This window comes from Amycolatopsis pretoriensis, from assembly GCF_900107925.1.
Classification (GTDB): Bacteria; Actinomycetota; Actinomycetes; order Mycobacteriales; family Pseudonocardiaceae; genus Amycolatopsis; species Amycolatopsis pretoriensis.
The window spans coordinates 1-57671 of the sequence record NZ_FNUJ01000012.1 but is presented as its reverse complement, the minus strand read 5'-3'; the positions used below and the strand labels follow the sequence as shown (position 1 = coordinate 57671).

The 57671-nt window shown below is 70.5% G+C and carries 47 protein-coding genes (1 of these 47 running past the window's edge); 18 read left to right on the top strand and 29 right to left on the bottom strand.

From position 1 onward, the window contains the following. Positions 1 to 782, bottom strand: the 5' portion of a protein-coding gene (locus tag BLV96_RS41020) for an AraC family transcriptional regulator (RefSeq protein ID WP_091390275.1). The gene continues 274 nt to the left of window position 1, outside the view; only the first 782 of its 1056 coding nucleotides appear in the window; it begins with the start codon at positions 780 to 782; the stop codon falls past the left edge of the window. Positions 783 to 832: 50 nt separating this feature from the next. Here BLV96_RS41020 and BLV96_RS41015 point away from each other — a divergent pair, with 50 nt between their 5' ends. The 3 genes from BLV96_RS41015 (at position 833) to BLV96_RS41005 (ending at position 5115) form a co-directional block, all read left to right on the top strand. Further along, positions 833 to 1921 (top strand): winged helix DNA-binding domain-containing protein, encoded by a 1089-nt coding sequence (locus tag BLV96_RS41015; RefSeq protein ID WP_086677566.1) that lies wholly within the window; start codon positions 833 to 835, stop codon positions 1919 to 1921. Positions 1922 to 1996: 75 nt separating this feature from the next. Further along, complete coding sequence (locus BLV96_RS41010; RefSeq protein WP_086677564.1) at positions 1997 to 3457, top strand: flavin-containing monooxygenase; 1461 nt, start codon at positions 1997 to 1999, stop codon at positions 3455 to 3457. Continuing rightward, on the top strand, positions 3457 to 5115 hold the full coding sequence (locus BLV96_RS41005) for a GMC oxidoreductase (RefSeq protein WP_086677562.1): 1659 nt from the start codon (positions 3457 to 3459) through the stop codon (positions 5113 to 5115). The genes BLV96_RS41010 and BLV96_RS41005 overlap by 1 nt, the downstream gene beginning before the upstream one ends. On the opposite strand, the gene BLV96_RS41000 is transcribed toward BLV96_RS41005, so the two are convergent. Continuing rightward, on the bottom strand, positions 5102 to 5614 hold the full coding sequence (locus BLV96_RS41000) for a CGNR zinc finger domain-containing protein (protein ID WP_086677560.1): 513 nt from the start codon (positions 5612 to 5614) through the stop codon (positions 5102 to 5104). The genes BLV96_RS41005 and BLV96_RS41000 overlap by 14 nt on opposite strands. 67 nt (positions 5615 to 5681) lie before the next feature. Between BLV96_RS41000 and BLV96_RS40995 the strand changes: the two genes are divergently transcribed. Next, the gene (locus BLV96_RS40995) at positions 5682 to 6824 is read left to right on the top strand and encodes an epoxide hydrolase family protein (RefSeq protein ID WP_086677572.1); all 1143 of its coding nucleotides are present in this window, start codon (positions 5682 to 5684) and stop codon (positions 6822 to 6824) included. A gap of 54 nt (positions 6825 to 6878) precedes the next feature. Here the strand turns inward: BLV96_RS40995 and BLV96_RS40990 are convergent, their stop codons facing one another. After that, entirely contained in the window at positions 6879 to 8363 is a 1485-nt protein-coding gene (locus BLV96_RS40990) for a chitinase (RefSeq protein ID WP_086677557.1), read from the bottom strand. A 145-nt stretch (positions 8364 to 8508) separates the two neighbouring features. Here BLV96_RS40990 and BLV96_RS40985 point away from each other — a divergent pair, with 145 nt between their 5' ends. Next, complete coding sequence (locus BLV96_RS40985; RefSeq protein ID WP_086677555.1) at positions 8509 to 10890, top strand: Tex family protein; 2382 nt, start codon at positions 8509 to 8511, stop codon at positions 10888 to 10890. Positions 10891 to 10958: 68 nt separating this feature from the next. Here the strand turns inward: BLV96_RS40985 and BLV96_RS40980 are convergent, their stop codons facing one another. Continuing rightward, entirely contained in the window at positions 10959 to 11231 is a 273-nt protein-coding gene (locus BLV96_RS40980; protein ID WP_143051103.1) for a hypothetical protein, read from the bottom strand. Positions 11232 to 12287: 1056 nt separating this feature from the next. After that, entirely contained in the window at positions 12288 to 13247 is a 960-nt protein-coding gene (locus BLV96_RS40975) for a hypothetical protein (protein ID WP_143051102.1), read from the bottom strand. A gap of 588 nt (positions 13248 to 13835) precedes the next feature. On the opposite strand from BLV96_RS40975, the gene BLV96_RS40970 reads away from it, so the two are divergent. The 3 genes from BLV96_RS40970 to BLV96_RS40960 all read left to right on the top strand — a co-directional run bounded on the left by BLV96_RS40970 (position 13836) and on the right by BLV96_RS40960 (position 16001). After that, positions 13836 to 14075 (top strand): DUF397 domain-containing protein, encoded by a 240-nt coding sequence (locus BLV96_RS40970; RefSeq protein ID WP_086677550.1) that lies wholly within the window; start codon positions 13836 to 13838, stop codon positions 14073 to 14075. A 137-nt stretch (positions 14076 to 14212) separates the two neighbouring features. Then, positions 14213 to 15055 carry a helix-turn-helix domain-containing protein gene (locus BLV96_RS40965; RefSeq protein ID WP_143051101.1) on the top strand — a complete coding sequence of 281 codons (843 nt, stop codon included), beginning with the start codon at positions 14213 to 14215 and terminating at the stop codon, positions 15053 to 15055. Between the two features lie 67 nt (positions 15056 to 15122). Next, complete coding sequence (locus BLV96_RS40960) at positions 15123 to 16001, top strand: SAM-dependent methyltransferase (RefSeq protein WP_086677546.1); 879 nt, start codon at positions 15123 to 15125, stop codon at positions 15999 to 16001. Positions 16002 to 16004: 3 nt separating this feature from the next. Here the strand turns inward: BLV96_RS40960 and BLV96_RS40955 are convergent, their stop codons facing one another. Genes BLV96_RS40955 through BLV96_RS40935 form a run of 5 tightly spaced genes read right to left on the bottom strand, consistent with a single transcriptional unit; the run spans position 16005 to position 19983 of the window. Next, on the bottom strand, positions 16005 to 16418 hold the full coding sequence (locus tag BLV96_RS40955; protein ID WP_086677542.1) for a hypothetical protein: 414 nt from the start codon (positions 16416 to 16418) through the stop codon (positions 16005 to 16007). Between the two features lie 4 nt (positions 16419 to 16422). Then, complete coding sequence (locus BLV96_RS40950; protein ID WP_158104155.1) at positions 16423 to 17034, bottom strand: VOC family protein; 612 nt, start codon at positions 17032 to 17034, stop codon at positions 16423 to 16425. A 29-nt stretch (positions 17035 to 17063) separates the two neighbouring features. Continuing rightward, positions 17064 to 17834, bottom strand: a complete 771-nt coding sequence (locus tag BLV96_RS40945; protein ID WP_086677538.1) for a 2-keto-4-pentenoate hydratase — start codon at positions 17832 to 17834, stop codon at positions 17064 to 17066. Further along, positions 17831 to 18277, bottom strand: coding sequence for a nitroreductase family deazaflavin-dependent oxidoreductase (locus tag BLV96_RS40940; RefSeq protein ID WP_208608466.1), 447 nt, complete (start codon positions 18275 to 18277; stop codon positions 17831 to 17833). The genes BLV96_RS40945 and BLV96_RS40940 overlap by 4 nt, the downstream gene beginning before the upstream one ends. Then, a complete protein-coding gene (locus BLV96_RS40935) occupies positions 18277 to 19983 on the bottom strand; it encodes an acyl-CoA dehydrogenase family protein (RefSeq protein ID WP_086677535.1) in 1707 nt (568 codons plus the stop codon). Before BLV96_RS40935 ends, BLV96_RS40940 begins: the two co-directional genes overlap by 1 nt. 233 nt (positions 19984 to 20216) lie before the next feature. Here BLV96_RS40935 and BLV96_RS40930 point away from each other — a divergent pair, with 233 nt between their 5' ends. Continuing rightward, on the top strand, positions 20217 to 21791 hold the full coding sequence (locus BLV96_RS40930) for a DEAD/DEAH box helicase (protein ID WP_086677533.1): 1575 nt from the start codon (positions 20217 to 20219) through the stop codon (positions 21789 to 21791). A 93-nt stretch (positions 21792 to 21884) separates the two neighbouring features. On the opposite strand, the gene BLV96_RS40925 is transcribed toward BLV96_RS40930, so the two are convergent. The 5 genes from BLV96_RS40925 to BLV96_RS40905 form a co-directional block, all read right to left on the bottom strand. Further along, positions 21885 to 22826, bottom strand: coding sequence for an acyl-ACP desaturase (locus BLV96_RS40925; protein WP_086677531.1), 942 nt, complete (start codon positions 22824 to 22826; stop codon positions 21885 to 21887). Between the two features lie 98 nt (positions 22827 to 22924). Further along, entirely contained in the window at positions 22925 to 23740 is an 816-nt protein-coding gene (locus BLV96_RS40920) for an SMP-30/gluconolactonase/LRE family protein (protein ID WP_244180881.1), read from the bottom strand. A gap of 78 nt (positions 23741 to 23818) precedes the next feature. Beyond that, complete coding sequence (locus tag BLV96_RS40915) at positions 23819 to 24712, bottom strand: ABC transporter permease (RefSeq protein WP_086677527.1); 894 nt, start codon at positions 24710 to 24712, stop codon at positions 23819 to 23821. Continuing rightward, positions 24699 to 25490: an ABC transporter ATP-binding protein gene (locus BLV96_RS40910; RefSeq protein WP_086677525.1), complete on the bottom strand. Its 792-nt coding sequence runs from the start codon at positions 25488 to 25490 to the stop codon at positions 24699 to 24701. The genes BLV96_RS40915 and BLV96_RS40910 overlap by 14 nt, the downstream gene beginning before the upstream one ends. A gap of 20 nt (positions 25491 to 25510) precedes the next feature. Then, a complete protein-coding gene (locus BLV96_RS40905; RefSeq protein WP_086677523.1) occupies positions 25511 to 26569 on the bottom strand; it encodes an ABC transporter substrate-binding protein in 1059 nt (352 codons plus the stop codon). A 183-nt stretch (positions 26570 to 26752) separates the two neighbouring features. On the opposite strand from BLV96_RS40905, the gene BLV96_RS40900 reads away from it, so the two are divergent. Together BLV96_RS40900 and BLV96_RS40895 are read left to right on the top strand one after the other, a co-directional pair. After that, on the top strand, positions 26753 to 27163 hold the full coding sequence (locus BLV96_RS40900; protein ID WP_086677522.1) for a hypothetical protein: 411 nt from the start codon (positions 26753 to 26755) through the stop codon (positions 27161 to 27163). A 27-nt stretch (positions 27164 to 27190) separates the two neighbouring features. Further along, positions 27191 to 27574, top strand: coding sequence for a hypothetical protein (locus tag BLV96_RS40895; protein WP_086677520.1), 384 nt, complete (start codon positions 27191 to 27193; stop codon positions 27572 to 27574). Between the two features lie 527 nt (positions 27575 to 28101). On the opposite strand, the gene BLV96_RS40890 is transcribed toward BLV96_RS40895, so the two are convergent. The 3 genes from BLV96_RS40890 to BLV96_RS40880 are packed head-to-tail and all read right to left on the bottom strand — an operon-like array spanning position 28102 to position 31174. After that, positions 28102 to 29100, bottom strand: coding sequence for an S-adenosylmethionine:tRNA ribosyltransferase-isomerase (locus BLV96_RS40890; protein ID WP_086677518.1), 999 nt, complete (start codon positions 29098 to 29100; stop codon positions 28102 to 28104). Then, entirely contained in the window at positions 29097 to 29768 is a 672-nt protein-coding gene (locus BLV96_RS40885) for an SDR family NAD(P)-dependent oxidoreductase (protein ID WP_208608465.1), read from the bottom strand. Before BLV96_RS40885 ends, BLV96_RS40890 begins: the two co-directional genes overlap by 4 nt. A 44-nt stretch (positions 29769 to 29812) precedes the next feature. Continuing rightward, positions 29813 to 31174, bottom strand: coding sequence for a purine-cytosine permease family protein (locus BLV96_RS40880; protein ID WP_086677514.1), 1362 nt, complete (start codon positions 31172 to 31174; stop codon positions 29813 to 29815). A gap of 150 nt (positions 31175 to 31324) precedes the next feature. On the opposite strand from BLV96_RS40880, the gene BLV96_RS40875 reads away from it, so the two are divergent. Then, a complete protein-coding gene (locus tag BLV96_RS40875; protein ID WP_086677570.1) occupies positions 31325 to 32866 on the top strand; it encodes a sensor histidine kinase in 1542 nt (513 codons plus the stop codon). Between the two features lie 52 nt (positions 32867 to 32918). On the opposite strand, the gene BLV96_RS40870 is transcribed toward BLV96_RS40875, so the two are convergent. Together BLV96_RS40870 and BLV96_RS40865 are read right to left on the bottom strand one after the other, a co-directional pair. Continuing rightward, positions 32919 to 34850 carry a S53 family peptidase gene (locus BLV96_RS40870; protein WP_086677511.1) on the bottom strand — a complete coding sequence of 644 codons (1932 nt, stop codon included), beginning with the start codon at positions 34848 to 34850 and terminating at the stop codon, positions 32919 to 32921. 303 nt (positions 34851 to 35153) lie between these two features. Further along, positions 35154 to 36284, bottom strand: coding sequence for an ROK family transcriptional regulator (locus tag BLV96_RS40865; protein ID WP_086677509.1), 1131 nt, complete (start codon positions 36282 to 36284; stop codon positions 35154 to 35156). A 60-nt stretch (positions 36285 to 36344) separates the two neighbouring features. On the opposite strand from BLV96_RS40865, the gene BLV96_RS40860 reads away from it, so the two are divergent. Next, complete coding sequence (locus BLV96_RS40860; protein WP_086677507.1) at positions 36345 to 37577, top strand: MGH1-like glycoside hydrolase domain-containing protein; 1233 nt, start codon at positions 36345 to 36347, stop codon at positions 37575 to 37577. On the opposite strand, the gene BLV96_RS40855 is transcribed toward BLV96_RS40860, so the two are convergent. Further along, entirely contained in the window at positions 37556 to 39328 is a 1773-nt protein-coding gene (locus tag BLV96_RS40855; protein ID WP_086677568.1) for a discoidin domain-containing protein, read from the bottom strand. The genes BLV96_RS40860 and BLV96_RS40855 overlap by 22 nt on opposite strands. Positions 39329 to 39731: 403 nt before the next feature. Here BLV96_RS40855 and BLV96_RS40850 point away from each other — a divergent pair, with 403 nt between their 5' ends. Further along, the gene (locus BLV96_RS40850) at positions 39732 to 40919 is read left to right on the top strand and encodes a glycoside hydrolase family 88/105 protein (RefSeq protein ID WP_086677505.1); all 1188 of its coding nucleotides are present in this window, start codon (positions 39732 to 39734) and stop codon (positions 40917 to 40919) included. A 55-nt stretch (positions 40920 to 40974) separates the two neighbouring features. Here the strand turns inward: BLV96_RS40850 and BLV96_RS40845 are convergent, their stop codons facing one another. From BLV96_RS40845 to BLV96_RS40830, 4 genes are all read right to left on the bottom strand, one after another. After that, positions 40975 to 42456, bottom strand: coding sequence for a glycoside hydrolase family 28 protein (locus BLV96_RS40845; protein ID WP_086677503.1), 1482 nt, complete (start codon positions 42454 to 42456; stop codon positions 40975 to 40977). Positions 42457 to 42780: 324 nt separating this feature from the next. Further along, positions 42781 to 43407, bottom strand: a complete 627-nt coding sequence (locus BLV96_RS40840; RefSeq protein ID WP_086677501.1) for a TetR family transcriptional regulator — start codon at positions 43405 to 43407, stop codon at positions 42781 to 42783. Positions 43408 to 43431: 24 nt separating this feature from the next. Continuing rightward, positions 43432 to 45003: an alkaline phosphatase D family protein gene (locus BLV96_RS40835; protein WP_086677499.1), complete on the bottom strand. Its 1572-nt coding sequence runs from the start codon at positions 45001 to 45003 to the stop codon at positions 43432 to 43434. 32 nt (positions 45004 to 45035) lie between these two features. After that, positions 45036 to 45692, bottom strand: coding sequence for an SH3 domain-containing protein (locus tag BLV96_RS40830; RefSeq protein ID WP_086677497.1), 657 nt, complete (start codon positions 45690 to 45692; stop codon positions 45036 to 45038). A 110-nt stretch (positions 45693 to 45802) separates the two neighbouring features. Here BLV96_RS40830 and BLV96_RS40825 point away from each other — a divergent pair, with 110 nt between their 5' ends. The 3 genes from BLV96_RS40825 (at position 45803) to BLV96_RS40815 (ending at position 51550) form a co-directional block, all read left to right on the top strand. After that, positions 45803 to 48742, top strand: coding sequence for an AfsR/SARP family transcriptional regulator (locus BLV96_RS40825; protein WP_086677495.1), 2940 nt, complete (start codon positions 45803 to 45805; stop codon positions 48740 to 48742). An 87-nt stretch (positions 48743 to 48829) separates the two neighbouring features. Beyond that, a complete protein-coding gene (locus BLV96_RS40820; RefSeq protein ID WP_086677493.1) occupies positions 48830 to 50059 on the top strand; it encodes a hypothetical protein in 1230 nt (409 codons plus the stop codon). Positions 50060 to 50314: 255 nt separating this feature from the next. Then, on the top strand, positions 50315 to 51550 hold the full coding sequence (locus tag BLV96_RS40815; protein ID WP_086677491.1) for a glycoside hydrolase family 88 protein: 1236 nt from the start codon (positions 50315 to 50317) through the stop codon (positions 51548 to 51550). A 36-nt stretch (positions 51551 to 51586) separates the two neighbouring features. Here the strand turns inward: BLV96_RS40815 and BLV96_RS40810 are convergent, their stop codons facing one another. Then, the gene (locus tag BLV96_RS40810; protein WP_086677489.1) at positions 51587 to 52042 is read right to left on the bottom strand and encodes a DUF4396 domain-containing protein; all 456 of its coding nucleotides are present in this window, start codon (positions 52040 to 52042) and stop codon (positions 51587 to 51589) included. Between the two features lie 255 nt (positions 52043 to 52297). Between BLV96_RS40810 and BLV96_RS40805 the strand changes: the two genes are divergently transcribed. Beyond that, on the top strand, positions 52298 to 53305 hold the full coding sequence (locus BLV96_RS40805; protein ID WP_208608464.1) for an autoinducer 2 ABC transporter substrate-binding protein: 1008 nt from the start codon (positions 52298 to 52300) through the stop codon (positions 53303 to 53305). On the opposite strand, the gene BLV96_RS40800 is transcribed toward BLV96_RS40805, so the two are convergent. The 3 genes from BLV96_RS40800 to BLV96_RS40790 all read right to left on the bottom strand — a co-directional run bounded on the left by BLV96_RS40800 (position 53306) and on the right by BLV96_RS40790 (position 57187). Continuing rightward, positions 53306 to 54868: an esterase-like activity of phytase family protein gene (locus BLV96_RS40800; protein WP_086677485.1), complete on the bottom strand. Its 1563-nt coding sequence runs from the start codon at positions 54866 to 54868 to the stop codon at positions 53306 to 53308. A gap of 283 nt (positions 54869 to 55151) precedes the next feature. Further along, positions 55152 to 56426, bottom strand: coding sequence for a DUF6923 family protein (locus BLV96_RS51355; protein WP_091390272.1), 1275 nt, complete (start codon positions 56424 to 56426; stop codon positions 55152 to 55154). After that, on the bottom strand, positions 56423 to 57187 hold the full coding sequence (locus BLV96_RS40790) for a bestrophin-like domain (RefSeq protein ID WP_086683255.1): 765 nt from the start codon (positions 57185 to 57187) through the stop codon (positions 56423 to 56425). The genes BLV96_RS51355 and BLV96_RS40790 overlap by 4 nt, the downstream gene beginning before the upstream one ends. Positions 57188 to 57671 lie beyond the last annotated feature (484 nt).

Below are 57671 nucleotides of genomic sequence, written 5' to 3'. Positions count from 1 at the left end.
TCGTCCATGCCCGCGTCGACGCCGCCGAGCCGGACCAGGCGCTCCCGGACCTGCTGCGAGATGCCCGACCGCCGGCGTTTGCGCGCGACGAGCGCTTCGCACTGCGCGGCGCACAGGGCGACGGTCTGGTCGTTGGCCTGCGGCAGCGGGAGGGCCAGCAGCGCCGGGTCGAGCGTCGCGCGGCAGGCGTCGGCGCCGAACCGCGGCAGCAGGCCGAACGCCCGCTCGTAGCCGTCCACTGTGGACGGCTCGTGCCGGAAGCTCAGGTCCTCCAGGGTGATCTCCGGCAGCAGGTCGTGCATGACCGAGAAGATCGCGGCCAGGTCGCGCAGCACGAGGAACCGGGCGACGTCGGCGGGCACGCGGCTGTCGTCGAGCTCCAGCGTCAGGCGGTCGCTCTCCAGCTCGACGTGCGGGATGCAGAACGCGAAGCTGAGGTCGAAGTAGCGCAGGGAGAACAGCATCGCGTCGCGCAGCGTCGGGCTGCTGATGCAGGCGAACCCGAAGATGCCGAACGTGCTGACGCGGTAGCGGCGCCCGAGCTCCAGCGCCGTCGCGTCGGAGCCGTCCAGTTCGGCCAGCGCGCGGACGACGGCCAGCTCCTGACGTGCGTCCACCTGCACCGACGGGTCGGCGAGCAGTTCCGCGGAGAGCGTCGTCGCGGCCAGGAGCTTCTCCGCGGGCAGGCCGCGGTCGGCGGCGAACCGGGTCATCAGCTCGATGCTGGCGGTGCCGCGCGGGAAGTCCCAGTCCCCCACAGCGGGCGCGGCGAGCTCGGCCATGGCGGGATTATGGACCCGGAACTGTCGGTGCCGCTCGCTAGGGTGGCGCGGTGACCACGACGGTGAGCCGACGGGCCCTCAACCGGGCGACGCTGGAGCGTCAGCTGCTGCTGCGCCGCGCGAAGATGTCCGCGTTCGACGCCGTCGAACACCTCGCGGGCCTGCAGGCGCAAGCGCCGTTCCCGCCGTACTACGCGCTGTGGGCGCGGCTGCACGGCTTCCGCCCCCAGGAACTGGCGGAGCTGCTGGAGAGCCGGCGGGTGGTCCGGATCGCGCTGATGCGTGGCACGGTCCACCTGGTGACGGCGGCGGACGCCCTGGCGTGGCGGCCGGTGGTGCAGGTGCTGTACGACCGCGACCTCAGGACGAACACCTTGCACGCGAAGGCGCTGGCCGGCCTGGACCACGATGTCGTCGCCGGCGCGGCGCGGGACCTCCTGGCCGGGGCCCCGCTGGCCGGGACCGCACTGGGCGCCGAGCTGGCGCGGCACTGGCCGGAGGTCCCCACGGCGTCGCTCACCCACCTGGCCAGGGGCCGGCTGCCGCTGGTCCAGACGCCGCCGCGCGCGATCTGGGGCAAGGCAGGACAGACGACGTACGCGTGCCTCGACGAGTGGGTCGGTGAGCCGCTTCCGCCGCCTTCGCCCGCTTCGCTGATCGCGCGGTACCTGCGTGCGTTCGGGCCGGCGACCGTCGCGGACGTGCAGGCGTGGGCGGGTATCACCCGGCTGGGCGAGATCGCGGCGGAAATGGACCTCCGGCGGTATCGCGACGACGACGGCCGCGAGCTGCTGGACCTGCCGGAGCTTTCCGTGCCGGACGAGGACGTCCCGGCACCGCCGCGGCTCCTGGGCCCGTTCGACCAGACGATCCTGTCGTACGCGAACCGCACCCGGGTGATCTCCGACGCGTACCGCAAGCGGGTGATCACGCAGAACGGCCTGGTGAAGGGCTTGCTCCTGGTCGGCGGGTACGTCCGCGGCTTCTGGGAGCGCAAGGCCGCGGTGCTGGAGCTGTCGCCGTTCGAGAAGCTGCCGAAGCGGGACCTGGGGGCGTTGGAGAGCGCGGCCGGACAGCTCGTGGCCTGGGCGGAGCCCGCCGCCGAGACACGGGAGGTGCGGATCCTGGCCGTTACGTGAGGCTGGCCGGAATTCTCGATCGGGTGACCGTTCGTGGCCTGTTGTCACAGGCTCCCGCTGCGTAGCTTTTTCTCCATGAGTAGTTCGGCGAAGGGGCCGTCGGTGCTGATCGTGGGCACCGGGTTCGGCGGCATCGGGACGGCGGTCGAGCTCAAGCGCGCCGGGTTCACCGACTTCACGATCCTGGAGAGCGCGGCCGAGCCCGGCGGCGTCTGGCGGGACAACACCTACCCCGGCGCCGCGTGCGACATCCCGTCGCCGCTGTACTCGTACTCCTTCGAACCGAACCCGCGCTGGCCGAAGCGGTTCTCCTACCAGCCCGACATCCTGGCCTACCTGCGCCGCGTCATCGCCAAGTACGGCCTCGAGCCGCACATCCGGTACCGCACCGAGGTCACCGGGGCCGCGTTCGACGCCGGACGCGGCGTCTGGCGCGTCGAAACCACGGGCGAAACGTACGAAGCAAACGTTTTCGTCCCGGCCGTCGGCCAGCTGTCCCGGCCGGTGCTGCCGGACCTCCCGAACCGCGAGAGCTTCGCCGGCGACGCCTTCCACTCCGCGCGCTGGGACCACGGCGTCGAGCTGACCGGCAAGCGCGTGGCGGTGATCGGGACCGGCGCCAGCGCCGTCCAGTTCGTGCCCGAGCTGCGCAAGCACGCGAAGCACGTCACCGTCTTCCAACGCACGCCGCCGTACGTCATGGCGAAGTCCGACCCGAGCTACCGGCGCTGGCAGCACTGGCTGTTCGAGCACCTGCCGCCCACGCAGCTGCTCGGCCGGCTGCGGATCTTCCTGCTCGCCGAGTACGCGACGTACGCGATGACCAAGCACCCCATGCTGGCGAAGATGTTCGAGCTGCGGACCGCGCAGCTGCGGCGCCGCCACATCAAGGACCCCGAGCTGCGGGCGAAGCTGAAGCCGGCCTATCCCCTGGGCTGCAAGCGGATCCTGTTCACCAACGAGTACCTGCCCGCGCTGGCGCAGCCGAACGTCGACGTCGAGACGCGGCGGATCTCGTCGATCACCCCGCGCGGCGTGCTCGTCGAGGACGGGACTGAGCTCGAGGCGGACGTCGTGGTGTACGGCACCGGGTTCGCCGCGACGGAGTTCCTCGGCCGGATGAAGGTGACCGGGCTCGACGGCCGGTCGCTGCGGGACGAGTGGGCCGGCGGCGCGCGGGCGTACCTGGGCATGGCCGTGCCCGGCTTCCCGAACATGTTCTGCGTCTACGGGCCCAACACCAACCTCGGCGCCGGGTCCATCATCTACATGATCGAGCGCCAGGCGCGCTACATCCGCCAGGCGGTGGAGCAGCTTTCCCGGCCGGGTGTGTCCTATGTGGACGTCCGAGCGGACGTCGAAGAACGCTACGACCGCGAGGTTCAGAAGCGGCTGGGCCACAGCGTCTGGAGCGCGTGCACCAGCTGGTACCGCCAGGCCGACGGCCGGGTGACGACCAACTGGCCGGGCCTGGTCACCGAGTACGACCGCCGGACCCGGCGGCTCGAGGTGGCCGATTACCGGGTGGTGGCGTGATGGACTACGACGTCCTGGTGATCGGGTCCGGGTTCGGCGGCAGCGTCACGGCGTTGCGGCTGACCGAGAAGGGCTACCGCGTCGGCGTGCTGGAGACCGGCCGCCGGTTCGCCGACGACGAGTTCGCCAAGACGTCGTGGCGGCTGCGGAAGTACCTGTGGGCGCCGGCGCTGCGCTGCTTCGGCATCCAGCGGCTCACGCTGCTGAAGAACACGTTCGTGATGAGCGGCTCCGGCGTCGGCGGCGGTTCGCTGGTGTACGCGAACACGTTGTACGAGCCGCCGGACAAGTTCTACGAAGACCCGCAGTGGGCGCACATCACGGACTGGAAGGACGAGCTGGCGCCGTACTACGACCAGGCGAAGCGGATGCTGGGCGTGGTCGAGAACCCGGCGACGACGGCCGCCGACCGGGTGCTCCGGGACGTCGCCGCGGACATGGGCATCGGGCACACCTACCGCCGCACGCCGGTCGGCGTCTACTTCGGACAGTCCGGGGTGGACCCGTTCTTCGGCGGCGCCGGTCCCCTGCGCTCCTCCTGCACGCTGTGCGGCGAGTGCATGACCGGGTGCCGGGTCGGGGCGAAGAACACGACCGTCAAGAACTACCTGTACCTGGCCGAGCAGGCGGGCGCGGTGGTTCATCCCTTGACCACCGCCGTTTCCGTCCGGCCGATCGACGGCGGGTACGCGGTCGGCACGCGGCGAACCGGCGGTGTTTCCCGCCGGACGTTCACCGCGTCGCAGGTCGTCTTCTCGGCGGCGGCTCTGGGGACGCAGCGGTTGCTGCACCGGATGCGCGACACGGGGACGTTGCCCGCGTTGTCGCCTCGGCTGGGGCTCCTGGCCCGGACGAACTCCGAAGCCGTGCTGGCGGCGCGGTCGCTGCGGTCGGATACGGACTACTCGCGCGGGGTCGCGATCACGTCATCGATCCACCCGGACGACGTCACGCACGTGGAGCCGGTGCGGTACGGGCGCGGCAGCAACGTGATGGGCTTGATGGCGACGGTGCTGGTGGACGGCGAACCGGGCCGCCGCCGGTGGGTACTGGGGTTGCGCGAGCTGTGGCGTTCCCGCAAGAACCTGCTGCGGATCCACAACCCGCGCCGGTGGTCGGAGCGGATGATCGGGCTGCTGGTGATGCAAACGCTCGACAACTCCGTGACGACGTACACGAAACGCGGGCTGTTCGGCCGCCGGATGACGACCCGCCAGGGAGCGGGACAGCCGTCACCATCGTGGATCCCACCGGGCCACGAGGTGACCCGCCGGGTGGCCGAGAAGATCGGCGGGCTCCCGCAGGGGGCCTGGACGGACATGGCGAACATCCCCATCACCGGCCACTTCATCGGCGGCTGCGCGATCGGCGACTCCCCCGACACCGGCGTCGTCGATCCCTACCAGCGGCTGTACGGGTACCCGGGCCTGCACGTCGTCGACGGCTCGGCGATCTCGGCGAACCTGGGCGTGAACCCGTCGCTGACGATCACCGCGCAGGCCGAGCGGGCGATGGCGTTCTGGCCGAATCACGGTGAGCCGGATCCGCGCCCCGACCTGGGCTCCGCTTACCGGCGGGTGGCGGCGGTGGCGCCGAAGAACCCGGCCGTGCCTTCGGAGGCGCCGGGCGCGCTGCGGCTTCCGATCACGCCGGTGTAGCCGGACGGCGGCGGTAGGCGCGCGTCTTCGCCCGGTTGCCGCACGTCTCCATCCCGCACCAGCGGCCGCCGCCGTTGCGGGACGTGTCGTGGAAGGCCCACCGGCAGTCCTCCGCCGCGCACAGCTTCAGCCGGTGGAAGCCGCCGCCGGCCACGCTCACCGCCACCGCCTCGACGATCGCGTCGAGGCCCGGCACGCCGCTGTCCGCGGCGACGCGCAAGCGGCCGTCCGGGTCCGGCGCCAGCCGCAGCGGGAAATCGCCGAGAGCTTCGCCGCCCCCGCCGCCGAGCGTCTCCCGCAGCGCGGCGCGCAGGGCGCGCGCGGCGGCCAAGCCGGCCTCGCCCCCATGCCCGGGAAAACCGTGGTCCGCGAGCCAGCTCGCCAGCTCGTCGACCGAAGTCAGGTGGTCGGCGGGCACGTGCTGCTTGCCGTGCTTGCGGAAGCTCCGCTCGTCGAGCGTGTTGAGGAACTGCTCGACCAAGGTCAGATCGCCCACCATGACACCACTGTAACTCGATACCGGTGTTGACGAATTGCGACACCGGCTATACGTTTCAGTGGTGTCGATGACTGAGCACCCCACCGCCGAGCGGTTCAGCCCGCAGACCCCTCCGGCGACGATCGAAGACCTGCGAGCACGACTGCGGGCCACGCGCTGGCCGGAGTCCCCCGAGGACGCCGGCTGGTCGCTCGGCACCGACGTCGCCTACCTCCGCGAGCTGGTCACCTACTGGGCCGAGGAGTTCGACTGGGCGGCGCAGGAGGCCGCGCTGAACCGGCTCCCCCGCTTCCGCACTTCGGTGGGAGGGCACGGGATCCATTACGTGCACGCGAAGGCGCCGTCCGGGATCGCGCTGCCGCTGGTCCTCGCGCACGGCTGGCCGGACTCGTTCTGGCGCTATTCGAAGGTGATCCCGCTCTTGACCGACCCCGGCGCGCACGGCGCCGACCCCGCCGACGCGTTCGACATCGTCGTGCCGGACATGCCGGGCTTCGGGTACTCCGGCCACGCGGCCGTCGACTCGGTCGCCGTCGCCGGGCTGTGGGCCGAGCTGATGAGCACGCTCGGCTACGAGCGGTTCGGCGCGGCGGGCGGGGACATCGGCAGCCACGTCGGCCGCTTCCTCGCGCTCGACCACCCCGAGCGGGTGGTGGCGCTGCACCGGACGGACGCGGTCGCACCGGTGTTCACCGGCGACCCGGCGGACCTCACGCCGGAAGAACGCGACTGGCTGGCCGCGTGGCCGGCCTGGCGCGCGACCGAAGGGGCCTATGCGGCGATGCACAGCACGAAGCCGCAGACCGCCGCCTTCGGGCTGACCGACTCGCCGGTCGGGCTGGCCGCGTGGATCGTCGAGAAGATGCGGGCGTGGAGCGACTGCGGCGGTGACGTCGAGCGGAGCTTCACGAAGGACGAGATCCTCACCAATGTGACGCTCTACTGGCTCACCGGGACGATCGGCTCGTCGATGCGGATGTACCACGCGAACGCCGGGATCCCACCGGCGCGCAGAGCCGAGCGCGTCGAGGTGCCGTCCGGCTTTTCGCTGTTCCCCGGCGACATCCTGCCGCCGCCGCGGGCCTGGCTCGAGCGGGCGGCGAACGTCGCGCGGGTCACCGAACCCGAGCGGGGTGGGCACTTCGCGCCGTTCGAGGAGCCCGAGCTGTACGCGGCGGAGCTGCGCGAGTTCTTCCGCCCTTACCGCTGAACGTGAAGAGGCCCTCCCGGCCGCGCCTCCGGGAGGGCCTACTTCAGCGCACGGTCACGGCAGGCCCGCGAGACCCGCCGAAACCGTATTGGCGAACGCGTACCCGTTCGACGCGTCCCAGTTGATCGACCACGTCATCGCGCCGCGGATCGACGGGTACGTCGCCGACGGCTTGAAGCTGCCGCACGACGTCCCCTTCGCCAGGCAGTTCAGCGCCGACACCGTGTTCGACGGCGCCTGGTAGCCGCCGCCCGCCGCCTGCGAGGACGCCGGGAGGCCCAGGCCCACCTGGTCCGCGCGCAGGCCGCCCTGGAGCTGGATGCACGCCAGCGCGGTCAGGAAGTCGACCGTGCCCTGGGAGTAGACGTTGCCGTTGCAGCCCAGCATCGAGCCGGAGTTGTAGTACTGCATGTTGACGACCGTCAGGATGTCCTTGATGCCCAGCGCCAGCTGGAAGTAGCCACCCTGCGTCGACTGCATGTCGATCGTCTGCGGCGCCATCGTGATGACCTTGCCGCCGCCGTTGTAGATGCTGCGCAGCGCCTGGCCCATGTACGTGGCGTTGATGCCGTTCTCGAGGTCGATGTCGACGCCGTCGAACCCGTAGTTGGAGATCAGTGACTTGACACTGTTCGCGAAGTTGTTCGCCGAGTTCGAGTCGCTGACACTGATCGTGCCGTTCTGGCCGCCGACCGAGATGATGACCTTCTGGCCGCGCGCCTGGACCGTCCGGACGTCCGCCTTGAACTGCGCGTCCGTGTAGCCACCGAGCTGCGAGGACAGGCCGGAGTCGAGCGTGAAGCTCACCGCGCCCGGCGTGCCCGTGGCGTCGGCGAACGACACCGCGATGATGTTGTACTTCGTCGGCACGTCGGCCAGCTTCAGTGCCTTGGCGCCGTTGTAGAAGTTCTGCCAGTAACCGGTCAGCACGTGCTTCGGCAGGTCACCCTGGGTGGGCGGCGGCGTGGTCGTCGTCGGCGGAGTGGTGGTGGTCGGGGGCGTCGTCGGGGTGGTCGGCGTGGTCGGCGTCGTCGGCGTCGTCGGCGGCGGGGTGCCCGGGCCGTCGAGGCTGACGTCGTCGGCGTAGTACGTCGGCTGGCCGTACCAGCCGTGCAGGTACACCGTCAGCGACGTGCTCGAGCCGGTCGTGAAGCTCAGCGACAGCTGCTGGTAGCCGCTCGCGCCCGGCGTCCACGTGCTGGTCGTCGCCGAGCCGGAAACGCCCAGGTAGACGTAGCTGCCCTGGACCCACGCCGACAGCTTGTACGCCGTGTTCGCCGAGACGGTGAGCGTCTGCGAGCACTGCGCGTTGTCCGACGACGTCGGCGTCGCGCTCAGCGCGCGGCTGCCGCTGTGCACCGGCGTGCTCACCGCGGTCGGGGTGGCGGTGCACGTCCAGCCCGAGGTGCCGGACTCGAAGCCCGGGTTGGCCAGGATGTTCGCCGCGGCGGCGTTGCCGGCGAGGACGAACGTCACGCCGAGACTGAGCGCGACCACGGAAAGTAGGGAAAGCAGGGCTAGCCGGACCTTGGGGACCACGGGCGACCTCCACGACGGTGGTGAGGCAGGTCACCACAAAATGGACTAGACCAATCTGATTGTCAAGGAGCCCCATCCGAAAGTCGGGGTGGCGGAAACGGCAGAATGAGACGATCGGAACCAGGCGAAGCAGGAGCGTGTTGCAGTGAGCGTGTCGGTCGAGCAGAAGATCGCCGAAGAACTGGGCGTGCGCGAAGGGCAGGTCAAGGCCGCCGTCGACCTGCTCGACGGCGGGTCGACCGTGCCGTTCATCGCGCGCTACCGCAAGGAAGTCACCGGCATGCTCGACGACGCGCAGCTGCGCACGCTCGAGGAGCGGCTGCGCTACCTGCGGGAACTCGACGAGCGCCGGCTCGCCGTCCTCGAGTCGATCCGGAGCCAGGGCAAGCTCGACGACGCCCTCGAGGCGTCGATCCTCGCCGCGGACACCAAGTCGCGACTGGAGGACATCTACCTCCCCTACAAGCCGAAGCGCCGCACGAAGGCCATGATCGCGCGCGAAGCGGGTCTCGAGCCGCTGGCCGACGGCCTCCTGAACGACCCGACCACGGACCCGCAGGCGGCGGCCGCGGTGTTCGTCGACGCGGACAAGGGCGTCGCGGACGCGCAGGCGGCCCTCGACGGCGCCCGCGCGATCCTCGTCGAGCGCTTCGCCGAGGACGCCGACCTGATCGGCGACCTGCGGGAGAAGATGTGGGGCCAGGGGCACCTGGTCGCCAAGGTCCGCTCGGGCAAGGAGGACGAGGGCGCCAAGTTCTCCGACTACTTCGACTTCTCCGAGCCGTACACCAAGCTCCCCTCCCACCGGATCCTCGCGATGCTGCGCGGCGAGAAGGAGGAGGTCCTCGACCTCACGATGTCGCCCGACGAGCCCACCGACGAGCCGCAGGTCGGGCCGACCGAGTACGAGGCGCGCATCGCCGCGAAGTTCGGCATCACCCAGCAGGGGCGCCCGGGCGACAAGTGGCTCGGCGACACCGTGCGCTGGGCGTGGCGCACCAAGATCCTCCTGCACCTGGGCATCGACCTGCGGATGCGGCTGCGCCAGGCGGCCGAGGACGACGCCGTGCGCGTGTTCGCGTCCAACCTGCGCGACCTGCTGCTCGCCGCGCCGGCCGGCACCCGCGCGACGATGGGCCTCGACCCGGGCTTCCGCACCGGGGTCAAGGTGGCCGTCGTGGACGCGACCGGCAAGGTCGTCGACACCCACGTCATCTACCCGCACCAGCCGGCGAACAAGTGGGACCAGTCGATCGCCGAGCTCGCGGCGCTGTGCGCGCGGCACAAGGTGGACCTGATCTCGATCGGCAACGGGACGGCGTCGCGCGAGACGGACAAGCTCGCGCAGGAGCTGATCAAGAAGCACCCGGCGTTGAACCTGACGAAGGCCGTCGTATCGGAAGCGGGTGCGTCGGTGTACTCGGCGTCGGCGTTCGCTTCGGCCGAGCTGCCCGGCATGGACGTCTCGCTGCGCGGCGCGGTCTCGATCGCGCGGCGGCTGCAGGACCCGCTGGCGGAGCTGGTGAAGATCGACCCGAAGTCGATCGGCGTCGGGCAGTACCAGCACGACCTGTCCGAGGTGTCGCTGTCGCGCTCGCTGGACGCGGTGGTCGAGGACTGCGTGAACGCGGTCGGCGTGGACGTGAATACGGCTTCGGCGCCGCTGCTGACCCGCGTCTCGGGCATCACGACGGGGCTGGCGGAGAACATCGTGTCCCACCGCGACACGAACGGGCCGTTCCGGTCCCGGACGGCGCTGAAGGAGGTCGCGCGGCTGGGCCCGAAGGCGTTCGAGCAGTGCGCGGGCTTCTTGCGCATCCCGGACGGCGACGACCCGCTGGACTCGTCGTCGGTGCACCCGGAGGCGTACCCGGTGGTCCGGCGGATCCTGTCGTCGACGGGCTCGGACCTGCGGTCACTGATCGGCAACACGCGCACGCTGTCGTCGCTTCGGCCCGGTGACTTCGTGGACGAGACGTTCGGTCTCCCGACGGTGACGGACATCCTGGCCGAGCTGGACAAGCCGGGCCGCGACCCGCGTCCCGCCTTCAAGACGGCGACGTTCGCCGAGGGCGTCGACAAGATCGGCGACCTGAAGCCGGGGATGCGGCTCGAGGGTGTCGTGACGAACGTGGCCGCGTTCGGGGCGTTCATCGACGTCGGGGTGCACCAGGACGGGCTGGCGCACGTTTCGGCACTGTCGAAGAACTTCGTGAAGGATCCGCGGGAGGTCGTGAAGCCCGGGGACATCGTGAAGGTCAAGGTTCTCGACGTCGATGTGCCGCGGAAGCGGATTTCGCTGACGCTGCGGTTGGACGACGAGCCGGGCGCCTCCTCGTCGCGTGGCGGCGGTGGTGGCGGCGGCGGTCGTGATCGCGGTCAGCAGGGTGGCGGCGGTGGCGGTCAGCGTCGCGGCGGTTCCGGTGGCGGCGGTCAGCGTGGCGGCGGTGGCCGGGACCGCGGGGGCAACTCCGCTGCCAGTGGGTCGATGGCGGATGCCTTGCGGCGGGCCGGGTTCGGCAAGTAGGACGTTTCCGTGAAGGCCTCCTTACCGGGTTTTGCCCGGCGAGGAGGCCTTCACGGCTTTTCGGACCGCTACGCCGAACGCCGGCTGTGCTGGGGGACGTGCGCCAGGCAGCGGACGCAGGGCATCCCCGCGATGTGGTCGAGCAACTCCGTTTGTTCCCGGGCCAATGGATCACCGCAGAGGGTTCTCAGCACGAGCGGGGTCGGCTGGTCCGAGCGCAGGGCAACGAAATGAACCTGCCGGTCGCGCTCCCCCGCCCGGCGCCCATCGGCACGAGGAACGCCGAGCCGGATCCGGGCGGCGACGACGCGGCGGTTCGAGGTGCGGCGTTCGTCAGTCATGAACTGTTCCATTCATCGAGGTGGGCTACCCCAAGTGGGAGTGCGACGGTTCCCAGGTGGCGACGAAGATGCGATACTTGGCGGCGCGGGACCGGCCTGGTGCCGACCGGTTGCTCCGGCCCCGCGCCGCGGTTCTTCGGGAGAGGGACCGGGTCAGCCGATCAGGTGTGGAGCCTGGTCAGCGAGGGTGGTCAGCAGGATCAGCAGGGGCATCGTGAAAACGACGATGACCACGCAACCGGCCCTGCTGGCCTCCCTTTTCCGGTGTTTTCCGGACACACGATCTCCTAATTTTGTTGCGGCGGCGTAGGCCGCACTGCGGCTCCTCCCAACGGCAGGAGCCTCGACGCGGGGTGCGCCGAGGTCTTCGGGATGTGGCTGCACAGAAGGCTTTCGGGCTCAGCGGCCACACGAGACCCGAGGCTGCACTCGGCTGCTCTTCCTGGATTTTCGCGCAAGGCACACCTCCGGCGTTCGTTATTTGCGGCGAAGCTCAGCGTCGCTTTCGAGGTTAGTCAGGGGGCGGTTGACCATGGAAGCGATTTCGACCAACGGTTGGACGTGCGCGCCAACCGGTCAACGCGTCGACCAGTGGAACGTATGTCCCTGTTCAGTTTCCACGGGAACAGAATTGCCAAGTAATCGGACAGTATTCGCCAACCAACCCGGAAGCTGAACTTCAACTGAATCACAACTGAAAGGACACTGTTCTTCTGGCGTCGCGAAAACTGAACGGCAACTAATCGGGAACCGAGCGGCACTGAACGGGCACTGAACGCGTCATCGCACGCTCATCAGTGGCCCATCAGTTGCCCGGCAGGCCAGGGGCCTACTCGGCCGACTTGCCACAGCCGGGGGTCGATGCAACCGGACGAGAAGAGCCCCGGGGCGGTGCTGTGTCAGATTGGCGGACAAAGTCGAGAGGCGGGGCCGCGCCGCCGGGGCGAGCAGCGCAGCGCTTGAGAGAGGTGGCCGCTCCGCCGGGTCAGCAGCGCAGCGCCCGGGAGAGCCTCGTCGTAGCGGGGTGCCGGCGCGCAGAACTGCCGCGCGGACCAGTCAGCCGTGTAGTGGCCGGGGACTCGGCGGGTCCGGCGTGATGATCGAACGCAACTGCTCGGTGATCAGTTGTCGAATAGTGTCTGTGGACACTCCCGGGCACTTCTCGCGCAGCAACTGCTCGAGCAGGCTCCGCTGCCGCTGGTTCTCCGACCGCAGCTTCCAGTTCGCGACCTGGTGCGACTTGAGCGACTCCCGCAACGCCTCGACCTGCTGGTCGAGCAACCGAGTCGTCTCGGCCATCGCCAGCATCACCTGCCGCAGGGCGCCCGGGTCATCAATCGGGTGCGCTGCCGTGGCGACCGACAGCGGCCGCTCTCCCCTGGCCTTCGCACCCGGCACGCGCGGGGCCGGGACCGAGGGTCCGGGGCCGGCCCGCAACGGTGCCTCAACCGGCTCCTCCGGCTCGACCCCTTCCCCGACGATCATCTCGACCGTGACACACGGCTCGTCGATCCAGGCGGGTGGCGAAAACGGGCCGTCGTAGCCGCGGGCCGGGCGGTCCCACCCGACGCTCCGCGCGAACAGTGCCGCGGCCTGGCCCAGCACCGCACTCCGGCGCGCACGCGGGACCGCGGCGTTGACGATGTCGACGATCCGCTCCCACGGCGGCGGGCTCGTCGCCCCCTGGCCGATCGACTTGGCGAGCAGGTGCAGCAGCGAGTCCGTCGTCTTGCCCGCGCACCAGTGGCCCTCCCGGCTCCCGTAGGCGTCGATGAGCCGCCGGCGCGTCAGCGCGAGGCTTCCCCGGTCGTCGGCCAGGGTGACCAGCAAGAAGAGCACCAGTTTGCGCTCGTCCGGGTTCAGCGGAGACGGCTTCCCGGGCTTGTCGAACGCCGCCGTCGAGGGCAGCCGGCCCAAGGCCGTCCGCCCGCGGGTGCGCGGTCCTCTTCGCCGGGCGGCGCTCACCCCGTCGGCCGGGGCGTCGGACGCGCCGACGCCGGGCGTCGTAGAGCGCATAGCGGTTCACCTTTGCTCTGGTGGTCGGTCCACCCGGATCTGTCCGGAAGAACGAAGGCGCGGGCGGCGCCTCCACGGGAATCCCAACCTAGTTGTCCCAACACGACGGTGCGCACAGTTGCGCGGAAGCGGCCGGCCACCTTTCCCGACCGTCGAAATCACCCCAATGCCGCAAGGTGTCACACTTTGGCGACACTTGACGGCAAGCCTCGGCGACGTGTTTCACCGTGCGTACCACCGCCGGACGGCCGCACTCAACCCAACGGCCTAATCGAAGTTGCTCCTCGGGCGTCGCATGGAAGCGGAGGCGACGTATTCAAAATCGGTGCTGGAATACGTGGAGGCCCTCAGCGAACTCCGCCGACGGCGCTCGAAGCAGCATTGGTCGTCCGTCAACAAGAACGGAATCGCGATATCCCAAGCAAAGCGGCGACGGCCACCGCAGCCCCGGAGCCCCACCGATCGGGTGAATGTTTCACCCGGGTGGCGCCCTCTCGTCCGCCACCCTTGCCATCGGAATATTCAAGATCTAAGCCTGAATAAGCCAGATATTCCAACTTGCGACAAACGCTTGACACAGGGGGAGCCATGGACTGCACGAAATACGACCCGATGGAAGCCGAAAAGTCGTTCGCCCCGGACCGCTGGCAGCGGACCCCGCTGTGCGGCCCCGACAAGGGCGACTGCGTGGAGATCAACGTCGACCGGCCGGGCCTGGTCGCGATCAGGGACTCGAAGCTCGCGGACAGCCCCGTCCTCGTGTTCTCGACGGCCGAATGGGAGACGTTCGCCCGCGCCCTGGCGGGCGGCACCTTCCACCGGGGATGACCGGTGCGCCCGGGAACCGCCACCGGGCCGACTGAGCGTACGTGTGCGGCTGCCGCGCCTACTATCATCGGGGCACCAAGCCTCCCGATTGGACGACCCACGTGGCGCGGCCGCCCTCCACACCAGACGACAGCCAGTTGCGACGGCAGCTCGGGCTGATGGTGCGCGACCTCCGCGACCGGGCCGGCCTGACCCAGGGAAACCTCGCCAAGCTGGTCAACTACCACCAGACCGTGATCAGCCGCTTGGAGAAGGGGTACAAGCTCAGCCCGGGCGTCCTCGAAAAGGTCCTGACGGCCCTCGGGGCGACGACCGAGGAGAGGTCCGAACTCCGGCGGTTGAACAGCGCCAACGAGCTCGGCCGGCAGAAGCGTGACCACGACCTGCTCGAAACCGGCGCGTCGTGGTTCCGCCGGATCCTGGAAAGCGAACCGTCCGCGAGCCGGATCCTGAGCTGGACCGGCGAGCGCCTCAAGGGTCTCCTGCAGGCCGAAAGCTACATGATCGCGCAATTTCGCGAACACGACGTCGACGACATCGCCGACGCGGTGAGCAGCCGGGCGGCACGCACGGTCCGGGCCTTCACGGAGAACCCCGGTTGCCGCTATGAGTTCCTCATCAGTGAAAGCGCGGTGGAACGAGTCGTCCGGTGCGCGACCGTGAACGAGTACGTCGCGGTCGACCAGTTGAAACACCTCATCGACCTCATCGACCGGAACGCGAACATCGACATCCGGGTCGTTCCCTTCTCGAACCGGCTGCACGTCAACCCCGACTTCACGATCATGGAGTTCGCCGATCCGCGACCCACTCTCGGTTACAGCGATCTGCTGCGCACTTTGGTGACAACGGACCCGGGCGGGCTCGATCTCGGCCACCTCTACAAAAGCTGGGACGAGTTGTCCGAGTCCGCCCTCGATACCGAACAGACACGCGCCGTTTTCGAAAAAGCCCTCGACCGGCACCCGTCGTCACCCTGATGCCGCCTGCGACGGAGCACACCGCCCAATACGCTGATCCGACAGTTGCCGCAACGGGGAGCAGTCAGTGGAAAAAACCGGAGAAGAGCCGTTTCCGCCGGACGGGGTGGATCTCAGCCACCCCAGTGTCGCCCGCATGTACGACTACTTCCTCGGGGGCGACGCCAACTGGGAAATAGATCGCCAAGTCGCCGGCAAACTGCTCGACGAGTTCCCGATCATGCGGATGATCGCCCGGTCGAACCGGCTGTTCCTGCACCGGCTCGTCCGGCACCTGACGAAGCAGGGGATCCGGCAGTTCGTCGACCTCGGGTCCGGCGTCCCGACGATGGGCCACGCCCACGAAGTCGCCGACCAGGTCGCCCCCGGCGAAGTCCGGGTCGCCTACGTCGACCACGACGCCGTCGCCGTCGCCCACTCGCGAAGCCTCCTGCGCCAGTACGGCGACGAAGACCGGCACACCGTCATCCACGCCGACCTCCGCGACCCGACGGCCCTGTGGGAACAGATCGCGGCGACCGGCGTGATCGACCTGGAGCAGCCGGTCGGCCTCCTGATGATCGCCGTCCTCCACATCCGGCAACTGCCGGCGCCGGACAGCCCCGCGGCCGACGACCTCGGGCCGCAGGTCGTCCGCACCTACCGCGAGCTGCTCGCCCGCGGCTCCTACCTCGGCATCTCCCACGTCACCGGCGAAGGCGTCCCGGACGGGACCGCCGAAATGCTGGGCCGGATCAAGGCGATGTACGACACCGCCGGCAGCCCCGTCCTCTGGCGGCCGAAGCGGGAGATCCAGGACTTATTCGGCGACTTCCGGATGATCGAGCCGGGCCTGGTGTGGACGCCGCAATGGCACCCCGAAGAAGCGATGATCACGGACGAGACGACGCAGCTCGAGGAGGCCAACCAGTCCATCGCCTTGGCCGGCGCGGCCGTGAAGGAGTGAACTTCAACGCAGGAACGCCAGCCCCGCCGCGAACAGGAACGCCGGCACCACCGCCGCCGACGCGCTGATCAGCCACGTCCCGCCGCGCCACCCGCGGGGTGACGAGTCCAGCACCAGCCGTCGCACGAGGGCCGCGCCGACCACCGCGGCCAGCAGGAACCCGATGCCGACGGAGAAGATCGCCGCCGCGCCGACGAAGAACAGGCCCGACGTCGACGCCGCGGCCCGCGGGGCGGCGACTTCCCACCGCACCAGCCCCGCGGCCGCCGCGAGCAGCGCCAGCAGCAGCACGAACGCCACCAGGAAGCCGATCCGCGCGGTCGTCCGGTGCTGGGTGTGCGCGAACCACCAGAAACCCCCGTCGAGCAGCAGGACGACCGCGGCGAGCACGAGGAACCCGGCACGGAACGTCAGCACCCGATCACCCTAGCGAGACCTGGCTCATGAGCGCGGTGGCGTGGCCGTCAGGGTCGGTGAAGAAGGCCATCCACTCCTCCACCCCGGACTCGTGCCGGAAGATCAGGTGCGGCGCGCCCAGGAACTCGACACCGCGGGCCCGCAACGCGTCATAAGCCCCTTCGATGTCCGGGACGCGGAAGTAGAGCACCGATTCGGCGCCCTTCGGCTCGCCGGCGGTCAGGAACAACCGGACGCCGTCGCAGTCGAAGAACGCCAAGTCGCCGAACGTGTACAGGTGCGGGAGGCCGAGGACGTCGCCGTAGAACTCCTTCGCGCGCTCGAGGTCGGAGACGGTCCGCGAAACCTGCCCGATCGGTCCCAGCATCGGTTCCTCCTCGCCGGCCCGGCCGAGCGCGCTGTCCGCCGGGGCGCCGCGCCACGCGCGCAGCTCGGCCCGCCCGGCCAGGCCGAGCTTGCGGACCGCGTTGCCGACGTGAAACTTGACCGCGTCCCGGCTGGTGCCGCGCCGCCGGGCGATCTCACCATTGCTCAGGCCGTGGCGGACCGCGTCGACCACCCGCCACTCGGCGGGGGTCAGCCGGTCGGGGTGCCGTGGCCTGCCGCGCTCGCCCACGCGCCGACGATAGCTCCGCGACCGCCGGATTACCCTCCCCCGGCGAACCGCACCTCCACGCTGCCCAGCTCGCCGAAGTCGGCGACGACGTGGCCGCCCGCGTGGATCGGGCACGGCGGGGTCGCCGTCCCGGTCGTCACGACGTCGCCCGGGCGCAGGGACCGGCCGTGGCGGCTCAGTTCCATCGCCAGCCAGTGCAGCGCCAGCCTCGGGTCGCCCAGCACCAGGCTGCCGCTGCCGCGCGAGAACTCTTCGCCGTCGGCGTGCAGGACGACCTGCCGGCGCGGCAGGTCGAGGTCGCGCCAGCCCGGCACCGGCCGGCCCTCGACGAACCGGCCCGCGCACGCGACGTCGGCCAGCAGCTGCGGCCCGCCCGCGTGCTGGTGGTCGGTGTAGCGGCTGTCCGGCATTTCGAGCGCCAGGAACATCGTGTCGACGGCGTCGAGCACCGCGGTCAGCGACGGCGACAACCCCGGGTCGGCCTTGAGCCGGAAAGCGAACTCGGGTTCGGCGACGCCCATGGTCATCGTGTCGGCCGGCACGAGCGAGCCCTCGGCGTGCCGGAAGCGCTCGAACATCACCCCGGGCAGCGGGCCCGGGACGTCGAGGTACTGTCGCGCGTACGCGGTGGTCGCGGCGATCTTCCAGCCGGACACCGGCCCGGCCAGCTCGGCGAGCGCGGCCTGCGCGGCCATGCCCTCGGCCGCGTCGCGCGGACGGGCATCCCCGGGCAGTCCGTCGAGGCGCTTGCCGGTCTGCCACGCGTCCCAGATCAGCTCCGCCGCCCGCTCTCGGTTCACGTCCGTGATCTTGCCAACCGGAAGACCGGGTGTCGATCGGCTTCCGCCACGAAAGCATCGACGGAGGCGGTGAGCTTCGCGTCGAAGAACGGCGCTGTGACGGGGATCTTGCGGACGTACGCGCGCAGCACCGGACCGGCCGTCGCGGCGTCGGCCTCCTCGACCGTCCACGTCTCGCGACGGCGGCCGCGCCACAGCCGGGCGGTCGGGTCGGCGCGCAGGTTGTGCACCCAGCCGACCTGCCCGTACGGCGAGACGAGCCACCGGTCGCCGCCGGCCTCGAGGACGTTGACCGGTGTGGTCCGGTCGGCGCCGCTGCGGCGCCCGCGCGTGGTCAGCAGGAACCCGGTGCCCCCGGTGACCGGCAGCCCGCGCGCCAGCAACGCCTTCACGACGACGTTCGCGGCCTTCCGCGTCACGCCGAGCCGGTAGTCCCTGGCCATCACGGCTGCATGGCGTAGACCCCGGAAAGCGCCCGCACGCGCGCCCAGACGTTCTCGAAGCGCTCGGCGTCCACCACCGGCTTGCGCAGCGCGGCCAGCGCGATCGCCTGCTGCGCGTCGGTGGAGCTCGCCTTGCCGTTGAGGTCCACCGCCGCCGCGCTGAAGTCCTGGACCAGCACCGCGAAGATCTGGTCGACGACCTCGTCGTCCAGGCCGGTGATCCGCGCCTGCTCCAGCACCAGCTGGCCGTACACGATCAGCGTGAACAGCTCGGTCAGCGCGAGCCCGAAGTCGAGGTCCTTCTGCTGCGCCTCGTCCGGCGCCGCCTCGGTGAGCAGCTTGACCAGGTAGCCCGCCTGCTCGGTGAACAGCGCGACGTTCGGGATGTGCGCGGCTTCGGCGTAGGCCGTCTTCCAGTCGTGGAACCGGATCTTCGACAGCCCGCGCGCGGGGCCCTGGCGGAAGAGGAACTCGTCGTCCGCGGCGTCGGTGCGCGTGCCGACCGGGGCGTACTCCTGCGGCGCGAACAGGTACGCGGGCATGAACTTCGCGATCAGCGCGAGGTTCACCGCCACCGTGCCTTCGAGCTTCGGCAGGCCGTCGATGTCGTTCTTCGACATCGCCAGGTAGGTGTCGGCTTCGAAGCCCTTCGCCGCGACGACGTCGGCGACCAGGCCGATCACCTTCTGCGCCTCGGTCGTCACCTTCATCTTGGTGATCGGGTTGAACAGCAGGTAGCGGCGGTCGTCCGGGTTCGCGCTGCGGAAGTAGTCGACGGCCCGGTCGGAGAACAGCTTCATCGCCGTCAGCCGCGCGTAGGCCTCGACGAACTCGCGGCGCACGTGCGGGAAGTCGGTGACCGGGTTGCCGTAGAGGACGCGGTTGTGCGCGTGGGTGATGGCTTCGTACAGCGAGTGCGTCGCCATGCCGATGCCGCCGAAGCAGAGGTTGAACTTGCCGATGTTGACGGTGTTCAGCGCGGCGCTGAAGGCTTCCGCGCCGACGTGCAGGATGTCGCCGGCTTGCACCGGGTAGTCCTCGAGCCGGAACTCGGCGACGTACATCTGCGACGGCACCACGTTCTTCACGACGTGGTAGTTCGGGTGCTCGGAGTCGGCGTAGAAGAAGACGTACTGGTCCGGGCCCTCGACGCCGTCGATGCGGCCGAAGACGGACACAGTGCGCGCACAGTTGCCGTTGCCGATGTAGTACTTCGAGCCGGTGGCGCGGTAGCCGTCGCCGTCCTTCGTGAGCACCAGGTCGGACGAGTAGATGTCGGCGCCGTGGTCCTTTTCGGACAGTCCGAACGCGCCGACGCCGCCGGCGTCGAGGGCGGCCGCCGCGCGCTCCCGTGCTTCCGCGTTGGCGCTCTGCCACACCGGGCCGAGGCCGAGGATCGTGACCTGCCAGGGGTACCAGTAATTCAGGCCGTAGAAGCCGAGGATTTCCGACAGCGCGGCGACGCGGCTGGTGTCCCAGCGCTTGTCCGGGTTGCCACCTGCGTTCGCGGACGGCGTCAGGAACGTCGAGAACAGGCCTTCCTTGCCCGCGAACTCCAGGAAGTCCGCGTAGAAGGTGCGGGCGTGGTAGTCCTCGGTCAGCTTCGCTTTGCCGCGCTGCTCGAACCAGTCGATGGTGGCGCGCAGCAGGCGCCGCGTCTCGGCGTCGAAGTGCGCCGGGTCGTACTCGCGCGGGTTCAGCAGCATGGTCGTCCTCCTCGATTACTGACCGGTAACTTAGCAAGACCCCTAGGTGCGGGCAATCTCACTGGGGGTATGTCACCTTCGTTCGGTACACTGATCATGCGGGCCGCTCAGTTCTGCCTCGGCCCGCTGCTGTTGTCGACTACCACGCGCCGCGGCCGTTGACCGGTCTGCGCCGGGCAGGACAACCCTTCTCAGGTTATGGAGACCAGGGCGTTTAGCGCGCCCACAAGCTTATGAGCACTTTTGCTGAACTCGGCCTGCCCGCCACCCTGGTGGACGCGCTGGCCGCCCAGGGCGTCACCGCGCCCTTCCCGATCCAGGCGGCGACCCTGCCGCACACCCTCGCCGGGCGTGACGTGCTCGGCCGCGGCCGGACCGGCTCCGGCAAGACCTACGGCTTCGTGCTGCCCGTGCTGGCCCGCCTCGCCGCGGGCCCGACGCGGCGCAGGCCCGGGCGCCCCCGCGCGCTGATCCTGGCGCCGACCCGCGAGCTCGCGACGCAGATCGAGGCGTCGATCCTGCCGCTGGCCAAGCCGCTGGGTCTCAAGACCACGACGATCTTCGGCGGCGTCAGCGCGAACCCGCAGATCACGAAGCTGCGTGACGGCGTCGACATCGTCGTCGCCTGCCCCGGCCGGCTCGCCGACCACATGCGCTCCGGGCACGTGAAGCTCGACGCCGTCGAGATCACCGTGCTGGACGAGGCCGACCACATGGCCGACCTGGGCTTCCTGCCCGAGGTGCGGCGGATCATGGACGCGACGCCCTCGCGCGGGCAGCGGCTGCTGTTCTCGGCGACGCTGGACAACGGCGTGGACGTGCTGGTCAAGCGCTTCATGAGCGACCCGGTCACGCACAGCGTCGACTCGGCGCAGTCGCCGGTGTCGACGATGGAGCACCACGTCCTGCACCTGGAGGAGACCCACCGGCTGCCGGTGCTGGTCGACCTGACGGCGGCGCCGGGCCGCACGCTCGTGTTCACGCGGACGAAGAGCCGCGCGAAGGCACTGACGCGCAAATTGGTGGCGTCGGGCGTGCCGGCGGTGGAACTGCACGGCAACCTGGGCCAGAACGCGCGCACGCGCAACCTCGAGGCGTTCTCTTCGGGGACGGCTCGCACTCTCGTGGCCACGGACATCGCGGCGCGGGGCATCCACGTCGACGACGTCCGGCTGGTCATCCACGCGGACCCGCCGGTGGAGCACAAGGCGTACCTGCACCGCTCGGGCCGCACGGCGCGCGCGGGGGCGTCGGGCACTGTGGTGACACTGATGACGGACGCGCAGGTCCGCGACGTGCGGGACCTGACGCGCAAGGCGGGCATCAAGCCGACGACGACCCAGCTCGGCCCGGGTCACCCGCTTCTCGCGGAGCTGGCTCCGGGCGAGCGCACGTTCTCGAAGGCGCCGGCGGTGGACAACCGGCCGAAGAAGGTGACGGCTTCGGGCGCGGCCCCGGGTGCGGGTCGTGGCCGCCGGGGTGGCGCGCCGAAGGAGAACCGCGGCGGCCAGCAGGCCCGGACGCGGCGCGAGGAGCAGCCGCGCTCCGGCCGTTCCGGCGGCGCTTCGGGTGGCCCGCGGCGGTCGGACGGTGCGGCCGCTTCGGGTGGCTCGCGACGCTCGGGTGCCCCGGCTTCGGGTGGATCTCGCCGGTCCGACGCTCCGGCTTCGGGTGGGTCCCGGCGGTCGGGTGGTGCCGCAGGCGGCGCTTCGCGGCGCTCGGGTGCCCCGGCGACGGGCAACCGCTCGGGCGGCGCGGCGGCGTTCTCGTCAGGCACCCGGGCGGGCTCCCGACGCACCGGCCGCTGAAACTCACTTCCGCCAGACAGCCGACCAAGGCCGTGAATGGCACATTCAGGGACGCCAAGTCCCTCAATGTGCCATTCACGGCCTTATTCGTGGTCAGACTGCCGGGAGCCCCCGCGCGGCAGCCCGTGCGGCTGCGGCGTCCCGGCGCTCCTCGAACCGCGCCGCCTGGGTGTTCAGCCCCTTGAGGAACGCCGCCAGCTCCTCGCGGGCCGTCTCGCCGACCTCGCCGAAGCCCGTCCGGTCGAACACCTTCCAGTACCGCAGCAGCGGCTGCACGACGTCGTCGTGGTGGATGCGCAGGTCGTAGATGCCGGCCTTGGCGATCAGCGCCGCCTTTCGGGCGAAGCTCGGGATCACCGCGCCCGGCATCGCGAAGTCCAGTACCTCGTCCGTGATCGCGCGCATCGTCGCGTCCGGGGCGATCTCGAACGCCGCCTTCACCAGGTTGCGGTAGAACACCATGTGCAGGTTCTCGTCCGTGGACACGCGGGTCAGCAGCTTCTCCGCCAGCGGGTCCTGCGTGTAGCGGCCGGTGTTGCGGTGCGAAAGCCTCGTCGCGAGCTCCTGGAACGAGACGTACGCGCAGACCCGCAGCAGCGGCTTGTCCTCGGTCTCGTAGCCGGCCTGCATGGTCGCCATCCGCATCCGCTCGAGCTCGACCGGGTCGACCGCCCGCGTCACGAGCAGGTAGTCGCGGATGCAGATGCCGTGCCGGCCCTCCTCGGCCGTCCAGCGGTGCACCCACGTGCCCCAGGCGCCGTCGCGGCCGAAGGCGCGCTCGATCTCGCGGTGGTAGCTCGGCAGGTTGTCCTCGGTCAGCAGGTTGACCTCGAGCGCCGTGCGCGCGATCGGTGTCACCCGCGACTGCTCCGGGTCCCACGCCTCGCCGCCGAGGTCGGCGAAGTTCCGGCCTTCGCTCCACGGCACGAACTCGTGCGGCATCCACTCCTGCGCGGCGGCGAGGTGGCGGTTGAGGTTCTCCTCGACCGTCCCCTCGAGCTCGTACATGAGCGCGGTGCTCTCGGAGACGGTCATGCGCACGTCCTTCCGGGGATCGGGGCTACGCGACCGTAAGTTACGGTGCCGTAGGTACCGTCAACGAACACCGGCGGGGCATCGTTCCGTGAGCGAGGTCACCGGGCCCGGCCGACCTCGACCGGGTGCGCCAGGACGCGTCCGGTCCGCTCTCCGCCGACGCCGTCGAGGCCGCGCCACTCCTGCGTGACCAGGTACAACGTGTCGTCGCTCAGGGCGCAGGCGAAGCAGCCGTGGTCGAATTCGAGCCGGTCGAGGACCTCTCCCCCGGCGCGGACGCGCGTGCACGACCGGTGGGGCACGTCCGACACCCAGACCGCACCCGAGGCGTCGAGCGCGATGCCGTCGGGGGCGCCGTCGCCGAGGTCGGCCCACACGCGGCGGTCCGCGAGGCCGCCGTCCGGGAGCACGGTGAACGCCGTGAGCCGGTGCGCGTAGGACTCGGCCACGATCAGCGTCGCGCCGTCCGGGGTCAGGGCCATGCCGTTGCCGAAGGCGATGCCGCCGGCCACGCGACGCGTTTCCCCGGACGGCGTGACGTGCAGGATCGAACCCGGCCGGTACTCCTCGCCGGCCATCAGGTCGAAGCCGCCGCCGTTGACGTAGCAGCCGCCGTCGGGCGCGACCACGATCTCGTTGAACCCACGTCCGCCCAGGTCGGCGTGCGTTTTCACACCGGACTCCGTGAGCCGCAGCAGCAAGCCGTCTTCGGAGGAGACGACGAGCGGCTCGCCGTCGAGGAAGTCGAAGCACATCGGCATCGTCGGGAAGTCCGCGCGGAAGACGACCTCGCGCTGTCCGGCCGGCGTGACGGCCACGATTTCGTGCGCGAGCCAGTCGGCGAACCACAGCCGGCCGCCGTGCCAGCGCGGGGACTCACCGAAGGCAATGCCCTCGAGCAGAACGGACGTCATCGCCAATCTCCCTTCGTCGGCTTTCGAAGGGACATCGGCGCCGCGAGCCCGGCTTCGACATCCGGCGGCGAAGAATTTCTACAGCGACGAAGTCAGCCCGCGCGCCCGGAGCACCGCCCGCTCCAGCGGACGGAACACCAGCAGCTCGATCCCGATCCCCACCAGCAGGATCAGGAAGATCGCCGCGATCACCGTCTCGATGCTGTTCAGCGAGGACCCCTGGTTCAGGTACGCCCCGAGCCCCACCCCCAGCTGCGGCGACAACGCGATCAGCTCCGCGGCCATCAGCGAGCGCCACGAGAACGCCCAGCCCTGCTTCAACCCCGCCAAGAACCCCGGCAGTGCCGCCGGGAGGAGGATGTGGCGCGCCGAGGACAGGCGGTTCGCGCCCATCACCTGGCCCACCCTCGGCAGGATCGGCGGGATCTGGTCGATGCCGGACACCAGGCCGTTCGCGATCGACGGCACCGAGCCGAGCAGCACGACGAAGTAGATCGCGCCGTCGTTGATGCCGAACCACAGGATCGCCGCCGGCACCCACGCCACCGACGGCAGGCTCTGCAGCCCGGTCAGCAGCGGCCCGATCGCCGCCCGGACCACGCGGACCTTCGCCACGACCAGGCCGAGCGGGGTGCCGATCAGCACTCCGGCGACGAAGCCGAGCGCGGCGCGGTGGACCGACGTCCAGACGAAGCCGAACACCTGGCCGTCGACGACCCGGCTCCAGAACTCGTCCCACACCGCGAGGGGCGCGGGCAGCTGGGCTTCCGACCAGAACGCGGCGGCCCACAGCACCTGCCAGACGACGATCAGCAGGACGAGCGCGCCCACCGGGGGCAGGAACCCCCAGGCGAAGCGCTTCCAGAAGCTCGGACGGCGCTCGCCGACCGGGGCGTCGAGCGAGTCCAGTCCGGCGCCGACCGCGTCCAGGTCGTCTGCTGCGTCCACTTCGGACTGGTCAAGCTGCGGCATGGGTGCTGATCACCTCTCGCAGGTGCCCGGTGATCTCCTCGGTGAGCTCCTCGGCGTCGGCCAGCGGCACGTCCGTCCACTCGCGCACGACCTTGCCCGGGCGAGACGACAGCAGCACGACGCGCTGCCCGAGCCGGACGGCCTCACGCACGTCGTGGGTCACGAACAGCACCGACGTGCCGGTGCTGCGGTAGACGCGCAGCAGTTCGCCCTGCAGGACGTCGCGCGTGATGGCGTCGAGCGCGGCGAACGGCTCGTCCATCAGCAGCAGCGCCTGCTCCGGATCGCCACCGACGCGCAGGGTCGCGGCCAGCGCGCGGGCCAGCGCGACGCGCTGGCGCATCCCGCCGGACAGCTCGTGCGGTCGCTTGCCGCCCGCGTCGGTCAGCCGGACCAGTTCCAGCAGCTCGGCGGCCTTTTCGCGGCGCTCGGCGCGCCCGAAACCGGCCAGCCTCAGCGGCAGTTCCACGTTGCGGGCCGCGGTCAGCCACGGCATCAGCGCGGCTTCCTGGAACATGACCGCGGGCCGCGACGTGTTCAGCGTGATCTCCCCCGCCGACGGCGCGTCGAGCCCCGCGACCAGGTTCAGCAGCGTGCTCTTGCCGCAGCCGGACGCGCCGAGGAGGCAGACGAACTCGCCGGGCGCGACCGTGAGGTCGACGCCGTCGAGCGCGACGACCGCCCGGCCGGCCGGGCCGAACGTCTTGCGGACGCCGTCGAGCCGGACCGCGGTCGCGCCGGTGAAGCTGCTCCGGCCGGTCGGGAGGGTCGTGGTCATCGCTGGCTGCCTCTCGGAGTTCACTTGGTCAGTTCGGGGGCCTCGACGGCCGGCAGGTTCTTGGCCTTGAGCACCTCGTTGAGCGGGCCGAAGTCGGCGAAGCCCTTCAGCGCGACGGCCGACTTCACCACTCCGGCGGTCACCGAGTCCTGCGCGAGCTGCGGAAACTCCTTGGCGACGGGGTCCGTGGTCAGCTCGATGCCGGAGAACGCGCGGTCGAGGACCGCCTGGCTGAGCGTACTGCCGGCGAGCTCCTTCAGAGCGCCGTTGACCACGGTCTTCGCGTCCGCCGGGTTGGCCTTCGCCCAGTCGATCGCGGCCAGCTGGCCCTGCAGGACCGCCTTGACGGTGTCCGGGTGCTGCTGCAGGAACTCACTGCGCACTATTACGACAGTGGTCGGGAACCTGCCGTCCGGCCACAGTGTCTTCTCGTCGACCAGGACCTTCGCGCCGGCGTCGAGCACCAGCCGCGACGACCACGGCTCCGGCAGCCAGCCGCCGTCGAGCTCGCCCTTCTTGAAGGCGTCGAGCGTCTTGGAGTTGTCCAGGTTGGTGATCTTGACCTGGTCCGTCAGCTGCTTGCCGGCCAGGAACTTCTTGAGCGCGACGTCCTGGGTGTTGGCCAGCTGCGGGGTGGCGATGGTCTTGCCCTTGAGCTGGTCGAGGCTCGTGATGTCCGGCTTGACGACGAGCTGCGCGCCGCCCGAGACGGCGCCGGAGACCAGCTGGATGGCGCCCTTGGACTTGGTGAAGGCGTTGATCGCCGGGCCGGAGCCGATGAAGGCGATGTCGAGCGAGCCGCCGAGCAGCGCGTTGACCTCTTCGGGGCCCGCGTTGAAGGTCTGGGTGGTGAGCTTGGTCGAGCCGAGCTCTTGCTTGAAGAAGTCCTTCTTGACGCCGATCAGCGCGGGCGCGTGCGTGACGTTCGGGAAGAAGCCGAGCCGCACCTCGGCGGCGGTCCCCTGGTTCGCGGCGGGGGCGGTGGTGCTGTCGGCCCGCGAACAGCCCGCGAGGACGCCCACGACGGTCAGGGCGGCCAGCGCCGAGGCCAGGAAGCGGGTTCTGCGGTGGGTGCGCACGTCGGCGTCGCCTTTCGGGTCGGTGTCGGGGCGAGGTTCGCACGGTCACCCACTCAGGCGCATAGCCATCCGCATCCCGGGAAATCGGCTGAGATTCCTTGACATCGGTCTCGGGGTGCGCTTAAAGCAACCATCCGGCCCGCTCGCGCGTGGTGCTCTCGACGACTTCAAGAGGGGGAACGGATGAAGACGGTCGCCGAGATCCGGCTCGTGGTCCTGGTGTCGTTCGCGGTGTGGGCGGGCTGCGCGCTCGGGCCGATCGGAGCCGACTGGCTGAGCACGCTCGGTGTGGGCGAGTGGCCGGCTGTGGTGCTGGTCACCGGCCTGACCTTGCTCGGCCTGGCAGGCGGATTCCTGCATTGGTGGCGGACGGGGAAGCGCCCGGCCCGCCTGGCGGTCCCGCTGCTCGGCCTGGCGGCCCCGGCCACCGTCCTCGGGCTGTGCGGCCTGGTCACCGGGTCGGCCTCCAGGGGTCACACTTTCGTGCTCGTCTTCACGGCCGTCCCGCTGGTGATCTTCCTGCTGCTCGCGGCGGCGCGGTGGCGAACCGTCCGGCGCACGGAGGCAACCTCCCCTGTCACCCGAACGTGGTAGGAGTGACGACGAATCCGGGAGGGGAACATGACGAGCCGACGGGGCCAGGGAGCCACCGGCGTCCGCGTGGCGCTGGTCGTGCTGTTCATCGGGATGGGCCAGGCGACGTTCGAGTGGTTCAGGTCACTCGGCATGGACGCGGTGACGAGCCTGGTGGTGTGGGCGATCCCGGTGCTGACCGGGGCGGCGGTGACGCTGGTGCTGTGGCTGGCGTCGGACCGCGCCTTCGCACTGCGGAACTGGCTGCCGGTGGCGGTGAGCATCCCGGTTTACCTGGGTGGGGCTTTCGGGTTGGCCACGGCTACCGCGAGTTTGGTGGCTTCGGTGGTGACCGGGGTCGGGTTCGGGATCGCGGTGGTGGCCGGGTTCGGGCTGCTGCGCTCGCGGCGACGGGAAGAGGCGCGGAACTAGGGCGGCTTCCGGCGGCCGTTCGCGGAACTCGGAGGCGGCCTCCAGCAGCCGTTCGCGGAACCCGGGGCGGCCTCCAGCGGCCCTTCGCGGAACCCGGGGCGGCCTCCAGCAGCCCTTCGCGCAACCGGAAGCGGCTTCCAGCAGCCGTTCACGGAACCGGCGGCGGCCTCCAGCAGCCGTTCGCGCAACCCGGGGCGGCCTCCAGCAGCCGTTCCCGAAACCGGCGGCGGCCTCCAGCGGCCCTTCGCGGAACCCGGGGGCGGCCTCCGGCAGCCGTTCCCGGAACCGGGGCGGCTTCCAGCGGCCATTCGCGCAACCGGGAGCGGCTCCAGCAGCCCTTCGGGGAACCGGGGGCGGCCTCCAGCGGCTGTCCACAGCCCGGGCGTGATGTGGACAAGTACGCCCGGGCAGTGGCTTCAGCCGGCTTTTCGTCGGACCCGCCCGATACGCTGGAAGCGGGCAGGCCCCCAGGGAGGGCGGGGTCTTGGTGTCGGGGCGGCGGCGGTCAGCGGCGGCCAGCGACGTGGTCAGCGGCGCAGCAGCAGTGACACGTCGCCGAACTCGTGCCACAGGTACTTCCGCTCCACCGCCGCGTCGTACGCGCGCTGGACCAGCTCGCGGCCGGCCACCGCCTCCAGCAGCAGCAAGTGGGATGCGTCCGGGGCGTGCAGGCCCGTCACGATTCCGTCCACCACCCGGGCCGGCCTCTCCGGCCCCAGCACCAAGTTCGTCCAGCCGGACGCCGTGCCGAGCTGAGCCGCCGACTCCAGGGCCCGGGCCGCCGTCGTGCCCACCGCGATCACGCGGCCTCCTTGCGAACGGACCCACGACACCAGCGCCGCCGTCGTCGGTGGGACCCGGTAGCGCTCCGCCTGCGGTGGCTCGCCCGCCTCCGGTGACGACACCCCCGTGTGCAGCACCAGCGGCGCGAACAGCACCCCGTCCGAGACCAGCCGCGTCACCAGTGACGCGGTGAACGGCCGCGCCGCCGAGGGCATCTCCGCGCTTCCCGGCTCGCGCGCGAACACCGTCTGGTAGTCCGAAAGCGGCCACTCGCCCGGCACGTACCCATAGCGGATCGGCCGGCCGGCCGAGGCCAGGAAGCCCTGGACCGGCACCGACACCGTCGCCCGCCACAACCGCCGGGACCCCGGGGCGAACGGCGCCTGCAGCGTCAGTGACGCTCCGCCGGGCAATGACACCAGTTCTCCCGCGCGGCCGTCGAGCAACGGACCTCCGGGAGCGCGCAGTTCCACGATCCACGAACCGTCGTCGAGCGCGGTCGAAAAGTGGACCGCGATCGGGCGCCCGTCGCGGACCGCGTCCACCGCTGCCGGCAATGTTCCCGATGTGTTGACCACCAGTAGGTCACCGGCGGACAGGAACGAGCCCAGTGACGAGAACACCGAATGGTGGACTCCCGCGGGCGACGCGACCAGCAGGCGGACCCCGTCGCGCGCCACCCCCCGGGCCTCCGGTGGGGCCGACGCCGACAGCTCCGCGGGCAGGTCGAAGCGGATGTTCATGCCGCCACCAGGAGGTCCGCTGCGCGGTAGCGGCCGCTCGGCGGGCGTTCGTCCAGCAGCCGCAGGAACGCCGGGACCGCCGACGACGGCAGCGGCCGGTCCGAGATGTCCTCGCCCGGGAACGCGCGCTGGTGCATCGCCGTGCGCAGGTCGCCCGGGTCGACCGCGTACACCGCCAGCTCCGGGTTCTCCGCGCCCAGCACCGCCGTGACCTGGTCGAGCGCGGCCTTCGACGAGCCGTAGCCGCCCCAGCCCTCGTACGGTTCGACCGCCGCGTCCGAGCTGATGTCGATGATCGTGCCCCGCGCGGACGTCAACGCGGGCAGCAGCAGCTGCGTCAACGCGAGCGGCGCGAAAACGTTGACGCGGTAGACGTTTTCCAGTTCCGCCGGCGGATAGCCACCCAGCGGCGGCAGCGGGCTCACGCCCAGGGAACTGGCGTTGTTGACGAGCAGTTCCAGCGATGGACACGCTTCGGCCAGTGACGCGCGGTGGCCGGGGTCGGCGACGTCGCCGGGAATCGCCGTGAAGCCGATTTCCGCGGCGGCGGCCGAAAGCGCGGCCGCGTCCCGGCCGTCGCCGACGACCGTCCACTTGCGACTCACCAGGGCGGCGGCCAGGGCGCGGCCCAGGCCCGCGGAAGCTCCGGTGACGAGTGCGGTTGGCATGGTTCCTCCTTCGAGGGGTACCACACCATCGTTAAACCTCTACGTTACTTGAGGTCAACTCGGCGCCGGAGCAGGAAATACGCTGCCAGCGAAACGACGAGCCCGACGTAGTACGCGAGGTCCGCGCCGTGCAGCGCCGCCGCGACCGGTCCAGTGTAGAGGGACGTGTTCATGAACGGCACCGCCGCACCGAATCCCACCACGAACGCCACGAGCGCCGCCCACGGCCGCACGGACGTCGACGCCAGGACGTCCACGCGCCGCCCGCCGCGGGTGCGCGCGAGCCAGTCCGGGACGACCACGCCGAGGAATGGCGGGATCCAGTAGCTCACGAACAGCAGGACGTTCTCGAACTTCGCCGACAGGTCGCCGCTGTGCATCCAGAGGATCAGCGCGAACGCCAGCACCGTGACGACCACCGCCGACACCGGGCGCCGCAGGCGGACACCGACGGTCTGCAGGGCGAGCGAGCCGCTGTAGTCGTTCATCGCGTTCGACGACACCGCCGCGAGCGCGATCACCGCCAGCGCGAGCGCGCCCAGGAAACCGCCGCCGAGCAGGTGCGCGACACCCGCCGCCGTCTGGTCGCCCAGCGACGACCCCAGCGCGAGCCCGAGGCCCTCGCCGATGGCGTAGGAAGCGACGAGGCCGAGCAACGTCGCCCAGAACACCGACCTCGACGACGTCGAAACGGGCAGGTAGCGGCTGAAGTCCGACGCGTACGGCGCCCAGGAGATCGCCAGCGACAGGGTGATCGTCGTGAACAGCACGATCCCGCCGGCGAGGTCGGCATCCGAAGCCGTGTTCGCGGCGGCGATCGGGTGTCCGGAAAGGACCTTCACGGCCAGCGCGGCGAACGCGAGCACCAGCAGCACGCTCATCACCGCCTGCACGCGGTGGATCAGCGCGTAGCCGAACACACCGAGCGCGCACTGCAGCACCAGCACGATCAGCACGGCGGCCCAGAACGGCAGCCCGGTCAGCTCGGCCAGTGCCTCGCCGCCGAACAGGCCGACCAGCGCGTCCCAGGCGATCGAGCCGAGCCACTGGACGAGCCCGGGCAGCACCACCCCGCCGCCGAAGGGCAGGCGGGCCAGGGGCAGCTGGCCGGTGCCCGTGCGCGGCCCCCACGTCGAGAGGTAGGCCACCGGCAGCGACCCCAGCACGGTCCCGGCGAGCATCGCGGCCAGACCCGTCCAGAACCCGAGGCCGAGCGACGCCGCGAGCGTGCCGGTGAACACCGCCGTCATGGTCAGGTTCGGCGCGAACCAGACGCTGAACAGCCGCCACGGGCGCCCGAACCGGTTGCCCTCCGGAACCGGCTTGATGCCGTGGGTCTCGATCGCCAGGTCACGTCCGCCGGTGGGCATCCGCCCGCCGAAGACCTCGGCACCCAGTCCGCTCATGTGCGCACCTCCTGTCCGCAGATCACCCTAAAGCGCGCCCGCGTGGTGTAACGCGACGGCCCGAACGGGCGAATCACGGTTAGCCGCTGCCGGACCGCTCCACACACCCGCCAGAATTGCCCGGCGAGCGGACACCGGGAGGCTTGCGTGGTGCAGCACCCGCGGACGCTCGCGATGACCGGCCTGCTGGCCGCCGGTTTCGCGCTCGGCGTCACCGCGTTGACCCTGAAGGCGGGCGAAGGCAGCCACTCCGCGCTCGACACGGCGCTCAGCACCGCGACCGGGTTCCTGTTCCTGCTGGCCGGCGCGGTCGCGCACGTGCGACGCCCGGCCAACCCGATCGGCGTGCTCATCGCGCTCGCCGGGATCGCCGTGTTCCTCGAAGACCTGCAGTTCACGCGCAGCCCGGTGCTGTACACGATCGCCGTGCCGCTGCGCGCCGCGTCCAGCCCGGTGATCGCGCACCTCGTGCTCGCGTTCCCGCACGGCCGGCTGCGGTCGCGGTGGGAACGGCTGCTCGTCACCGGGGCCTACCTGGTCGTGTTCGCGCTGGGCGTGCTCGGGCTGCTGGTCAGCGACGACCCGCGCGACCTCCTGGCGATCTCGACGAACCCGGCGAGCGGCGTGTTCGCCGACCGCGTGCTGGAGCTCGCGGCCACGGCGATCAGCGCCGGCGTGATCGTCGTGCTCCTCTACCGGTGGCTGACCGGGCAGCTGCCGCAGCGGCGGCTGTTGTCCCCGGTGATCGCGATCGCGTTGTTCGGCGCGCTCGCGTCCGGCGCCGGCACCGCGCTCGGCGACGGCCACCCGCTGGCGGAGCCGCTGCTGCAGGTCTACCGCGTCCTGTTCTGCCTGTGGCCGCTGGCGTTCCTGGCCGGCGTACTGCGCGCCCGCGTCGGCAACGCCGAGATGATCCGGCTGCTGCTGGAGCGCGACGGCACCGGCCTGGCGGCGCTGGTGCAGGACGACGAGGTGTGGAAGGACAGCCGCTCGATCGACGCGCTCAACGCGGCCGCCGGGCTGGTGCTCGACAACCAGCGGCTCACCGCGGAGCTGGAGCAGCGGCTGGCCGAGGTCCGCGCGTCGCGCGCCCGGCTCGTCGCCGCCGGCGACGAGGAGCGCCGCCGCCTGGAACGCGACCTGCACGACGGCGCCCAGCAGCGGCTGGTCAGTGTCGTGCTGCTGCTGCGGATGGCCGGCCGCCGGTACGGCCCGGCGCTGCCCACCGAGGTCCGGGCGCTGCTGTCCGGCACGGTCGACGAGCTGCAGACGGCGATCACCGAGCTGCGCGAGCTCGCCCGCGGCATCCGCCCGGCGATCCTGACGGAGGCGGGGCTCGTCGCGGCGGTCCGGTCGCTGGCCGACCGGATCCCGATGGAAGTGGCCCTGACTGTCGGTACAGTGCCCCGGCTCGACTCGGCGGTCGAGGCGACGGCGTACTTCGTGACGTCGGAGGCACTGACCAACGCGTTGAAGCACGCGCAGACCGACCACGTGAACGTCCGGATCGCGGTCGAGGGCACCGAGCTGCGGGTCGCGGTCACCGACACCGGCGTCGGCGGCGCCGACATCGAGGGCGGCACGGGCCTGGCGGGCCTGCGCGACCGCGTCCAGGCGCTCGGCGGCGAACTCGCCGTGGTCAGCGGCGACGGCGGCACCGCGGTCAGCGCGGTCATCCCGCTCGGGGCCTGAACGCCGTGAAGGGCACCCCCAAGGCTCTGGGGGTGCCCTTCACGGACTTGGCCTAGACGAGCAGCAGGAACAGCAGCCCGTTGGGCGTGCCGAGACCCGTCACGTCGTCGTAACCGGGGGTGGTGTGGATGGTCAGGCCCTGGTAGTCGAGGGTGCGCACCGAGGTGAGCAGACCGTCCGAAGCGTCGACCGAGTTCGCGTAGTCGACCCGCTCCACCGCGGCGTCCACGTGCTTCACGTCGCTGATCGCCGGGGTCCGGGAGGTCAGCTTGTAGATCACGGGGTTGATGAAGCCGTGGTGGAAGTGGTCGAAGCTGTCGGCCACCGCCATGATGCCGGCGAACACCGGCGACGCGAGGCTCGTGCCGCCGATCCGGTACTGGTCGTAGTAGGCGCCGTCCGGGAAGGTCTGCGTCTGGCCGACCAGGAAGCCGGTGTTGGGGTCACCGACCGCGGAGATGTCGGGGACGACCCGGCCCTTGTTGTTGCCGGTCTGGTTCTTCTTCGCCAGCGCGTCCGGCACGACACCCTTCTGGTAGAAGGGCTGCGCGAACAGCCGGCTCGTGCCGCCACCGGAACCGCTGGTGTAGGCCGCCGGGCCGTAGACGCCGTTGGTCAGCGTCGACTTGCTGGTCTCCCAGCCGGTCTCGAAGATCCGCTTGCCGTCCTTGCCGATCGCGATGGACGTGCCGCCGACCGCGGTGATCCACGGCGCCGAGGCGGAGAAGTCCGGCGACGGCGTGCCGAGGCGCGCGACCTCGTCACCGTTGTCGCCCGAGGAGAAGTAGACGCCGATGCCCTCGAGCACCGCCTGCAGCGAGATCTGGTTGAAGACCTTGACCTCGTCGGCCGGGATGTCTTCGCCGGTGTCGCCGTAGGAGTTCGACACGATGTCGGCCTTGTGGCCGGCGATCACGTAGTTCAGCGCCACGTCGAGAGCGTTGTCCTCGCAGGACTCGCCGCCGACGTACAGGATGTCGGCGCCCGGCGCGAGACCGTGGGCGGCCTCGACGTCGAGGGTCTCCTCGCCGTACCAGCCCGCCGCGTCGCACTGGTCCGGCGGCTCGAGAACCGGGTTCGCCGGGAACACGTGCTGCTTGAACTGGCTCTGCTTCAGCGGGTGCTGCGGGTCGTTCTTCTTCGCGTAGGTGCTCGCGTCGGAGTAGATCGTCGGCGAGGCGAACGCGTCCACGATGGCGATCGTGGTGCCCTTGCCGTCCGCGCCGACCTTGTCGACGCCGTAGGCCGACCGCAGCTGCGCCGGGGTGTAGCCGCAGGGGGCGTAGGGCAGGTGCTTGCCGTTGTAGGCGGGATCGGTGGTGTCGATCTTCTCGCCGTAGTAGGCACTGCACGGCCGCGCGTTGCGGAAACCGGGGCCGGGCGGGACGTCGGCCGGCGTCGCGGAGCCGGTCGCGTGGTCGGGCTTGAACAGGTTGGTCGCCTGGTCGACACCGACGACGCCGAGGACGTCGTTGGCCAGGTTCGCGGGCACCGACAGGTTCTTGTCGGTGGCGCGGAGGGTCTGGCCCTTGACCTTGTACTTGGCCAGCTTGACGTCGAACGCCTTCTGCGTCTGGTCGGCGGTGCCGGTGGCCTCGACGTAGGCGCGGTTCGACGGGACGTCGCCGATGCTGAACCCGCTGCCGGTCAGCCACGCCTTGACGGCGTTCACGGTCGCGTCGCTGGCGGCGAAGCGGTCACGCACCTGGTCGGGGCTGAGGTACTGGCGGTAGGTCTTGCTGTCCGGATCGGACACGGCCTGGGCCAGCGCTTCGGCACCGGCGTTGTCGCGCTGGTTCAGGTAGACCCGGAAACTCAGCTTGGACGCGGGCGCCGTGTCGGCGACCTTCGCCTGCGCGTTCGCCCACAACGGGTGCGACTGCGGAATGTCCTGACGCCCCTGCGCGGACGCCGTCGCCGGCAGGGCGCCGGTCAGGCCACCCACCACCGCGAGCGAAAGGAGCAGGGTGGAGCTTCTTCGCACAGAAATCTCCCTCTTCGAAAGCGGCCCCCAGGAAATGGGCCTGGAACACCGGACGAGACTAGATCGGTGTTCCGCTCGTGGGGAAGTGCTTGCGGAACCGTTATCTGGTCGCGAATTCACACGTATTGACGCGTGGTACGGAAATCCGATTTGTCGCACGAAAAACGCGAGGAATGAGTTTGTATGCGAAGTTGGTCCGGTTTGTGTTCGTACCGCGGAACACGCGGCCGGGGGTCCTGCCACCTACCAAAGTAGGGTGCTCCGTCCACACCGGACAGTCCGGGGGTGGCGGTAGTTCGGCCGTCAGAGGCGCTTGTCCACGGCCGCCGCGGAGAACTCCGCCTCCACGACCATCGCCACGGCGCCGTCGATCGCCTGACCGCGTCCCCCGATCTCGACGCGCAGGTTCCGCGTCGACCGCGGCAGCGCCCGCCGGTAGAGCACCTCCCGCACCCCGGCGACGAAATGCGGTTCGGCCAGGTCCCCGGCGACCACCAGTACGCCCGGGTTGACCACGCAGACCAGTGTCGCCAGCACTTCGCCCACCTGCCGGCCGGCTTCTTCGGCCAGGCGGACCGCGGCGGGTTCGCCGGCGTCGGTCCGCCGGCGAACGCCGGACCCGGACGTCGTGGGCAGGCCCATTCCGGTCAGTTTCGCGGCGAGCGCACCCCCGCCGGCGACCGCGGCCAGGCAGCCGGTCGAGCCGCACAGGCAGCGCGCGTCCGGGTGGTCCGGCAGGCGGACGTGCCCGATGTCGCCGGCGCCGCCGTCGCTGCCGCGGTAGACGTCGCCGCCGATCACCAGGCCCGCGCCGATGCCGGTGGAGGCTTTGACGACCACCAGGGCTTTGGAGTCCGGGTAGCGGGCGCGGTGTTCGCCGAGGGCCATGAGGTTGGCGTCGTTGTCGACCAGTACCGGGGCGTTGAAGCGCGGGCCGAGGTGGGTGTCGATGGGGAAGGCGTCCCAGCCGGGCATGATCGGCGGCTGGGTGACGTAGGCACGGCCGGGTTCGACCGGGCCGGGGACGGAAATGCCGATGCCGCAAACCGGTCGTCCGGCCTCGGGCAGCATCGCTTCGAACCACTCCGCGATCCGCCCGAGCACCACCTCCGGCCCATCGGCGACGCGCAGCTCACCCGCGCGATGGGCCAACCGCCGGCCGGCCAGATCCGTCACCGCCGCCTCTGCGTGCATCGTGTCGATGCTCGCGACCAGAACCACCGCGTGCCGGTCGTCGAACCGCAACTGCCGAGCCGGCCGACCGCCCGTCGAGTCCTCGTGGCCACCTTCCGTCAACAATCCCGCGCCGAGGAGCCGGTCCAGCCGGGCGGTGAGCGTCGTGCGCGACAACCCCGTGCTGGTCAGGAGCGCTTTCCGGGTTGTTGCCCGACCGTTCCGGACCAGTTGCAGCAACTCCCCCGCGCTCGCCGGCATCCCAGTCCTCCCGCCACTTTTGTCCATTGACAATACACAAGTCGGAGATAGATTGGACATATGGACGTAACACGAGCCACCGCAGTCCTCGACGGCAACTGGCTCGGCTCGTCGACCGTGCCGTCGCGCTCGCTCTACCCGCACCAGTGGAGCTGGGACTCGGCGTTCATCGCGATCGGCCTGCGCCACCGCGCACCCGCGCGGGCCCGGCGCGAACTGCTGACTTTGTTCTCCGCGCAGTGGCGCGACGGCCGCGTCCCGCACATCCTCTTCGACCCCGGCACCCCCGCCGACGCGTACTTCCCCGGCCCGTCGTTCTGGCGGGCCGGGCGCACGTCGGGGCTCGTCCAGCCGCCGGTGCACGCGCGGGCCGTGCTGGCGGTGCACCGGACCGAACCCGACCGCACCTTCCTCGCCACGCTGTACCCGAAGCTGCGGGCCTGGCACGAGTACCTGCGGACGCACCGGGACGCCGGCGGGCGCGGGCTGGTGGCGATCGTGCACCCGTGGGAATCCGGGATGGACAACAGCCCGGCCTGGGACGGCCCGCTCGCGCGCGTCACGCCGTCGACCGGGTTCGTCCGCCGCGACCTCGACCACGGCGCCGCCGCCGACCGGCCGAGCGACGACGACTACGGCCGGTACGTCCGGCTCGCGTCCGACTACCGCGACCGCGGTTACACCGGCTTCGGCGAGTTCGTCGTCGAGGACCCGGGGTTCAACGCGCTGCTGGCCGACGCCGAGCTGGCGCTGGCCGGCATCGCCGACGAGCTGGGCCTGCCCGCGGCCGCCGCCACGCACCGCGAATCCGCCGCCCGCGTCGCGAAGGCGATGCAGGAAACGCTGTGGGACGACGGCTTCTTCTTCGCCCGCGACGTCCGCACCGGCAGGCGGGTGCCGGAGTACACGTGTGCGGGCCTGCTGCCGCTGCTGCTGCCGGACCTGGCCGTCGCCCCGGCGCTGCTGGCGACGGCCACCGGCCCGCGGTTCCGGCTCGGGCACGTCCACGGCGTCCCGAGCCACGACCTGACCGCGCCGGCGTTCGACCCGGGCCGCTACTGGCGCGGCCCGTCGTGGGCGAACGTCGGCTGGCTGGTCCGCCAGGGCCTGCTGCACCACGGCGAGCACACCCTGGCCGAACACCTGCGGGCCGACCTCGTCGAAACCGCGCTGCGGACGGACTTCGCCGAGTACGTCGACCCGCTGACCGGCGCCGGGCACGGGGCCCGGTCGTTCGGCTGGACCGCCGCGCTGACCCTGGACCTGCTGGCTCAGCCCGCCGCGGTCGCGTAGTCCGAACCCACCCACGTCTCGTCGATCCGCAGGCGCTTGTAGCGCGTGCTGTCGCTCGACGCCGCGTACGTGCTCGTCACCTGCAGGCGGACGTACCGCGCCGTCACCGCGGTCAGGTCGACGAACTGGACGCCGCGGTGGCTCGGGAGCGTTCCGGACTTCACCGCGCTGCCCCAGTTCTTGCCGTCGTCCGACACGTAGACCTTGTACGCCTTGATCCGCGCCGACTGTTCAGTGTCGGACCGGGCGTAACTGACCGAGTCTTCGCGCTGGTTGAGGCCCAGGTACTGGATCTTCTTCGCCGATCCGAGGTCGTAGTCCAAGTTGACCGGCAGGGTCTTGTTGTTGTCGAAGTACGTCAGGTAGTCGCCGTCGCTCGCGGACTGTCCACTGTGTCCACTTGCCGACGCACTCGCCTTGAGCGTGACGGTCTTCGGGTCGTACGTGCCGGTGCGGCCGGCCGTCTCGACCTTGAAGACCGTGTCGTAGGTGTCCCATCCGGACAGTCCCGTCAACGTCAGGCTGCCCCCGCCCTGACCGAAGGAGATCGCGGCGCCGGTGCGCAGGTTCGTCACCTTCGAGACGCGGTAACCGTTGTCGCGGATCTTCAGCGTGCTGCCCGACGGCTTGGTCAGGACGTGCACGTACTGCGTCGCGCCCTTGATGGTGATGACGCCGTGCGCGCCGTCGTTCCAGAAGCCGGGTTGCATGCCGCCGTACATGTATCCGGCGCCTTCGGTTCCGCCGAGCGACTCCCAGATCCCGTCGAGGTAGCCGGCCGCGAAGTTGTTGAACGCCTCCTGGTTCGACGGGAACTTCCCGTTCACCATCGCCGTCTCGGCCATCAGGGACTTGATCGACGACCCCGAGTTCGTCACCAGACGTCCGATGTTCAACGCCTTGTTCACCGCCGAGTTGGAGCCGCCGTACCACCACGAACCGGTGTCGGGCAGCTTGAAGCACGCCTCGGTGAGCCGCGGCATCGCCGTGTACGTCGCCTGCGGGTAGTCGTACGCCGGGGTCATGCCGGTCTTCTGCTCGTTGCTGATCGTGTCCATGATCGGCGTGTCTTCGTTGTTGTTGCTCAGCAGGTAGTCCGGTCGCTGCTGGTAGATCTGCCGGTACAAGTCGTGCGACTCCCAGTAGGCGTTGTCGTTGTCGATCCAGAACCCGCCGAGGTCCGGGTAGTTCTTCATGACCTCGAAGAAGTTGTCATAACTGAACTGACCGAAACCGTCCTGGCTGTCGAGGTTCACGGTCTTGCCCTTGTACTTCGAGTAGCCGGCCGAGTCGAGCCACTCGTGGCCGCCCTCGTCGTGCCACTGGGCGTCGTTGGTCATGTACAGGATGACCTTGAGCCCCTGGGGTTTCGCCGCCGCGATCAGCTCGCCGAGGAAGTCCCGCTTGGTGGTGCAGCTGCCCGGGATCTTCGACGGCCACGCCCGCGAGTAGCCGAGCCGGCTGTGGAACGACGCCAGCACGAGGTAGGAGGCGTGCAGTTTCTTGGCTTCGGTGACCCAGTAGCCGGGACTCCACCCGCCGTCGGTGATCGCCTTTTCCCAGGCGCTGCAACTGGTGTAGCCGGGTGACGTGCGCATGCCCCAGTGCAGGAAGAGGCCCGCCTGGCTGTCGCGCAGCCACTGCTGGGACGGCTTCTGCAGGTCGGCCGACGCGGGTGCCGCGACGAGCCCGGCCACCACCAGCATCGAAGCGCACGCGGCGAGGAGCCGGCGCAGGAACTTGGCTGACATGAACGACCTCCCAGTGGTCTGGTCCACCCGGTGGTGTACTCCTGTTTTCGACGGGCGGTCAAGACTGAGATCCGACCTTTTGGCGACGTCCCAGCGGCCGGTACACCGTGACTACGGCCGATCGGGTTAAATATCTGATATATGACACGAGAGATCTGATCTCTCTTGACTCCGCGTCCCGGAGGCGAGTAGATATTTCCCGGAGAGCGCTTTCGCTCTCCCCCACCGCTCCGGCGACCAGGGCAGCACGCCGCGCCCCCAGAGCTGGTCGGGATGCCGACGGACGGCGGATCGGCATCCCGGCCACCTTTTCCCGTGAGGGGCACCTCCACGGCTTCACCGCCACGGGGTGCCCCTCACGGGTTGCCCGTTCCACCGGGGCCCGTGCACGAAAGGACGTCGAATGTCCGAGCACCCCCTTCGCCCGACCCGGCGCGCGGTCCTGGCCGGCACCCTGGGCGCGCTGGGCGCCCTCGCCGCGGCGGGACCCGTCGCGCGGGCGGCGGACCGGCTTCCCCCCATCGGCGGGGCGGCACCGCCGCCGGACTGGTCCCGCGCCGTCATCGATTCGACGATGAAGCGCTACACGCCGGACAAGATCGGCGGCTGGGGCTACACCCTCGGGTTGTACCTCTACGGCCAGTACCTCTTCTACAAGCGCACCGGCGAGAAGAAGTACCTCGACTACATCGTGGCGTGGTACGACCGCTTCATCACCGACAGCGGGATCTCGAACAGCTTCACCAACCTCGACTCGATGCGCTCGTGCCAGATGCTGCCGCTGCTGTTCGCCGAAACCGGCCGCAAGAAGTACAAGACGGCGGCCGACCAGTTGCGCAAACGTTTCCCGGCCTACCCGCGCACGTCCGACGGCGGCATGTTCCACGCCACCAGCAAGGTCGGCCAGCTGTGGGGCGACGGCGTCTACATGGCCCAGCCGTTCCTCGCGCTGTACGGTGCGGCGTTCGGCGACGGCGGCTACTGCTTCGAGGAGTCGGCGAAGAACCTCGTCGTCTACTTCGGCCACCTGCGCGAGCCGGCGAAGGGCCTGCTGTACCACGCCTACGACGAGGACGGCTCCGAGTCGTGGGCGTCGGGTGCCGGCCACCACTCGAAGTACCACTGGGCGCGCGCGATCGGCTGGTTCGGGATGGCGGCGATCGACATCCTCGAGGTGCTCCCGGCGAACCACCCGCGGCGGCCCGCGCTCATCGAGATCGTCCAGTTCCTGGCCGCGGGCTACCAGCGTTACCAGGACGCGTCGACCGGCCGCTGGTACCAGGTCGTCGACCGCGGTGGCGACTCGAAGAACTGGCTGGAAACCTCGGCGTCGTCGATGTACACGTTCACGATGGCCCGCGGCGTCCAGCGCGGCTACCTGCCGGCGTCGTACCAGGCGGTGGCGGACAGGGGGTACGCCGGCGTGCTGAAGAAGGTGTCCGTCGGCTCGGACGGGCTGACGAACATCACCGACATCTGCGAAGGCACCAACGTCGGCGACCTGTCCTACTACTACGCCCGGGCTCGCAAGACGAACGACTTCCACGGCCTGGGCGCGTTCCTGATCATGAACGAGCAGTACTCGCACTGACCACGCAGGCGCGCCGCAGGAGGGGCCCCGGCTCACGAGCCGGGGCCCCTTCGTGTCAGCAGTTCGAACTGGACCCCGAGGTGTTCACCCGAAGGGCCGAACCCGACGTGGTCGCCGAGTCCTTGACGCAGTAACCCGCCACTGTCTGGAAACCGACGTCGAACGGGCTCTTGCTCCCCTTCTCCGCCGTGAAGTGGTCGAACGTCACGTCGGAACTGTTGTTCACGATGCTCGCCGGGCGGCCGTCGTCCTTGCCGAACCCGACCGAGCTGTCCACGAACCTGACGCCGGCCGCGTAGTGCAGGTACCAGCCGTACGACGGCCGCGTCCCGATCGACTTCGGGTTGTAGTCGGTCGCGTCGTTGCTCGGCACTCCCGTGCCCGCCGTGCCGTTGCCGCCCGGGACGGTCAGGTGGACGCCGGTGAACGTCACGTCGGAGACGCGGTGACCACTGTCCGCGCCCCAGATCGTCGGGCTGAAGTTCGTGCCCGTGTGCGTGCCGGTGACATTGTCGAAGGTGATGCCGCTGATCGAGCCGACGCCGGGCTTGTTCCCGCACCGCTTGCGCGTGCCGATCTTCATCATGATCGGCGAATACGTGCCGGACATCGTGATGTTGCGGTAGTGCACGTCGGAAATCTTCGCGCCGTCCATCGAAACGATGCCGAGACCCGATTTGTGCGCGCCGGTGATCGTGATGTCCGAGAACTGGTAGCCGGTGAAGTCACCGCACGTCTCGGACCCGAACATCAGCGCGTTGCAGCACACGGCCGAAAGTTTCGCGTTGTTCACCGTCACGTTGCCGTTCGGCAGTTTCGCGCCGAGCGCGTAATCGCTCTTGAACACGAGGGCGTCGTCGTTCGCCGCGATGGTCGCGTTGGTGATCGTGACGTTCGTCGTGCTGATGATGTTCCAGCCGTCGCGGTCGCTCGCCGTGTCGATCGTCAGGTGGTCGGAGACGACGTTCGTGCAGCCGTTGATCAGCGCCGCGAAGTGCCCGCCGCGACGCAGTTTGATCCCGGACAGTGTGAGCCCGTCACAGCGGGTGAGCGACAGGATCTTGTCGGCCTCGCCGGACTTCGGGTTGCCGGTGATGAGGTTGCCGCCGCCGTCGATCGTGCCGGCGCCGGTGAACCCGATGTTCGTCAGCTTGTCGCCGAAGAACATGGCGTTGTGGAAGTGGCTGTGGCCGTAGTCCTGGTAGTCGTCGTTCGGGTTGGACTCGGGCTTGTCGTAACTGTCCGCGCTCGACCCGGTGATCGTCGCGCCGGCGTCGAGCTGGATCGTCACGTTGCTCTTCAGGTGCACGGTGTTGGCCGACTTGTAGGTGCCGGAGGTGAACCGGACCGTGCCGCCGCCCGCGGTGTTCGCGGCCGTGATCGCCTTGTCGATGGCACCGGAATCGTTCGTCGACCCGTTTCCCTTGGCGCCGTAGTCCTTGACGTCGTAAACGCCGCCGGGCGCGGCGGTGGTGACGCCGGCACCGGCCACCACCAGTCCCGCCACCGCGCACGAAATCAGCAGGAATCTTTTCACGGGGAACCGCCTTGTCATGGATGCGAAAAAGCTCGGCATGACGGCGGAGCACTCAGCCTACGAGCGCCGCGAGCGGGGTGTCAAGATCGCCGGGAAAGCGGCGGAGCACCATTCCTCTTGCGGTCCGGAGAGACCCGCGCCACCCCCAGTCGGACGCGGGTCCCCCCGGTGTTCGTGAGGCCGGAAACCGCGGTACCGCCGCGGCGGGGACACCGGGCCGGCGCCGGCGTCCTTTCAGGATTCCCGCAGTCTACCTTCGCCGGGCCCGCCGATACCGTGCATTCGTCATGGTCCGGACCATGAATCCGGCATGATCCGGGCGGCTCAGGCGAACCCTAGCCCGGACGTCAGCAGGTGGAACGCCCGTTCGGCCGCCTCGACGGCCTCCGGGTGCCGCCGGGCCGCGGGGACCCCGGCGGCGACCGCGTCCATGTTGGCCGTCGCGAGGGTCCGGCGGACCGCCGCGATCTGCGCCGCGGCGAGCGTGGAATCGAGCGGCGGGACGTCGGCGCCGGCGAGCGCGGCGGCCAGCGCCGCCTCCCCCGCGGAGGTGAACGCCGCCAGCCGCGCCACCAGCGCCGGCGTGCCGGTGACCAGCCGGAACACCGCGAGCACCGCGGGCTCGTCGCAGAGGCCCGTGACCGGCGAACGCTCTTCGAGCCCTCGCAGGAACGCCTCCCGCAGGGCCGACAGCGCGCCCTGCCCCGGCCGGCGCGCGCGGACGACGTCCGCCGCGTCGGTCTCGTGGTCGGCGAACCGGTGCAGCACCAGGTCCTCCTTGGACGGGAAGTAGGCGAAGAGGGTCCGCTTGGACACCTCGGCCACCCGCGCCACCTCGGCGACCCCGACGGCGTCGAACCCGCGCTCGAGGAAGAGCCCGATCGCCGCCGCCGAGATCGCCGCCCGTGTGCGGAGCTTCTTGCGCTCCCGCAGGCCCAGTTCTTCGGTCACGTCACGCAGCGTAGCGTCCCCGCCTCAGACCTGCTGGAGTCCGGGCTTGCCCGCTTGCACTACGTAGCTGCGGTCGTTCTTGATCACCACCGACGCCGGGTCGTAGACGCTGGTGTCCGACGTCGTCATGAAGTCCGCCCGCGTCTGCGCCGGCGTCGTCGTGACGCGGACGTAGCCGCGCTCGCCCTTGCAGTACTTGACGTGCGGGTTGTTCGCGTACCAGGTCGAGCTCGGCGCGGTCGCGGTGTCGCTGTTGCTCGTCACCGACGTCGTGACCAGCTCGGAGCCGATGACGGGGTCGCTGTGGTCGAAGTAGTCCAGCCGCAGGTCGGCCGCCCAGTGCCGGTGGACGTCGCCGGTGAGCACGACCGGGTTGGCGACCTTGCGGTCGACCCAGCCCTGCTGGATCCGGTTCCGGGAAGCCTCGTAGCCCTGCCAGGAGTCAGGGCTTTCGCAGGTGGCCTTGTTGCCGTCGCCGTCCCGCGTGGCGAAGAAGACCTGCTGGCCGAGGAAGTCCCACGTCGTCGGGTGCGATTCGAACTGCTTGAGCAGCCAGGCTTCTTCGGTGCTGCCGAGGATGCTGCGCGAGGTGCTGCGCATGTCCGTGCAGGCGGGACCGGCCGAACCGGACGGGTCGGCGACCTGGGCGCTGCGGTACTGGCGCGTGTCGAGCATGTGGAAGCGGGCCAGGTTGCCCCAGACGAACTGGCGGTACAGCTGGATCGACGAGCCGTTCGGCTTGGCCGTCGAGCGGATCGGGGTGTTCTCGTAGAAGGCCTGGAACCCGGCCGCCTTGCGCGCGGCCGTGGCCGGCGAAGTGGTGCCGTTCCAGTTGTTCATCACTTCGTGGTCGTCGAACACCACGATCCACGGCGCGATCGCGTGCGCGGCCTGCAGGTCGGCGTCGGTCTTGTGCTGGGCGTGGCGGGCGCGGTACTGCGCGAGCGTCGTCACGTCCTCGGTGAACGCGAGGCTGCGCGGGTTGCGTTCCGCGGCGGCACGGCCCGACTTCTTCTCGTAGATGTAGTCGCCGAGGAACAGCACCAGGTCCGGGTCGTCGGCCACGATGCCCTTGTACGCGTGGTAGTAGCCCTCCTCCCAGTGCTGGCAGGAACTGAAGCAGTACTTGAGCTGGTTGACCGCGGCCCCGGCGGCGGGCGCGGTGCGCGTCCGGCCGACCGGCGAGATGTAGCCGCCGGTCTTGAAGCGGTAGAAGTACTCCCGCGCGGGCTGCAAGCCCGCGGGTTCGATGTGGACACTGTGCGCGGCCGCGCGGACCGCGCTCGCCTGGCCACTCTGCACGATCGAGGTGAACGCCTCGTCGTTCGCGATCTCCCAGTCGACCGCGTACGTGGCGTCCGGCATGCCGCCGAAGCCGTCCGGGTTGAGCGGCGCCGGGGCGAGTCTCGTCCACAGCACCACGCTGTCGGGGAGCGGATCGCCGGAGGCGACGCCGAGCTGGAAGGGGTCGTGGATCGTGGGGGCGGCCGCGGCGGTGCGGGCGTTCGCCCAGGACGGCAGCGCGGCCGACGCCGCGGTGGCGGTGACCGCGGCGAGCCCGCCGAGCAGCACCTTGCGCCGGGTGAGGTCAACCATGTCGGAAAGCCTTTCGGGGAGGGGAGACGCGGTCAGGCCGCGAAGTCGGTGAGCCCGTCGCTGCAGGACTTGAGGTCGGGCTTGCCCGTCGTGTAGTTGGCGACGCAGACCTTGTAGAAGACCCAGCCGCCGTGCGGGACGCTCACGGCCTTGTCGACCTTCGTGCCCTCGCCACCGGAGTTCCAGACGTAGAACGGCCCGGCGCCGCCCTTGAGCCAGTACGCGACGACGGCCGAATAGCCGTCCGCGTTCGTGTCGTAGACCAGGAAGTGCGAGTCGGACGAGCGGTACTGCCCCTCCCCCGCGCAACTGCCGGCGCACTGACCGCTACCCGAGCCGACCCCGCAGTCGGGCGCGATCCGCAGGTCGGAACCGGTGTAGACGTAGGTGTCCGAGATGTACCCGCCGAGTGCCGGCACGTAGTCCCACAACGTGCTCGTGCCGTAGGTCCCGGTCACTGAAGAACCACTGATCTGACAGTCGATGGTCACTGACGCGCCATTGGCGACGGTCTTGACGGCCGTGGCGCTCGCGGTGGGCGCCCGGCGGACGTTGAGGGGGTCGCCCGCGGTCTTGACGGTGCCGGTCGCGGCCGCCGACGCTTCGAGCGCGCCGCCCACCGCGAGCGCGCCGACCGTCGCGAGCACGACCACTGAGCCGGCCAAACGCCGGAGGTTCGAACGCTTCATGGCGGGAGCGTGACCGGGGCTCGTACACGACTCGTACAAAGCGCCCGCGGCGTGCGCAGACACTCCGAATGGATCTAGCCCGGCCGGCGATCGGGCCATAGCATCCGGTTATGGGGGAACTCATCGGGCAGGTTGAGGCCACCTCGTTTACCATCCGCGTCCTCGGACCGCTGGAGGTCACCGCTTCCGGGCGGGTGATCCCGCTCGGCGGGCCGAAGCCCCGGCTGCTGCTGGCCGCGCTGGCGCTGCAGCCGAACGTCGTCGTGTCCGCCGACGTGCTGGTCGAGGTGCTGTGGCCGGAATCGGCGCCGCGGTCGGCCGCGGCGAACATCCGCACGTACGTCCACTCCCTGCGAAGACGGTTCGCCGAGATCGACCCCGACCTGGGCGAACGGATCAGCAGCCGGGCCTCCGGCTACCTGCTGACCGCGTCGCCGGAGGAACTGGACCACCTCGCCTTCACGGCCTTGGCGGGCGAAGCCCGGGAAGCGCTCGACCGCGCCGACACCGAGAGCGCTCTCGGATTCCTCGACCGGGCCGACGCGCTGTGGCGCGGCGAAGTCCTCGAAGGACTGCCGCACGACCACAGCTGGGGCGCGACCGTCGCCCGGCTCACCGAACTCCGCCTGTCCGTCCAGGAACAACGCCTGCGCGCGCGGATCGACCTCGGCCGCAGCGGCGAGGCCGTCGCCGAGCTGCGCGGACTGGTCACCGAACACCCGCTGCGCGAAGAACTGTGGGCGCAACTGATCGTCGCGTTGCGCGCGGCCGGGCGGACCGCGGACGCCGTCGAGGCCTACGAATCCGCCGAGCGCGTCCTGCGCGACGAGCTCGCCGCCGAACCCGGCGCGCGGCTGCGCGAACTGCGCGCGACCCTGGTCTCCGAAACCGCACCCGCCGTGCGCGCGGCGGAGTTCGTCCCGGTCTGCCAGCTGCCGCTGGACCTGCCCGACTTCACCGGCCGCGACGACGTGCTCCGCGAGGTCGTCGGCCTGCTGCGCGAGCGCGCGGACTCGGGCACGCCCGCCGTCGTCGTGCTCTCCGGCGCCCCCGGCGTCGGGAAGTCGGCGGTCGCGGTCCGGGTCGCGCACGCGGTCCGCGACGACTTCCCCGACGGGCAGCTGCACGTCGACCTGGCCGGCACGTCGTCGTCGCCGCGGGCGCCGATGGGCGTGCTCGCCGAACTGCTGCGCGCGCTGGGCATCCCGGACGCGGGCCTGCCGCGCGAACCGGCGGAACGCTCGGCGCTGCTGCGGTCGCGGCTGGCCGGGCGGCGGATGTGCATCGTGCTCGACGACGCCGGCAGCGCCGCCCAGGTGCGTCCGCTGCTGCCGGGCGCCGGGGCGTGCGCGGTGCTGGTGACCAGCCGGATCCGGCTGCCCGGGCTCGCCGGGGCGAAGCCGGTCGACGTCGACCTGCTGCCCGAGGACGAGGGTGCCCGGCTGCTGGAGGGCATCGTCGGCGCCGAGCGCGTGGCCGCCGAACCCGAGAGCGCGGCGGCGATCCTGCGCCAGTGCGGGCACCTGCCGCTGGCGATCCGGGTGGCCGGCGCCAAGCTGACGCACCGGCCGGGCTGGACGCTGCGGCTGCTGGCCGACCGCCTGCGCGACGAGCACCGGCGGCTCGACGAGCTGCGCGTCGGCGACCTGGCCGTCCGCGCGAGCGTGACACTGTCGTACGACCTGCTGCCGATGTCGGCGGCGACGGCGTTCCGCGGGCTGGGCCTGCTGGGGCCGGTCCAGTTCCCGGCGTGGGCGGTCGCGGCGGTGCTGGGCCGCCGGGAGGCCGACGACGTTCTGGACGTGCTGGTCGACGGCCACCTCGTCGAGCTCGTCGGCTCGGATTCGGCCGGGCAGCCGCGGTACCGGCTGCACGACTTGCTGCGCGTGTACGCCGTGGAGCTGGCTGAGCAGAGTGACGCGGCGAAGACGCGTGCGGCACTTCGGCGGGTACTGACCAAGTACTTGGCGCTGGCTTTGGAGGCCGCGCGGCGGATGCCGTTGCACTTCTTCGGCATGTACTGCGACGACGAGCTGCCGCGGCCGGAGGTGCCGGCGGACGTGCTGCCGGACGACGCGGCGGAGTGGTTCGCGGCGGAGCGGCACACGAGTGTCGCGGCGGTTTCGCTGGCCGCTTCGCACGGTTTCGACGACCTCGCGTGGCAACTGGCGTCGGCGTTGACGCCGTACTTCGACCTGCGCGGCCACCAGGACGACTGGCACAGCACGCACACGATCGCGCTGGAGGCGGCCCGCCGGACGGGTTCACTGCGCGCGGAGGCGATCGTGCAGCGCAACCTCGGGCAGTACTTGCTCTACCAGGACGAGTACGCCGGTTCGCGGGTGGCGTTCGCGGAGTCGAAGGCACTGTTCGAGCGGATCGGCGACGCCCAGGGCGTGGCGATCGCGTTGACGGGACTCGCGACGATCCTGCGCATCGACGGCGAAGACGGCTTGGCGCTGGACCACTGCCACGAGGCACTGAAGCTGTTCGCGGAGGAAGGCGACCCGAACGGCGAAGCGGTGGCGAGACTGGGCGCGGGCGCGGTCTGGATGTCGCGAGGCTGCTACGCGGCGGCGAAGCGCTGGTTCACGGACGCCCTGGAGCTGTCGGCGGCGATCGGCGACCGCCACCGCGAAGCCCACGCGTACAAGAGGCTGGGGCTGCTGTTCCAGCACCAGGGCAACCTGGCGGCCGCCCGCGAGCACGTCGACCAGGCGATCGCGATCTTCACCGACCTGGGTGACGACCATTGCGTGGGGTACGCCAACCAGAACCTCGGCGAGCTGTGCCTCCACAGCGGGGACTTCGCGCACGCGCAGCTGCTGCTGGTGAACTCGTTGTCCGTGCACCGGCGCAACGGGGACCGGCGGTCGGAGGCCGAGGTTTCGCAGTTGCTCGGTGAGTTGCACCGGGCGCTTTCGCAGCCCGAGCGATCTCGGGACTATTCGGAGCGGGCTTTGGCGATTTGGCGGGAGCTGTCGTCTCGGCCGCCGGAGGCCGTGGGGTCGGGCTCGGTGGCGGAGTCGCCGCACATCGTTTCGGCCTGACGCACCTCCCGCTTGTACGGATCATGTACGCCGCCCGGCCAACCTTTCGCCACGTTCGAGTGAACGAGTGCGAGAGGAGAACCGGGGATGATCCGGATCATGAAGGCCGGCCGCGTGACCGCGGCGGTCCTGGCCGCCGGGGCGGTGACGGCGCTGGCCGGAGCCCCCGCCCAGGCCGCCACCACCGCGACCACCGCCACTGCCACCTGGCAGGAAAACGTGTCCACTGTGGACTACGACGACGTCAACGTGAGCGCCGCGAACGGAACCCTGACCCTGGCCGACGCCGCGTGGCACAGAACCGCGCAGGTCTTCGCCGGCAGTGAAGGCAGCTTCGTCACCGCCGAACACACCCTCGGCGCCGCGGCGAACCGCGTCAGCGCACAGCTCTCCGCCGACGCCCCCAAGGGCACCACCGTCGACGTCGAGGTGCGCGGCCGCACCGGCGTGAACGCCTGGACCGAGTGGACGCCCGCCGGCACCGCGTTCAAGACCGCCGTCAGCTCCGTTCAAGCGCGGATCAGCCTGCACAGCGACACCGACGGCCTCCGCCCGGCCGTCCGGGGTCTCGCCCTGAGCGCCGACACTGCCCCGCAAGTCAACGCGCTCGCCGCGGCCACCGCGCTGACCTACAAGGTCTACGGCACCCGCGAAGGCCTGATCGGCGGCAAGACCGCCAACGGCCACATCATCACCAGCCGCGACCACTTCGTCGCGCTGCCGTCCGGGCGGGGCCTGGCCCCCAAGGGCACCGGCGACTACAGCGTCCGCGTCTGCAAGACCGACAACAGCCGCTGCGAGTACGCCCCGGTGTGGGACGTCGGCCCGTGGAACACCAAGGACGACTACTGGAACCCGGCTTCGGTGCGCTACGAGTACAAGGACCTCCCGCAGGGCACGCCCGAGGCGTACGCGGCCTACCACAACGGCTACAACGGCGGTAAGGACGACCTCGGCTACAAGGTCGGCAACCCGGCCGGCATCGACCTCGCCGACGGCGTCTTCTGGGACGGCCTCGGCATGTCCGACAACGGGAACGTCAACGTCAGCTACCTGTGGACCGGCTCCGGCCCGACCGGCCTGGTGAAGACCGCCGGCGACCCGATGAACGTCCGGGCGAGCGCCAGCACCTCGGCCGCCATCAAGGGCCTCGCCGCGAACTACGCCCGGGTCAACATCGAGTGCTACGTCGAGGGTGACAGCGTCACCGGCACCTTCGGCACCAGCACCATCTGGGACCGGATCGGCGCCGGCCACTACGTGTCGGACACCTACCTGCAGACGGGCTCCGACCTCCCGGTCGCGCCCCACTGCTGATCCACGGCTCGAGCGAGCCCCGAGCGTCGCGTGGTCGACTGCCCTCACCCCGCGATGACGCGAAGGCCCGGCATTCCCCCGCCGGGCCTTCGCCCTTTTCTGGCGCGGGACGCGTTCTCGCACTGCGAATATCCCGCCCACCGGAACACCAATTCACAACCTTGAACGACTATCCGCCGGGTGTACAAGCGCCAGTCCGTTGTGGAAAACTTCCGGGAACCTGGAGCATTTCCCCACACGGAATGGCGGGCACCTGTGAGCGTTACCCGGAGAACCCTGCTGACCACCGCGGCCGGCGCCGCGGTGGCGGCGAGCGCCAGCACTTCGACGGCCGCCTCGGCGGCCCCTCTCGATGCCTCCGACCAGGCATCGGCCACCCGGACGCTCCGCCAAGCGGCCGATTACGCGGTGGCCAAGCTCCGCGCGGTGGCGCCCGGCGTCACCGCGTTTCCGGTCGGCACGAAGTTCGAGAAATGGACCTATTCGCAGAATGGCGACTGGGTCGGCGGATTCTGGCCTGGCCAGTTGTGGCTGGCCTGGCTGCACAGCGGTGACGAACAATTCAAGACCCTCGCGCTGGCGTCCGCGGAGAAACTGGCGCCGCGCCAGAACGACACCAGTACGCACGACCTCGGTTTCCTCTTCTACCCGTCGTGGGTGACCGCGTACCGGCTCACCGGCGACGAGAAGTGGAAGACGGGCGCGGTGCAGGCCGCGTCGTCGCTGATCAAGCGGTACAACCCGGCCGGGAAGTTCATCCGCGCCTGGGGTGCGCTGAACGACCCGAACAACGCGGGCCGCGTCATCATGGACACGATGATGAACCTCGATCTGCTGGCGTTCGCGAGCAAGCAGACCGGAGATCCGCAGTACCTCGAAATCGCCGTCGCGCACGCCAAGACCGCGCAGCGCAACTTCGTCCGCCCGGACGGGTCGACCCCGCACGTCTTCGACTTCGACCCGGTCACCGGCGCGCCGATCGGGCCGAACACCGTGCAGGGCTACAGCCCGGCGTCGTGCTGGTCGCGCGGGCAGGCGTGGGGGGTCTACGGGTTCACGACCATCCACCGCCGCACCGGTGACAAGGAGTTCCTGACCACTGCCCGGCGACTGGCGGACTTCGCGCTGTCGCACCTGACGTCGGACCACGTGCCGGTGTGGGACTACCTCGCCCCCCAGGCACCGAACGACATCAAAGACGCCTCCGCCGGGGTCATCATGGCCTGCGGCCTGCTCGACCTCGCCGAGATCACGCACCGCGCGCAGTACCGCGACGCCGCGCTGCGGATCCTCTCGGCGATCTCGCAGACGTGCCTGACGACGAAGTCGGCGCGGGCCGAGGCGAGCGTCGCGCGCTGCACCCGCAACCGGCCGGCCGAGGACGGCATCGAGGTGTCACTCCCCTACGCCGACTACTACCTGTTGGAAGGCATCTTGCGGGTGCTCGACCGGGCGAAGGTCGACCGGGCCGTCGACCTGTCGCGCGTCTGACCCGCCGACCGGGGAGGCCGCCACCTCCCCGGCCCGTCAGTGCTGGTGGTGCGCGTGCACCTTCGCGTGGCCGAGGCCGCGCCCGATCATCCACTTGTTCACCGGCACGGTGACGACGAACGCGATCGCCAGCGAGAGCACCAGTGCCAGCCAGAAGAGGAAACTGGCCAGGCCGGCGTCCATCGCCCCGGGGATCGCCACGACGACCGTGTTGTCGATCAGTTCCATGACGGCGATCGAGACGGTGTCCGCGGCCAGCGCGACCTTGAACGCGGCCGCCGCCGGCAGCCCCGACTTCAGCACGCCGCACATGGTCAGGCCGTAGCCGAAGACGAACGCGAGCACGATCGACAGGACGACGGTCGTCGCGTTGTGCAGGCCGAACGCCGTGCCGAGGACCATGCCGAGCACCTCACCGATCGCACAGCCGGTCAGGCAGTGCAGGGTCGCCTGGATCGCTGTCGCCCACGAAGCGCCGTGCTGTTCGTTCATGCGGGCGACTATACCCCTGCGGGGTATTGAAGCGTGTGTCTCGCGCGCCACAACGGACACGGATCGCCCGATCGTCGTCACCGACCGTGACCAACACCGCCGGACCGGCGAATATCCGCCAGAAACCCACGAGGTAGAACTCACTTCCGTAACCCTTTGCGCACATCCCGTTGACCACCGTTACACATGGCCCTACCTTCCCCCTTGGTCTCCACCGTGCGCAGACCGATCGAAAGTCCCGAGGAATGGGTGGGGATGCGAGGGCCGACGAAGACGTTCCGGCTGGTCGCGACGCTGCTGCTGGGTGCGGCGCTCGCGCTCGGGGGCTGCTCGGAACAGCTGGACGCGCCCGCGCCGACGCGGATCGCGTTCGTGCCGAAGGTCGACGGCATCCCGTACTTCCAGGCCATGAACACCGGCGGCCTCGAGGCGGCGAAGCAACTCGGCGTGCAGTGGTCGACCGTCGGCCCGAAGACCGTCGATCCCGATGCCCAGGTGAGCATCGTGCGCGATCTGATCGCCAAGAAGGTCGACGTCATCGTCGTCGCGCCGAACGACCCGGCCGCGCTCGCGCCGGTGATCGCCGAAGCCCGCACCAAGGGCATCCACGTGCTCACCTCGGACACCGACGCGCCGGGCACGCAGCGCGAGGTGTTCGTCAACCAGGCCAGCGCCCAGGGGATCGGCACCGCGCTCACCGAAGCGCTGATGAAGCGGACCGGCGGCACCGGCGAGTGGGGGATCGTCTCGTGTGGACCGGCCGCGGCGAACCTCAACGCCTGGATCTCCGTCCAGCAGGAGTACGCGGCCGAGCACTACCCGGCGGCCCGGCTCGTCGAGACGCTGTACGCGGGCGAGGACCAGGACAACGCGACGAACCTCGCCAAGGAACTGATGGCCCGCCACCCGGCGCTCACCGGCCTGGTCGGCGAGTGCACGACGTCGGCACCCGGCGTCGCGAAGGCCGTGCGCGAGGAGCAGAAGATCGGGCAGGTGTTCACCGTCGGCGTCGGGACGCCGCAGGCGATCAAGCCCTACCTGCTCGACGGTTCCTGCTCGCAGTCGGTGCTGTGGAACGTCGAGTCGCTGGGCTACCTGACCGCGTGGACGGCGAAGCAGGTCGCCGACGGCAAGCCGCTCCAGCCGGTCAACAAGGTGAGCCTGGAGTTGCCGGCGGTGAAGTACGACTCCGCGTCGAAGACCGTCCTGCTGGGCGATCCGCTGCTCATCACCGCCGACAACGTCGACCAGTTCAAGTACTAGCTACCGCACGTCGATCGTGACCGTCGCGGTGCTCGTCGCCGCGGGGAGCTTGGTCGTGTCGACCGCGAGGTACTCGCCGTCGTCCTGGCGGCCGTCCGGCAGCGTCTTCGGGTGCAGCGCGTACGGCGGGGCCGCGTTCGTGACGCCGTCGATGCCGAAGTCGTTGTCGTTGCTGATGACGAGCGTGCGGCCGCCGTCGGTAGTCGCGACGCCCTCGACCTTGTCGTGCCCGAAGAAGCCGCCGCTCGGGTCCAGGCCGGTGACCAGGGCGCCGAGGTCGAGGTACAGCTTCTTGCTCACCGGCGTGATCCCGGCGGCGGCGAGGTCCTTCGTCGCCTGGACGGTGGTGTCCTTGCCGACGTAGGCGTCGATGCTCTTGCCGCTGACCAGGACGCCGCCCTTGACGGCGTCGTAGCCCGCGGCGCGCGGGCCGACGTCGGTGGCGCCGGTCAGGTCGATTTCGTACAGCTTCTTGTACGCGCCCGGTTCCGGCTTGCCGTCGCGCTCGTCGACGAGGAAGCGCGTGGCCGAGAGCGCGGTGATCTCGCTGACCGCGGTGCCCGTGGTGTCCGGGTCGTCGAGCAGGTAGAGGTACTCGTGGGTGGCGCGCGTGCGCAGGTCGACGGTGACGATCCGCAGCGTGGTGACGTTGCCCGGCTTCTTCGTCAGGTCGGGCTGCTGCAGCGCGGACTGCATGACGCCGACGAGCGTCCGGCCGTCCGGGGTCAGCGCGAGGCCTTCCATGCCCTTGTTGGGGACGCGGTACTTCAGTTCGGCCGGCAGCGAGCCGTCGTACGGTGAGAGCCGCTCGATCGCGCGGCCGTCGCGGCCGAAGTGGGTGATGAAGGGGCCGTACTCGTCGGAGACCCAGAAGGTGCCGTCCTTCTGCGCGACGAGGCCTTCGGAGTCGTAGCCGTTCGCGGACTTCGGCAGGACGTTCCCGTTCAGGTCGACGATCTTCTCGCCGGTGTCGGCGAGCGGGCTGACCTGGCCGTTGTACGGGGTGCCGTCCGCGGCGCGCAGCGGGATGGCGCGCTCCAGCACGGCTTTCCCGTCGCGGAGCCGGAACTTCCCGATGGCCGGGGTGAAGGCGGGCAGCGGTTCGATCTTGCCGCCGTCGGGCGCGTCGACGTTGGGACCGCGGTCGGTGAGGCCGTAGAACTCGTCCCGCTCGCCGGGGACCGGGGTGAGCGCGGAGCCGTACGCGCCGCCCTTGATCGCCACGCCGCCGATCGTGGCGAGCGGCTTGAGGTTCGTCGGGTAGAGCTTCACCGCGTCGGAAACGGTGTAGGTGAAGGAATCCCGGCCGGTGAAGCCCGGGGCCGGGGTGTAGCGGAGGTGGCCGGCGGCGTCGAGGTCGACGGTCCCGTGCGCGGCGGCGGTGTGCCGGACGACGGCGGTGCCGCGGTCGTTGCGGAGCACGTCCGCGGTCAGGGCCCGCCCGGCGTGGGTCCGGAGGTGGTCGTCCTTCGCCCGCGGCCCGGGGTCGTGCGCTTCGGCCGGCCCGGCGGCCAGTGGCAGCGCCAGCACCCCGGCGACCAGGGCGATCGTTACCCGCTTCATCCCGTTTCTCCTCCTCCGGCGCGTGGACCCGCACCGGAGGAGGAGTCTCCGTGCCCGAAGTGGACGGTGGACGGCTTCGAGGAGGCCGGGGCGTTAACGGTCCCGCGGCAAGGTGTGGTGGTCACCTCAGCCCGGCCGCGGCGTGGCGGCCCCGGCGGCCGCGAGCGCCGGGCACCACGCCGGCACAACTCCGCGACGCACCCTCCGGAAGCCGGTCTGCCGCGGCTCGTCGTGAGTGGCAATTAGGGTTCTAACCCGAATTGCCACTCACGACGGGTCTGGGTCAGCGGTGCCGGCGGACGTGGCCCACTGCCGCGCCGGTGCCCAGGACCAGGATCAGGGCCGTCAGGCCCCAGCGGCGTTTCTCCTGCGTCCGCGCTCCCGTGTCCTCGACCACCGGCTGCGGTTTCTCCGTCGGCTGCACGCGCCGCTTCGACGGTGGCGGGGCCGGAGGGGGCTCCACCGCCTTCGGCTCCGGAGTGGCCTCCGGGGTCGGAGTCGGGGTGGGCGTCGGGGCCACCACGGCCGCCGGTTGCTCCACCGGCGGCGGCTGCGACGGCGGTGGCGGCTCCGGCGTGCTCGACGAAGACGGCGGCGGAGAAGGCGTAGTGGTCGGAGCCGGTGACTCCGAACTGGTCGTGGGAGGCGGAGGCGGAGGTGGCGGTGGCGGCGGCGGAGCCTCGGCGAAGCACCCCGCGGCGTCCCCGCTCACCAACGCGGGCCCGGTCGACACCTCGACCGCCGGGCCCGAACCGTCCCGGGGCAGTCGGTAGGTCACGCTCCGGCGCCCGGCCCGGTTGGCCGTCCCGTAGATCGCGTCCGGTGCCAGCACCACCGACCCGTACGCTCCCCCGCGCGGGAAACGCAGTCCCGGCACCACCACGACCTTCCCCGTCGCCGGGTCCAAGGTCACCACCGAACTGTCGCCGCGCGAAGTCGTCGACACCCCGTACAGCAGGCCGGACGCCGAGTCGTACGCGAAGTCGTCCACGCCCACCGCGAGCGACACCGGCCGCAGCGCCGTCCGGTGGACCACCCGCACGTAGTCCGCCGACGCCGGGTCGACGTCCACTGTGTACAGATCGCTGTCCTGCCTCACGTACCAGCGGTTCCCGGCGATCGCGCCTGCCGTCGCGCCGGTGACCTGGCTCCACACCGGACGTTGCGCGCCCGCGCGGCCGACCACCCCGAGGTCCGTCACCGCCCCCGACGCGTCGATCCGCACCGCGTGCGCGCCGTGGTCGTAGCGGCCTCGGCGCGTGCCGTCCGCGACGCCGTAGACGACGTCTTGCGAAGCCGAGTACCCCATCGCGTTGATCCAGTACCCGGCCTGGGTCAGGCGTTTCGTGGTCCCGTCGGGCAGGGACAGCAGCCGCAACGTCGTCGGCGCGCCGTCGCGTTCGTTCTCCGCCTGCAGGATCGTGCAGGTGCCCGGGTCCTGGGCCGCCGGCCGCTTCGAGGACGACGCCGGTGCGAGCCAGCCCGTCGCCGCCAGCACCGCCGAGACCGCCGCCGCCACGCCGAGCATCGCCGCCCAGCGGGCCCGCGTGCCGGTCAAGCCAGCCGGTCCAGCGCGTTGGTGAACGCCTCCGCCGACACCTTCGCGCCCCCGCTGAACGGGTTCTGCAGCTGGTAGATCGCGAAGAGCAGCAAGGTGATCGTGCCGGCCAGCGTCGAGACGATGATGACGTGCGCCGCCAGCCGCGTGCCGCCGAACAGGTTGGGCAGCAGGATCGCGGTGATCAGGCTGCCGAGGATCAGCGCGAACCAGACGACCGCGCCGACCCCGCCGCCGCCCGCGTTGTTCAGCCGCTGCGTGCGGGCCTGGTACACCGACCAGAGCTGGTTGCTCGCCTCGGTCTTGCGGTCGATCGCCCAGTCGCCGTCGACGTCGGCGGCCGCGACGGCCTGGCGCATCTGGTCCAGCTGCGTCCAGCCCGTGGCGGCGATCTCGCCGCCGTCGGCCAGCCGCGGCCACTCCTGCTGCTCGACGGTCCGGGCGTAGGCGACGGCGAGCTGGTGCACGCGGTCCTTCGTCTCGGCCGGCAGCGCGTCGGCCGCCCACGTCGCCGCGACCAGGCTGTCCGCTTCGGTCTGCGCGTCCTGGCTAGCCGAGCCGACCGAGTCGAACAGCGAGATCAGGATGAAGGCGACCAGCACCGCGTGCAGCCCGCCGACGATGGTGAACACCTGGCCCGCCGCGTCGTTGTTGTCGGGCCGCCCCTCGTCCCAGCCGAACCGGCGGACCAGGTACGCGATCACGCCCCCGACGAGGGCCGCGCCGGCCACCCAGAGCCCGCCGGCCACGAAGATGTTCATCCACGTCCTTTCCGCGCCGGCGCATTCACGCCGGGAAGGTCAAGTTAGTCCACGCATTTCCGGCCGGACAACCGGGTATTGTTCGATTCATCCGAGTGGCCTCACCCACGGCGTGATTGTCGCCGGTTCGGCCCAGTTCGACGGCGCCCCGACGGCCCGTGCCGCTCCCCGCAGCGACCACTGATTCCCCTTACGAGCAGGGCGTCTTCTCGACCGGGTGACGCTTGCGAACCGCGGGTGACGATCGGGCCGAACGCCGTGTCCGAAATGGTCGGGTGTCGAACAGGTGATTCCCGCGTGGGACCCGATCGTGTCATTGTGCGCGTGGACGCCGTTGCTATGTTGATTCTTCGTTGCCAGTCCCGGGCAATCTCGGCTTCCGAATGATGGGGTGGTTTTCGCTGTGACCGTCACCGACCCGGTGGACACCGACCAGGCACCACTGAGCCTCGGCCGGGCCGCCGCCCGCACCCTGGCGACCACG

Excerpts from the sequence above, each read along its gene's own strand:
- BLV96_RS41010 (WP_086677564.1), top strand. The coding sequence starts at position 1,997 with ATGAGTAGTTCGGCGAAGGGGCCGTCGGTGCTGATCGTGGGCACCGGG.
- BLV96_RS41005 (WP_086677562.1), top strand. The coding sequence starts at position 3,457 with ATGGACTACGACGTCCTGGTGATCGGGTCCGGGTTCGGCGGCAGCGTC.
- BLV96_RS41000 (WP_086677560.1), bottom strand. The coding sequence starts at position 5,614 with ATGGTGGGCGATCTGACCTTGGTCGAGCAGTTCCTCAACACGCTCGAC.
- BLV96_RS40995 (WP_086677572.1), top strand. The coding sequence starts at position 5,682 with ATGACTGAGCACCCCACCGCCGAGCGGTTCAGCCCGCAGACCCCTCCG.
- BLV96_RS40980 (WP_143051103.1), bottom strand. The coding sequence starts at position 11,231 with ATGACTGACGAACGCCGCACCTCGAACCGCCGCGTCGTCGCCGCCCGG.
- BLV96_RS40975 (WP_143051102.1), bottom strand. The coding sequence starts at position 13,247 with ATGCGCTCTACGACGCCCGGCGTCGGCGCGTCCGACGCCCCGGCCGAC.
- BLV96_RS40970 (WP_086677550.1), top strand. The coding sequence starts at position 13,836 with ATGGACTGCACGAAATACGACCCGATGGAAGCCGAAAAGTCGTTCGCC.
- BLV96_RS40940 (WP_208608466.1), bottom strand. The coding sequence starts at position 18,277 with ATGGCCAGGGACTACCGGCTCGGCGTGACGCGGAAGGCCGCGAACGTC.
- BLV96_RS40935 (WP_086677535.1), bottom strand. The coding sequence starts at position 19,983 with ATGCTGCTGAACCCGCGCGAGTACGACCCGGCGCACTTCGACGCCGAG.
- BLV96_RS40930 (WP_086677533.1), top strand. The coding sequence starts at position 20,217 with ATGAGCACTTTTGCTGAACTCGGCCTGCCCGCCACCCTGGTGGACGCG.
- BLV96_RS40925 (WP_086677531.1), bottom strand. The coding sequence starts at position 22,826 with ATGACCGTCTCCGAGAGCACCGCGCTCATGTACGAGCTCGAGGGGACG.
- BLV96_RS40920 (WP_244180881.1), bottom strand. The coding sequence starts at position 23,740 with ATGACGTCCGTTCTGCTCGAGGGCATTGCCTTCGGTGAGTCCCCGCGC.
- BLV96_RS40915 (WP_086677527.1), bottom strand. The coding sequence starts at position 24,712 with ATGCCGCAGCTTGACCAGTCCGAAGTGGACGCAGCAGACGACCTGGAC.
- BLV96_RS40910 (WP_086677525.1), bottom strand. The coding sequence starts at position 25,490 with ATGACCACGACCCTCCCGACCGGCCGGAGCAGCTTCACCGGCGCGACC.
- BLV96_RS40900 (WP_086677522.1), top strand. The coding sequence starts at position 26,753 with ATGAAGACGGTCGCCGAGATCCGGCTCGTGGTCCTGGTGTCGTTCGCG.
- BLV96_RS40895 (WP_086677520.1), top strand. The coding sequence starts at position 27,191 with ATGACGAGCCGACGGGGCCAGGGAGCCACCGGCGTCCGCGTGGCGCTG.
- BLV96_RS40890 (WP_086677518.1), bottom strand. The coding sequence starts at position 29,100 with ATGAACATCCGCTTCGACCTGCCCGCGGAGCTGTCGGCGTCGGCCCCA.
- BLV96_RS40885 (WP_208608465.1), bottom strand. The coding sequence starts at position 29,768 with ATGCCAACCGCACTCGTCACCGGAGCTTCCGCGGGCCTGGGCCGCGCC.
- BLV96_RS40880 (WP_086677514.1), bottom strand. The coding sequence starts at position 31,174 with ATGAGCGGACTGGGTGCCGAGGTCTTCGGCGGGCGGATGCCCACCGGC.
- BLV96_RS40865 (WP_086677509.1), bottom strand. The coding sequence starts at position 36,284 with ATGCCGGCGAGCGCGGGGGAGTTGCTGCAACTGGTCCGGAACGGTCGG.
- BLV96_RS40860 (WP_086677507.1), top strand. The coding sequence starts at position 36,345 with ATGGACGTAACACGAGCCACCGCAGTCCTCGACGGCAACTGGCTCGGC.
- BLV96_RS40855 (WP_086677568.1), bottom strand. The coding sequence starts at position 39,328 with ATGTCAGCCAAGTTCCTGCGCCGGCTCCTCGCCGCGTGCGCTTCGATG.
- BLV96_RS40850 (WP_086677505.1), top strand. The coding sequence starts at position 39,732 with ATGTCCGAGCACCCCCTTCGCCCGACCCGGCGCGCGGTCCTGGCCGGC.
- BLV96_RS40835 (WP_086677499.1), bottom strand. The coding sequence starts at position 45,003 with ATGGTTGACCTCACCCGGCGCAAGGTGCTGCTCGGCGGGCTCGCCGCG.
- BLV96_RS40830 (WP_086677497.1), bottom strand. The coding sequence starts at position 45,692 with ATGAAGCGTTCGAACCTCCGGCGTTTGGCCGGCTCAGTGGTCGTGCTC.
- BLV96_RS40825 (WP_086677495.1), top strand. The coding sequence starts at position 45,803 with ATGGGGGAACTCATCGGGCAGGTTGAGGCCACCTCGTTTACCATCCGC.
- BLV96_RS40820 (WP_086677493.1), top strand. The coding sequence starts at position 48,830 with ATGATCCGGATCATGAAGGCCGGCCGCGTGACCGCGGCGGTCCTGGCC.
- BLV96_RS40810 (WP_086677489.1), bottom strand. The coding sequence starts at position 52,042 with ATGAACGAACAGCACGGCGCTTCGTGGGCGACAGCGATCCAGGCGACC.
- BLV96_RS40805 (WP_208608464.1), top strand. The coding sequence starts at position 52,298 with ATGCGAGGGCCGACGAAGACGTTCCGGCTGGTCGCGACGCTGCTGCTG.
- BLV96_RS40800 (WP_086677485.1), bottom strand. The coding sequence starts at position 54,868 with ATGAAGCGGGTAACGATCGCCCTGGTCGCCGGGGTGCTGGCGCTGCCA.
- BLV96_RS40790 (WP_086683255.1), bottom strand. The coding sequence starts at position 57,187 with ATGAACATCTTCGTGGCCGGCGGGCTCTGGGTGGCCGGCGCGGCCCTC.